The organism is Kitasatospora phosalacinea (assembly GCF_000716545.1).
GTDB lineage: Bacteria > Actinomycetota > Actinomycetes > Streptomycetales > Streptomycetaceae > Kitasatospora > Kitasatospora phosalacinea.
This window is the reverse complement of the sequence record NZ_JNWZ01000033.1, coordinates 57672-112806: the sequence shown is the minus strand read 5'-3', so window position 1 is coordinate 112806 and position 55135 is coordinate 57672. Positions and strand designations below refer to the sequence as shown.

The following is a 55135-nucleotide window of genomic DNA, read 5'->3' as shown; positions in this document are numbered from 1 at the left end:
CCGGTCCGCCCGGGTTCAGCGCAGCAGGCCGTGCAGCAGCAGTTCGGCGAGGTGGCCGTACGCCTCGGCGTCGGCCAGGCCGGTGGCCTCGGCGACCCGGCGCTGCTGGATGCGCACCATCACCGAGCTGATCACGTCCGCGGCGAAGGCCACGTGCGTCTCGCGGAAGGCGCCGGCCGCGACGCCGTCGTCGATCAGCTGCTGGATCTGGCGGGCGGCGGCCCCGGTGTTGCGGCCGTAGACCTCGGCGGCGGGTTCGAAGGCGGCCAGGTCGTCGAAGAACCGGGCCGAGCCGGGGGCGAGTTCGGCGGAGACCGCGCGCAGGTAGGCGGCCAGCCGGGCGGCCGGGTCGGTCTCGGCGGCCAGGGCGGCGCCGACCCGGGCGGTGGCCTCCCGGAAGAAGTGCACCACGGCCGCGCGGACCAGCTGCTCCTTCGAGCCGGCCAGGCCGTACAGGGTGCGCTTGGAGCAGTGCAGGCGGGCGGCCAGGTCGTCCAGGGTGAAGTGGGCGAAGCCCTCGGCCACGAACAGCGCCACCAGTTCCTCGAAGAGCGCGCTGCGGCGCGCTGCGCCCCGTCCGGTGGGCTGGGGGGCGGTTGCGCGGTCGATCACCCGGCCAGTATGACAGTCGGCCCCGACCGGGCCGCTGCTCGCCCGTACCGGGCCCCTCCCCGCCGGCTGCCCGATGCCGTCCCCTCCCCGCGCCGGGGCACCCTGCGCTACGCTGACCGGTACTGACGTACCGCTTCGCGTACCGCTTGGAGCCGGAACATGGCCGTGGATCGCTTGCTGCCCACCGAGGAAGCCGCGGACCTGATCGCGCTGACCCGTGATCTCGCCGATCGGGAGCTCGCGACCAAGGTCGCCTCCCACGAGAAGGAGGAGCGCTACCCGGAAGGGCTGTTCGCGCTGCTCGGGCAGGCGGGGCTGCTGGGCCTGCCGTACCCGGAGGAGTTCGGCGGCGGCGGGCAGCCGTACGAGGTGTACCTGCAGGTGCTGGAGGAGCTGGCGTCCCGCTGGGCGGCCGTCGCGGTGGCCACCAGCGTGCACACCCTGGCCTGCCACCCGCTGACCGCCTACGGCACGCCCGAGCAGCGGGAGCGCTGGCTGCCCCGGATGCTGGCGGGCGAGCTGGTGGGCGGCTACAGCCTGTCCGAGCCGAACGCGGGCTCGGACGCGGCGGCGCTGACCTGCCGGGCCGAGCCGGTGGAGCAGGGGTACCGGATCACCGGCACCAAGGCGTGGATCACCCACGGCGGCAAGGCCGACTTCTACGCGCTGTTCGCCCGCACCGCGCCCGGCCCGCACGGGGTGTCCTGCTTCCTGGCGCCCGGACGGGTCGAGGGCCTGACCTTCGGCCCGCCGGAGGAGAAGATGGGCCTGAACGCGGTACCGACCACCGCCGCCTACTGGGACGGCGCGCTGCTGGAGCGCGACCGGCTGATCGGCGCCGAGGGCCAGGGCCTGCCGATCGCGTTCTCCGCGCTCGACTCGGGCCGACTGGGCATCGCGGCCTGCGCCACCGGGCTGGCCCAGGCCGCGCTGGACCACGCCGTCGCGTACGCCAACGAGCGCACCACCTTCGGCCGCCGGATCGTCGACCACCAGGGCCTGGGCTTCCTGCTCGCCGACATGGCCGCCGCCGTCGACTCGGCCCGCGCCACCTACCTGGACGCGGCCCGCCGCCGCGACCTGGGCCGCCCGTTCAGCCGACAGGCCAGCGTCGCCAAGCTGGTCGCCACCGACGCCGCGATGAAGGTCACCACCGACGCGGTGCAGGTGCTGGGCGGCTACGGCTACACCCGGGACTTCCCGGTCGAGCGCTACATGCGCGAGGCCAAGATCATGCAGATCTTCGAGGGCACCAACCAGATCCAGCGACTGGTGATCAGCCGCCAGTTCGCCACCCACTGACCCGACCCCCTGTTCCGGAAGGACGTTCCACCATGCAGCTCTCCGGCACCGCCGCCCTGGTCACCGGCGCCGCCTCCGGCCTGGGCGCGGCCACCGCCGCCCACCTGGCCTCGCTCGGCGCCACCGTGTACGGCCTCGACCTGCCCAAGGCCGTGGAGTCCGCCCCCGCGCAGCCGGACGGCGTCACCCTGATCGGGGCGGACGTCACCGAGGAGCGGCCGGTGCGCGAGGCACTGGAACGGGTCGCCGCCGGCGGCCGTCCGCTGCGGCTGGCGGTCAGCTGCGCGGGCGTCGCCCCGTCGGCGCGGGTGGTGGGCCGACGCGGCCCGCACGACCTGGACCTGTTCCGCGGCGTGCTGAACGTCAACCTGGTCGGCACCTTCAACGTGATGCGGCTGGCCGCGGAGGCGATGTCGGCGCAGGAACCGGACGGGGCCGGACAGCGCGGGCTGGTGGTCAACACCGCGTCCATCGCGGCCTTCGAGGGCCAGGTCGGGCAGATCGCGTACGCGGCGTCCAAGGCGGGCGTGGCCGGGATGACCATCACGGCGGCCCGGGACCTGGCGCAGTACGGGATCCGGGTGGTCACCATCGCCCCCGGCATCGTCGACACCCCGATGATGGCGGGCTTCTCCGAGGAGGTCCGCTCCGGCCTGGCCGCGACGGTGACCTTCCCGCAGCGGCTGGCCCGCCCGGAGGAGTACGCCCGGCTGGTCGCGATGGTCGCCGAGCACGACTACCTGAACGGCGAGACCATCCGGATGGACGGCGCGCTGCGGATGGCCGCCCGCTGAACCACCGGGCCGCCGCTCCGCGACGGCGGGGCGCTCCCGGTGGCGGGGCGCCCCCGGTGGCGGGGCCGGCCGGATCCGCGCCACGGGACCGTGGCGGTGGGGGCGGTGATCACCACTGCGCCACCCGGTAGTCCTTCAGGAAGACGCCCGCGAACGGCTCCCCGGCCTCGCCCCGGACGATCGGGTCGTAGACCCGGGCGGCGCCGTCGACGACGTCCAGCGGGGTGCGGAACCCGCGGTCGGCCAGCCGGGACTTCTTGGGCGCCGGGTTCTCGTCGGTGATCCAGCCGGTGTCGACGGCGCACATGTAGACGCCGCGCCCGGCGAGTTCGGCGGCGCTGGTGCGGGTGAGCATGTTGAGCGCGGCCTTGGCCATGTTGGTGTGCGGGTGGCCCGCCGTCTTGTTGCGGACCTCGAAACGGCCCTCCACCGCCGTCACGTTGACGATGTAGCGGGACGGGTGCGGGGAGGCCTCCAGCAGCGGCAGCAGCCGGTCGCAGAGCAGCGCCGGGGCGAGCGCGTTGACCAGCTGGGTCTCCAGCACCTCGGCCGGGTCGAGCCCGCCGAGCGTCGCCGACCAGGAGTTGTGCGGCGCGGTGTCGGGCAGCAGGCCGGCCTCGTCGACGGACCCGGCGTCGACCCCGGAGAGCGCCGACCCGCTCTTCCCGGGCGCCAGTTCGGCGGCGGGCCAGGCGGCGGTGAGCGCGGGCATCGGGCGGAACCCGGGCGCGTGGGCGACCTGCGCGGGCACCGTGCCGTGCTCCCCCGCGGCCAGCAGCGCGTACGACTCGGGCGGGCGGCGCAGGGTCTGTGCGGCGTTGTTCACCAGGACGTCCAACGGCCGCCCCTCGGCGCGCAGTTGCTCGCACAGGCCGAGGACCTGGCGCGGGTCGCGCAGGTCGATGCCGACGATCCGCAGCCGGTGCAGCCAGCCCCCGCTGCCCCCGGCGGCCCGGAAGCGGGCGAGGGTGTCGTGCGGGAAGCGGCTGGTGACGATCAGTTCGGCGCCGTCGCGGAGCATCATCAGGGCCAGCTGGAAGCCGATCTTGACGCGTCCGCCGGTGAGCAGCGCCCGCCGCCCGGTCAGGTCGGTGCTGAGCGCGCGGCGGGCGGTGTGGTCGGCGGCGCAGTCGGGGCACAGCCGGTGGTAGAAGCCGTCGACCTGCCGGTAGTGCCGCTTGCAGACGTAACAGCGTTGCGGGCGGGCGAGTTCGCCGATCGGGACGTGCCCGGCGGCGGTGGGCAGCGGGGCGTCCTCGCGGCGGCCGGTGGCGCCGGTGGCGGTGGCGCCGATCAGTGCGGCGTCGGCCCGGGCGGTCTCGGTGCGGCGGGCGCGGCGGCGGGCGTGCCGGCCGTCGCGGACGAGGGACTCGGCGCCGCGCTCGGCCCGCAGCCGTACCGGGTGGTCCGGGGGCAGGGCCCACAGCCGGCTCAACGTCCGCTCGAAGGCGGCGAGTTCGGCCTCGTCCGGTTCCTCCCGGAGGCTGGACGGGGGCGTGCTCATCGGGCGGTCCTCCGGGGGTGGTGGTGCGGGGCGACGAGGGTGGGCCCGGCCGGACGGGGCCTGGCGGTGCGGCCTGTCCGCCGCTGCGCCACGGGGCCCGTCGTCCGGGCCTCCCGGGGGCCGGATTCGAACCGGCGTGTTCCGCCATGCCATGGCGGCGCGTCTGCCTCTGCGCCCACGCCCGGGAGGTGGCAGTGATCCTAACGGCAGGTCGGGAACGGGCGGAAACGGATTTCCGCAGCCCCCTCGGGCACTCCGTCGCACCCCGCCGCGGCCCGTCGCGCCCGCTCGGGATCCGGCGGCGTGCCGGGCGGCGCGCCCGGTCGACCGGTTTGCGGTGCGAAGTACCGGACACACCACAGGGCATGACCGCACCCACTTCACGCGTCGTGGTGATCACCGGCGCCAGTGCAGGAATAGGGCGGGCGTGCGTCGAGGCGTTCGCCGCGCGCGGGGACCGCCTCGCCCTGATCGCCCGTGGCAGCGCGGGGCTGGAAGCAGCCGCCGCCGAGGCCCGGAAGGCCGGTACGACGGCCGTCGTGATCGAGGCCGACGTCAGCGATCCGGGGGCCGTCGAGGCCGCCGCCGAACGCGTCGAGCGCGAACTCGGCCCGATCGACGTCTGGGTGAACGACGCGTTCACCTCGGTCTTCGCCGCCTTCACCGAGATCTCGGCGGAGGAGTTCCGCCGGGTCACCGAGGTGACCTACCTCGGCTACGTGTACGCCACCCGGGCCGCGCTGAGCCGCATGCTGCCGCGCGACCGGGGGACGCTCGTGCACGTCGGCTCCGCCCTCGCCTACCGGGGCATCCCGTACCAGAGCGCCTACAGCGGGGCCAAGCACGCCCTGCAGGGCTGGCACGAGGCGCTGCGCTGCGAGCTGCTGGCCTCCGGCTCGGGGGTGCGCACCACGATGGTGCAGATGCCGGCCGTGAACACCCCGCAGTTCGACTGGGTGCTCTCCCGGCTGCCGAAGCGCGCCCAGCCCGTCCCGCCGATCTACCAGCCCGAGGTGGCGGCCCGGGCGGTCGTCCACGCGGCGGACCACCCGGAGCGGCGCGAGTACTGGGTGGGCGGCAGCACGGCCGCCACCCTGATCGCCAACGCGGTGGTGCCGGGGCTGCTGGACCGCTACCTGGCCCGGACCGGGCTCGGCTCGCAGCAGACCGACCAGCCGCGCGGGGGCGACGACCCGGCCAACCTGTGGAAGCCCGCGGACGACCGGGAGGACTACGGCGCGCGCGGCCGCTTCTCCGGTGACTCCAGCGCCCGGAGCCCGCAGCTGTGGGCCACCACCCACCGGGCCGCCGTCGCCGGGGCCGTCGCCGCCACCGCGGCCGCCGTGGTCCTCGGCGCGCGCGTCGGGCGCCGACGGTGACGGGCGCGCACCGGCGCCGGGCCGACGCACCGGCGAACCACCGTACGGGGAGGGCGGCATGAGCGTCTTCCCGCACCCCGCCGAGCGCACCGACGGCGGGCGGGGCCGGTTCGAGCGGCTGGCCGAGACCGCGTCCAACCTGAGCAGCTCGCCGGTGTTCTCGGTGTTCTGCCTGCTGCTGGTGGCGGGCTTCTTCGTGGTGCACGCGCTGGGCCTGTCGACCGAGTGGCAGATCCTCGCGGGTGACGTGATGACCGCCGTCACCCTGGTGCTGCTGGCGCTGCTGAAGAACGCGGAGCGCCGCGCGGAGCACGCGCTGCAGCGCAAGCTGGACGCGATCGCCGCGGCCCTGCTGGAGCAGCACGCGGGCGACGGGGACCGGGCGCACCGGGAGCTGCGCGAGGCGATCCGGCTGGAGGAGCGGGTCTGAGGGGCGCCGGGTCGGCCCGCCCTCGAACGGGCCGACCCGGGACCGCGGGTCAGGGTTCGCCGACCCGCAGCCAGCGGTAGCCGTACGGCGGCAGCTCGACGCGGGGCGCGCCGGCCGCCCGTTCGACGGTGGCTCCGGTGAGGATGTCGGTCAGCCGGCCGTCCGGTGCTCCGGCGGCGGTGGCGGTGACCGGCCGGTCGGCGAAGTTGTGCAGCACCAGGACGGCGCCGTCCCCGGTGGAGCTGAGGTGGGCGAGGACGGCGGGGTCGCCCGTGTCGAGGATCTCGCAGTGGCCCCAGGCCAGTTCGGGGGCCTCGCGGTAGCCCTGGACGAAGGAGCGCATCCGGGCCAGCAGCGAGTGCGGGTCGTGGGCCTGGTCGCGCACGTTGACGCGTTCGGGGCCGAAGGCGCCCCGGGTCAGCGGCCGGGGGTAGCGGGCCGGGTCGGCGTCGGAGAAGCCCGCCGTCGGCTCCGGGGTCCACTGCATGGGGGTGCGGACGGCGAGCCGCCCGTCGGCGTCGAGGTTCTCGCCCATGCCGATCTCCTCGCCGTAGAAGAGCACCGGCGTGCCCGGCAGGGTGAACAGCAGGCTGTAGGCGAGTTCGATCCGGCGCCGGTCGCCGCCGACCATGGGGGGCAGCCGGCGGCGCAGGCCCCGGCCGTACAGCTGCATGTCGGCCTCGGGGCCGAACGCGGCGAAGACCTCGTCGCGTTCGGACTTCGAGAGCTTGTCGAGGGTGAGTTCGTCGTGGTTGCGCACGAACGTCGCCCAGTGCGCGTTGCGGGGCGGCTGCGGGCGTCCGCGCAGCGCGTCGGCCAGCGGGGCGGCCTGCTGCCTGGCCAGCGACAGGTACATCCGCTGCATGCCGATGAAGTCGAAGCACATCGTCAGCTCGTCGCCGCCCGAGGCGGGGTCGCCGAAGAACCTGAGCGTCTCGTCGTAGGGCAGGTTGACCTCGCCCAGCAGCATGGCCTCGCCGTTGCGGCGGCCGAGGAAGGCCCGCAGGTCGGCCAGGTACGCGTGCGGGTCGGGCAGGTTGTCGGCGTCCACCTGTCCTGCGGTCTCCAGCAGGAACGGCACCGCGTCGACCCGGAACCCGGACAGGCCCAGCTGCGTCCAGAAGCCCATGATCCGCGCTATCTCGTCGCGCACCTCGGCGTTGGTGATGTTGAGGTCGGGCTGCTCCTTGTAGAAGCGGTGGAAGTAGTACTGGCCGGTGGGCTCGTGGTACTGCCACAGGCTCTGCTCGGCGTCGGGGAAGGTGACCCCCTGCGGGCCGTCCTCGGGCGGGGTGTCGCACCACACGTACCAGTCGCGCAGGCGGGCGTCCCGGCCGGAGCAGGCGTCCTGGAACCACGGGTGGTGGTCGGAGGTGTGGTTGACGACCAGGTCGGCGATGACCCGCAGTCCCCGGTCGCGGGCGGTGCGGACGAACTCGGTGAACTCGCCGAGGGTGCCCAGGCGGGGGTCGACGGCGTAGTAGTCGGTGATGTCGTAGCCGTCGTCGCGTTCGCGGGTCGGGTGGAAGGGCATCAGCCACAGGCAGGTCACGCCGAGCCGCACCAGGTGGTCGATCCGCTGGGCGAGGCCGACGAAGTCGCCCACTCCGTCGCCGTTGCCGTCCTGGAAGGTCTCGACGTCGACGCAGTACACCACCGCGTTCTTCCACCACAGGTCGGCGGTCTCGGTCAGTCTCATCGGGTGCTCTCTCCTGCCGTGGCGGTGATGCGGTGGACGCGCGCCTCCCAGGGCGCCAGGACGGTGGTGGTGCCCGGTCCGGGGCCGGCGGGGCCTTCGGCGCCGGCGGCGGGCAGGTTGCCCAGGACCAGTTCGGCTCCCCGCCAGTGCGGCGGCAGGTCGACGGGCACGTGCTCGCCGGTGAAGTTCCCGAGGACGAGCAGGGTGGTGCCGCGGTGGCGGCGGGTGAACGCGTACACCCGCTCGTCCTCGGGCAGCAGCGGGGTGAAGTCGCCGTGCACGACGGCCGGTTCGCTGTGGCGCAGGGCGATCAGCCGCCGGTAGTGGTGGTACACCGAGCCGGGGTCGCGCCGGGCGTCGGCGGCGTTGACGGTGGTGTGGTTCGGGTTGACCGCGATCCACGGGGTGCCGGTGCTGAACCCGGCGCCGGGCGTGGCGTCCCACTGCATCGGGGTGCGGGCGTTGTCCCGGCCCATGGCGCGCAGCCCGCGCAGCACCCGCTCCGGCTCCTGCCCGGCCGCGAGCGCCTGCGCGTAGTGGTTGAGCGCCTCGATGTCGCGGAAGTCCCCGATCGAGGCGAACGGGGCGTTGGTCATGCCCAGTTCCTCGCCCTGGTAGACGTACGGGGTGCCGCGGTGCAGGTGCAGGACGGTGGCGAGCATCGTCGCGGAGCGGACCCGGTGGCGGGGGCCGTCGTCGCCGAACCGGGAGACGATCCGGGGCTGGTCGTGGTTGTTCCAGTACAGGCTGTTCCAGCCGGTGTCGGCGAGGCCCTGCTGCCAGCGGGCCAGGGACGCCTTCAGGTCGGTCAGCCGCAGCGGCCGCGGGTCGAACTTCCCGCCGGGGCCGTGGTCCAGGCTGACGTGCTCGAACTGGAAGACCATGTCCACCTCGACCCGCGCCGGATCGGTGAACAGCCGGGCCTGCTCGACCGTCACCCCCGGCATCTCCCCCACCGTCAGCAGTCGGCCCGGGTGGTGGGCGAACACCTCGCGGTGCATCTCCTGGAGGTACTCGTGCACCCGCGGGCCGCAGAGGTAGGACGGCGAGCCGTCGCCGTACAGGCCGTCGCCGCGCAGCGGGCCGTCCGGCAGGGCCGGGTCCTTGGAGATCAGGTTGACGACGTCCATCCGGAAGCCGTCCACGCCCCGCTCCAGCCACCAGCGCATCATCGCGTACACGGCCTGGCGGACCTCCGGGTTCTCCCAGTTGAGGTCCGGCTGCCCGGGGGCGAACAGGTGCAGGTAGTACGCGCCGGACGCCCCGTCGTACGTCCAGGCCGGGCCGGAGAAGAACGAGCCCCAGTTGTTCGGCTCGGCGGCGGGCGGCTCGACGGCGGTCGGGTCGACGGCGGTCGGGTCGACGGCGGTCGGGTCGGCGGCGTTCGGGTCGACGGTTTCGCGCGGGGGGCGCCACCAGTACCAGGAGCGCTTGGGGCTCGCCGGGTCGCGGGACTCCTGGAACCACGGGTGGCGGTCCGAGGTGTGGTTCACCACCAGGTCCATCACCAGCCGCATGCCGCGGGCGTGCACGGCCGCCAGCAGCCGGTCGAACGCCGCCAGGTCGCCGAAGAGCGGGTCGACGTCCTGGTAGTCGCTGATGTCGTAGCCGTTGTCGGCCTGCGGCGACGGGTAGACCGGTGACAGCCACAGCACGTCGACGCCCAGTTCGACGAGGTGGTCGAGGTGGGAGGTGATGCCGTCCAGGTCGCCGACCCCGTCGCCGTTCGAATCGGCGAAGCTGCGGGGGTAGATCTGGTAGACGACCGCGGACTTCCACCACGCCTCGTCCCCGTCCGCCCCCGTCTCCACCGCGTTCCCGTCCTGCCGGTCCACCGGATCACCCCTGTCGTTCCTGTCGTCTCTGTCGTCCTCGGTCACCGTGCCCGTCCCCTCCCGTCCTCCGCGTCGATCCCACCGGCCACGGCCCCCTCCTTCCCGCTGGCGCCGGATCCACCGGCCCGGTTTCGCCCGGCCGGGAGCGGGACGGCGGGTGCGGGCCGGGGAGCCGGGCGCACCGGCGGTGACATGCGGTGTCGCCCTTGACCGATGATCACAGGAGCTGGCAGCGTGCCGGTATGCCCGCGGCCGGGCAACGAGGCGGCGGCCGGGGCGGGAGACGCAGGGACGGACAAGATGGCACCGGACACGGCCGACCGACGGAACTCCGCCGCGCACCGCGACTTTCGCGCCGCGCGCGACCACCTGCTGCGCACCCGCGGCGACCTCGACGCCGCCCGTGCCTTCCCGCGCCCCGCGGGCGAGTACTTCAACTGGGCGCTGGACTGGTTCGACGTCGAGGCGGCGGGCAACGAGGCGGTCGCCCTGCGGGTCGTCGACCTGGACGCGGACGGCACCCTGCTGCACGAGACGGCGCTGACCTTCGCCGAGCTGAGCGAGCGCTCCGACCGCACGGCCGGCTGGCTGCGCGAGCGGGGCGTGGCGCGCGGCGACCGGGTCCTGCTGCTGCTGGGCAACCAGGTGGCGCTGTGGGAGGTGATGCTCGCGGCGATCAAGCTGGGCGCGGTGGTCATCCCGGCGAGCACCCTGCTGACCGCGGACGACCTGGCCGACCGGCTCTCCCGGGGCCGGGTGCGGCACGTGGTCGCCGAGTCCGCGCTCACCCCCAACTTCGCCGGGCAGGAGGGCGACTGGACCGGGATCGCGGTCGGCGAGCCCGTCCCCGGCTGGGTGGACTACGCCGGGGCGGCCGAGCACACCGGCGGCTTCACCCCGGACGGGCCCACCCGGGCCGAGGACCCGCTGCTGCTCTACTTCACCTCCGGCACCACCAGCCGGCCCAAGCTGGTGCAGCACACCCACCGCTCCTACCCCGTCGGCCACCTCTCGACGATGTACTGGATCGGCCTGCGGCCGGGCGACGTCCACCTGAACGTGTCCTCCCCGGGCTGGGCCAAGCACGCCTGGAGCAACTTCTTCGCCCCGTGGAACGCCGGGGCGGAGATCCTGATCGTCAACCAGCCGCGCTTCTCGGCCCGGCCGTTGCTGGACGCGCTCGTCCGCCACCGGGTGACCTCGTTCTGCGCGCCGCCCACCGTGTGGCGGATGCTGCTGCTGGAGGACCTGGGACAGTGGCGGCCGCCGCTGCGCGAACTCGTCGGCGCGGGCGAACCGCTCAACCCCGAGGTGGTCGAGCAGATCGAACGGGCCTGGGGCGTCGCCCTGCGCGACGGCTACGGCCAGACCGAGACCACCGCGCAGATCGGCAACGCCCCCGGGCAGCCGGTCAAACCCGGCTCGATGGGCCGCCCGCTGCCCGGCTACGACGTCGTCCTGGTCGACCCGGTCACCGGCGAGGAGATCACCGGCGAGGGCGTCGACGGCGAGCTGTGCCTGCCGCTGGCGTCCGCGCCGCTCGGACTGATGGCCGGCTACCAGGACGACCCGGAGCGGCACGCCGCGTCCACGGCCGGCGGCCGCTACCACACCGGGGACGTCGCCCAGCGCGACGCCGACGGCTACTACACCTTCGTGGGCCGCGCCGACGACGTGTTCAAGAGCAGCGACTACCGGCTGTCGCCGTTCGAGCTGGAGAGCGTCCTGATCGAGCACCCGGCGGTGGCCGAGGCCGCGGTCGTCCCCTCCCCCGACCCGCTGCGGCTCTCCGTCCCCAAGGCGTACGTCATCCTGGCCCCCGGCCACGAACCCGACGCCGGGACCGCCCAGTCCATCCTCGCCTTCACCCGCAAGCGGCTCGCCCCCTACAAGCGCATCCGCCGCCTCGAATTCGCCGACCTCCCCAAGACCATCTCCGGCAAGATCCGCCGCATCGAACTGCGCGGCCGCGAACAGGAGCGGCACGCGGGCGCGGAGAGCACCGCCGGAGCCGCCGGAGCACCGCTCCGTGGGGAGCGCGAGTTCTGGGAAGAGGACTTCCCCGGCCTCAAGGACGCCTGACCCGCCGCCGATCCCCCTGCCCGGGGCCGCACCCGGGAACTACGCGGCCCCGGGCCCGACCTGCCGGTCCGCCGGGCGGTGGGTCCCGCCGAGCGGGTCGGTGAGACCGAGCGCGTCGCGGACGGCGAGGGCGAGCGTCGCGTCGTGCGAGTGGTCGAGGGTGACCGTCCGCGGCCCGCCGGCTACCGCTGCCATGGTTGCTGCTCCCCCGTCGTCGGCCGCTCCCCGCCCACCACTGGTCTCCCCGTCAGCGGGGGCGCCGACCGCTCCGGCCGGGCGGTGCTACGGCGTGGCGGTTTGAGGCGGTCACGCCGGGGGGCGATGCTGAGGGGCGACGGCCTGGCGGTTGCTGCCTCCGAGAGGGGATGGACGGACATGGCGACTAGGGTTCCGGGCCGGGCGGCGACCGCGACGGTCGACGGCGGCGGGGTGGTTACCGGCTGGTCGGCGGAGGCCGAGCGGCTGACCGGGTTCGGGACGGGCCGGGTGCTCGGGCGGCCGGCCGTCGAGCTGCTGGCGGGCCGGGTGCCGATCGCCTTGCTGCGTGCGGTGGTTCGGCACGCGCCGTTCGGAGGGATGGTGCGGCTGCACCGGTCCGAGGACGAGACGGTGGAGGTCGAACTGGGGGTGGTCCCGGTGCGGACGGCGCGCGGCGAGCCGGTCTGGGTGGTGTCCGCCCGGCCCCTGCAGCCCTTGACCACCGAGGCGGCCGCGCTGCCGGCCCTCGCCTCGGCCTCCGCGCAGGGCTCCCCGGAGGAGCGAGCCAGGCGCCGGCTGGCGCTGCTCGGCGAGGCCGGGCTGCGGATCGGTTCGACGCTCGAAGTGGAGCGCACCGCAGAGGAGTTGGCGGACGTCGCGATCGAGGGTTTCGCGGACTTCGTGGGTGTCGACCTGCTCGACTCGGTGTTCGGCGGCGGCCCGCCGACCAGCGCGGGGCTGGTGTTCTACCGGGTCGCCCAGCGGTCGGTGCTGCCGGGCAGCCCGGAGTCGGCGACCTTGTCCGGCCGGGGGGACGTGATCGCCCCGGACTCGCCGATGGCCCGGGTGCTGTCCTCGGGCCGTCCGCTGCGCACCGACTACCGGGATCCGGAGATCCGCGCCTGGCTCGCCCAGGAGCCCGAACGGGAGCGGCTGGCCAAGGAGTTCGGCATCCACTCCTCGCTGCTGGTGCCGCTGACCGCCCGCGGCACCACGCTCGGGGTGGCGATCTTCCTGCGGCACCGCACGCCGGAGCCGTTCGACCAGGACGACCTGCTGCTGGCCACCGAGCTGACGGCGCGCGCCGCGCTCTCCGTCGACAACGCCCGCCAGTACACCCAACAGCGCGACACCGCACTGGCGTTGCAGCGCTCCCTGCTGCCCAGCCGGACGCCCCGGCAGGCCGCCGTGGAGGTCGCCTTCCGGTACCTGCCGGCGGGCGGCCGGGAGGGCGTCGGCGGCGACTGGTTCGACGTGATCCCGCTGTCCGGCGCCCGGGTGGCCCTGGTGGTGGGCGACGTGGTGGGCCACGGCGTGCCCGCCTCGGCCGCGATGGGGCGGCTGCGCACGGCGGTGCGCACCCTCGCCGACATCGACATGCCGCCGGACGAACTCCTCACCCACCTGGACGACTTGGTGCTGCGGGTGGATCTGGACGAGCTGCCCGAGGGCGGCACCGCCTGGGCCGGCAGCAGTGTCGGTGCGACCTGCCTGTACGCGGTGTACGACCCGGCCACCCGGTCCTGTTCGCTGGCCCGGGCCGGGCACCCCGGGCCGGCCCTGGTCGGCCCGGACAACACCGTGACCTTCCCCGAACTCCCGGCCGGGCCGCCGCTGGGCCTGGGCGGACTCCCGTTCGAGGCGGCCGAGTTGGAGGTGCCCGAGGGCAGCGTGCTGGCCCTGTACACCGACGGCCTGCTGCGCGCCTCCGAGTTGCGCGGCGACCCCGGACTGGGCCTCGACCGGCTCGGATCGGCGCTCGCCGCCCCGATCGGCTCGCTGGAGGACCTGTGCGACCAGGTGCTCTCCTCCACCCTCGGCCCGGACGCCCCGAGCGACGACGTCGCCCTGCTGCTGGCCCGCACCCGGGCCCTGCACACCCAGGACGTCGCGGACTGGCAGCTGCGCCACGACCCGTCCGAGGTGGCCCGGGCCCGCAAGCTGGCGACCGCGAAACTCGCCGACTGGGGGATCGAAGAGGCGTCCTTCGTCACCGAGTTGGTGGTCAGCGAGCTGATCACCAACGCCGTCCGCTACGGGCGGCCGCCGATCGGCTTCCGGCTGATCCGGGACGGCGGCGTGCTGATCTGCGAGGTATCCGACGGCAGCAGCACCGCCCCGCACCTGCGGCGCGCCCGCAACGACGACGAGGGCGGCCGCGGCCTGCTGCTGGTGGCCCAGCTGTGCCGCAACTGGGGGACGCGGCACACCCCGCGCGGCAAGACCATCTGGGCCGAGCAGGAGCTCTGACCCCTCAACCCAGGGCTTCCCGCAGGGCGTTGCGCAGGACGCCGCCGTTGCGCGCCAGCAGTTCGGCGGCCGCGGCGGCGTCCACGCCGGTGAGCAGCAGCAGGATCGCGTCCTTGACCCGGCCGCCGGTGGCAGCCAACGCGGCGTCCGCGTCGGCGGGTTCGGCCTCGGTGGCGAGGGCGACGATCCGGCGGGAGCGGGCGCGCAGCTTGTCGTTGGTCGCGCGGACGTCGACCATCAGGTCCCCGTAGGTCCGGCCGAGCCGGATCATCACCAGCGTCGAGACCATGTTGAGCACCAGTTTCTGTGCCGTCCCGGCCTTCAACCTGGTGGACCCGGCCAGCAGTTCGGGCCCGGTGGTGATCTCGATCCGGTGCTCGGCGGCGTCCCCGAGCGGGGAGCCCGGGTTGCCCGCCAGCGCGACGGTCAGCGCCCCGAGCGTCCGGGCGTGCTCGACGGCGGCCAGCGCGTACGGGGTGCGGCCGGAGGCGGAGACGCCGATCACGGTGTCGGCGGCGGTCAGGGCGAGCGCGTCCAGGTCGGCGACGGCGGCCGCCCGGTCGTCCTCGGCGTCCTCCACGGCGGAGGTGAGCGCGGCGGGGCCGCCCGCGATCAGCCCGACCACCCGGCCGGGTTCGGTGCCGAAGGTCGGCGGGCACTCGCCGGCGTCCAGCACCCCGAGCCGCCCGGCCGTCCCCGCCCCGGCGTACACCAGCCGGCCGCCGCCGCGCATCCGTTCGGCGATGGCGTCCACCGCCGCCGCGATCGCCGGCACCGCCGCGCCCACGGCCTCCGGCACCGTGCGGTCCTCGGCGTTCATCAGCCGGGCGAGTTCCGCCGTCGGCAGCAGGTCGATCTCCGCGCCGCCCTCCCGCCGCCCCTCGGTGGCCAGGACGCCCAGGGCCAGGCCGTCCGGGGCTCGGCCGTCCGGGGCCTGCCGGTCTTCCTGCCGGTCTTCTTGCCGGTCTTCCTGCCGGTCGCGCGGGGTCGGTGCCATGCCGTCCACCCTAGGGGCACCGGCCGGGGCATCGGCAGGCCGGGCGCGGGGCGGCCCAGCGGGGCGCTCAGGGCGCGCCGTCGGCGGGGTCGGTCAGGGGCGCGGGGACCACCACTGCGGGTGGCGGCGGTCCGGGCCCGGGTGGATGCCGACCGCCCGGCCGGTTCCCGGTGGAACGGGTGTTGTTCGCCGGCGTGCGGTCCGGCCGGGTGTGCGGCCGGTGCGGTGGATCATCGGGGTTCTCCCGGGGGCGTTCTCGGGGTCGTCCCCGGGTCGGTTTCCGGGTTCCGGCGGGTGGGCCCGGAGGGGACGCCCTGCCAGACTCGGTGCATGGACACAGGGGGGAGAGCGTCCGTCGCCGGCGGCACCGAACCGCGCTCCGGATCCGCGACCGGCTTGGCCCGCTTCGCGGTCGGCCCGGTGCTCGGGGTGGCGGCCGCGTTCGGGGTGCTGCAGGCGGGGCTGGCGGGGCGGTACGGGTTCCACCGGGACGAGTTGTACTTCATGGCCGCCGGGCGGCACTTGGCGTGGGGGTACGTCGACCAGCCGCCGCTGACACCGCTGTTGGCGCGGCTGTCCACGGCGGCGTTCGGGGACGGCCCGGCGGGGCTGCGGGCGGTCGTGGTGCTGCTGTGCGCCGCGACGGTCGTGCTGATCGCCTTCGCCGCACGGGAGTTGGGTGCCGGGCGGGCCGGGCAGGTGCTGGCGGCGGCCGGGGCGGCGGTCTCGGCGATGGTGCTGGCGCTCGGGCACGTGCTGAGCACGGCGAGCTTCGACCTGTTCGTCTGGACGGTGCTCGGCGTGCTGGTGCTGCGCCTGCTGCGCACCGGGGAGCGGCGCTGGTGGCTCGCGATCGGGGCGGTGACCGGGATCGCCCTGCTGAACAAGGACCTGGTGCTGCTGCTGGCCGCCTCGCTGCTGCCGGCCGTCGCCTGCGGCGGGCCCGGCGCGCGGGCGGTGCTGCGCGGCTGGTGGCTGCCGGCGGGCGCGCTGCTGGCACTGCTGGTGGCGGCGCCGAACCTGTACTGGCAGGCGGCGCACGGCTGGCCGCAGCTCACCGTCGCCTCGGGCATCAGCGACCAGGACGGCCTGACCAACCGGCTGACCTTCGTACCGATGCAGCTGGTCTACCTCTCCCCCGTGCTGATCCCGGTCTGGCTGGCCGGGTTCCGCCGGCTGCGCGACGACCGACGGGTGTCCTGGGCGCGGCCGTTGGGCCACGCGTACCTGGTGCTGTGCGCGCTGGTGCTGGTGCTCGGCGGCAAGCCGTACTACGCGCTGCCGCCGCTGCTGCTGGTGCTGGCCGCCGGCTGCCGACCGGTCGCGGCGCAGCTGTGGGAGCGGGGGGAGGACGGGGGCGGTACGCGGCGGACCAGGGTGCGCCTGGTGGGGCTGCTGCTGGTGGCCGGGGCGGTCAACTCGCTGATCACGCTGCCCGTGCTGGCGCCCCGGCAGCTGTCGGTGGTGTCGGCGCTCTACCCGGAGTCCGCCGAGCAGGTGGGCTGGCCGGAGTTGACGGCGGCGGTCGCGGCGGGCTGGGCGGCCGTCCCGCCGGAGCAGCGCGGGCGGGCGGTGGTGTTCGCCACCGACTACGGCGAGGCCGGGGCGCTGGCGCGCTACGGCGCCGACTACGGCCTGCCGACCGCGTACTCGGGCCACATGTCCTTCTACGACTGGGGCCCGCCGCCGGACTCGGCGACCGGCCCCGTCGTGCTGGTCCACCCGGCGCCGTACCCGGAGGTCGAGCGGGCCTTCACCGACTGCCGGCAGGTCGCCGAGGTCGACAACGGCCACCGCCTGGCCAACGAGGAGCAGCACGCGCCGGTGCTGCTGTGCGCGGGGACGGTCGCCCCGTGGTCCGGGCTGTGGCCCCGGTTGCGGCACTTCTACTAGGCGGGAAGTCGTTTTCCGGCCAACCGGTCTTCCGAGCCCCGGGGGTGCGGGCGTCCGTGCGCGCGGGGTGAGCTGGGGAGTCGGCGCCGGGCCGCCCGATCCTGCTGTCTGAAAAAGTTTTCATGAGTTTGCGCAAGAAGGCGTCCGCTCTCCAAGCTGCGGGCATGACGAATCCGTCCTCCCGCACCCGCGTCCCGCGCCCGATCGCTCTCGCCGCCGCCGGGGCGGCCGTCCTCCTGGCGCCGCTGGCCGCCGCGCCGTCCGCCTCCGCCGCCGAAGGCACCGCGCCGCCGACCTGCGTGCAGTACTACTCGAGCTGGCGCTACACCGAGGTCGCCAACGACTGCTCCGCCGCCGTCGGCATCAGCGTCCGGTACACCGACGGCCAGGTCTCCCCGTGCCGAACCGTCCCGCCCGGCGCCCGGGCCACCTTCGCCGGCTACGGCACCGACATGAACTACGTGACGGGCCTGCTGACCTGCTCCCCCGCCCCCGTGACCGCGGTCTTCCGCGCCACCGCCACCACCGCCTACGGGCAGGGCCTCTACCTGGCGGGCAACCTCGCCGAACTCGGCGGCTGGGACCCGGCGAAGGCCGTCCCGCTGACCACGGACAGCGGCAGCTACCCGGCCTGGACCGCCGACCTGCAACTGCCGTCCGACACCCCCGTCGAGTACAAGTACCTCATCAAGGACCCCGACGGCACCGTGGTCTGGGAGGACGGCGACAACCGCACCGCCCTCACCCCGGCCACCGGCACCTTCACCGCCGACGACACCTGGCGCTGACGGGAAACGGCACGGAGGCCCCCGCTCGTCCCGGGCGCCGACGAGTTCCCCGGCTTCGCCACCGCGGTGGTGCTCGCCGCACGGCGGGCGGGTGCTCTCCGGCCCGTCGGCGGAGGAGGCCGACCACCTGATCGGCGCGACCCCCGGCGCCGGGACGGGCCGGGCGGGCCGGGCGCGGCTACCGCCCGCTCGTCCGGCCGTCGGCTCCCGGCAGGGTGCGCAGTTCGCTGTCGGTGATGCCGCCCGGGCACTCGCGCTCGCGTCCCCAGCCGGCCAGGTCGGCGCCGGCCCGGTAGGCGGATTCCAGGAACTCCAGCGCGGTGTTCCACGGGTCGTCGGCGGCGCGGACGTCCTCGTACATCAGCAGGGCCAGGTGACTGCCCCGGCCGGGACTCCAGCGGGCGGCGTCGGGGCGCAGCGGCCGGGTGTCGAGGCCGACGGGTTCGGGGGCGGTGTAGGAGTAGAACGCGGGGGCCGGGACGTTGTCGTCGCCGAACCAGAAGCCGGCGCTGATGACTTCGCGGGAGTAGGCCTCGCGGGTGACGGGGTCGGCGGCGGGCTGGTCGGTCTCGCGGTCGGAGAAGCGGGTGACGGCGAGGTCGAAGGTGTGCCAGAAGTGGTGGACGGGGCTGGTCTTGCCGGAGTACCCGGCGGCGTACTCCTCCAGCAGCAGGGCGACCTGGCTCAGGACGTGCCAGTAGGTGGTGACGGCGGCCGGGTCGTAGCTGCGGTGCTCGTGGTCGTCGGCGAAGGGGCGGTGGGCGTCGGGCAGGTCGTACGGGTAGGGGTGCTCGGGGAGGACGTCGATGTCGAGGTGGACGAGGGCGCGCAGGGTGTCGCGGTAGAAGTCGCCGACGGAGCGCCCGGCGAGCGGGAAGGAGTCCTCGGCGCCGTCGAGGGTGCGCACGTACAGGCGGTGGTCGGTGAAGTCGAAGTCGATGGTGAAGGCGTCGCCGCCGCGGGTGGGGCCGGTGGGGCGGGTGGTGATGCCGCGGCCGGTGAGGTGGAAGGGGACGTTCCACCAGTGGTTGCGGCGGGCGCTGCCGGCCAGCCGGATCTTGCCGATGACCTGGGCGAAGCGGTGCAGCGTCTCCTTGGTGTCCCGCCAGGACTCCAGGGGCAGGGGCGGGAACAGCTCCATGGTGCACTCCGGCGTGAGGGGAGGTGGTCGGGGGCCGCTGCCCATCCTCACCGGTCGCGGCGGACCGTCCGGGCACGACGCGCCCGGCCGGTCGGGCCGGGTGCTCCGGGCGGGTGCCGCGACGGCCACTCCGTCCCGCCGCAGGCTCCGGATCTGGTGGGTCCCGCCGGAGTACGGGCCGATGACCGTCCCGGCGTTCTCGAACGGGAAGCGGAGCACGGTGGAGAACCACAGGCTGCAGTGGCTGCTGACCGGCCGCAGGCGGCGCGGCCGGGGTTCGGCGAGCGCCGCCCCGTACCGGCGCAGGGTCAGGTGGGGGTCGGAGCCGTCCCTCCGGCGCCAGACGCGGGCCCGGTCGGGCCCCGGTTCGGGCGGGTCGCCGGGCATCCTCGGTTCGGGCGCCCGGCCTTCGAAGTCGGCTCGGCACCAGGCCAGTTCGGTGGGCGCGGACAGCACGACGCCTGCCCGGTCGGCGAGTCGGGCCGGTTCGGCGGCGAACTCGGCCGCGGTGGCGTCCCGTTCGGCCCGGGTCTCGCAGTGGGGGATGCGCCATGGCGCGGAGTGCGGTGAGGATCCGGCCGCCCCGCGCCGGCTCGGGCGGACCGGCGCGGGGCGGGGGTTCAGCTTCCGGCGGCCGTCTCCTGTCGGACCGTCTCGCGCAGCTTGCGGCGGCGCTCGGCGGCTCGGCGGCGCTCGTCCTCGTCGGCCGCGGTGATGTCGAGGAAGACCTGGTCGATGTCGGGGCAGGTCGACCTGATCCGCTGCTTGAGCTGGACGCAGAGCTCCTCGACCCCGTTGCTGTCCAGTCCGTCGACCAGGTCGATCCGGGCGGCGAGCAGGGCGGAGCCGGGGCCGAGCCGCATGGTCAGCAGCCGGGTCACGGTGTCGACCTCGGGGCGTTCGGTGAGCACGTCGAGCGCCTTCTGCTGGACGGCCGGGTCGACGGCCTGGCCGACCAGGAGGTCCTTGGCGTCGCGGCCGAGCCGGTAGGCGACGTACATCAGCAGGGCCGCGATGGCCAGGGCCGCGGCCGCTTCCCACTGGGGGCGGCCGGTCCACTGGTGCAGTCCGGCGCCCGCCAGGGCCAGCAGGACGCCGAGGACCGCCGCCGCGTCCTCCGCGAACACCGTCCGCACCGTGGGGTCGTCGCCCCGGCGCAGCTGTGCCGACAGGCCGCGTCCGGCCTGCCGGGCCTGTCGGCGCACCTGCAGCGTGGCCCTGGCCAGCGAGCCGCCTTCCGCGATCAGCGACACCAGCAGCACCAGGTACACGACCAGGTAGTCGCCGGTCTCCTCCGCCTGCGGGTTCAGCAGGGTGTGCAGGCCCTGGTAGAAGGAGAAGCAGCCGCCGGTGACGAAGATGCCGACGGCGGCCAGCATCGACCAGAAGAACCGCTCCTTGCCGTAGCCGAAGGGGTGGCGGGCGTCCGGCCGGCGGCGGCTGCGGCTCAGCGAGGCCAGCAGGAACACCTCGTTGAGGCTGTCGGCGACCGAGTGCGCCGCCTCGGAGAGCAGTGCGGGCGAGCCCGCGATCAGGCCGCCCACGATCTTCGCCAGTGCGATCACCAGGTTGGCCAGCAGCGCGACCAGGACCGTCCCCCTGGTCTCGCCGTCGCCCTCCGGCCCGCCCCGCTCCGGGCCGCCCTGCTCCGTGCCGTCGGTCTTCGGCTCGTCCGTCCGCGCTCCGTGCGCCTCGTCCCTCGTCATGCCCTGCCGTGTGCCCCGGGCCCGGTCGCGCAACCGCCCCGCCGGGCGGGTGGAGCGGTGCCGGGCGGGTGGAGCGGTGCCGGGCGGGCACCGGGCTTGGCGGTCCGGTGCCCGGAGGAGGCGCGGTCAGCCGCGTCCGGTGCCGGTGCCGTGCGGCAGGACGTAGCGCTGCGGGGCCATCGCGGTGTCGTGTCCGGGCAGGGCGGCCATCACCGCGGCGTGTGCCTGTTCGGGGGTGAGGGGGTCGGTTCCGGTGTCGATCACGGCTCTCAACTCTCCGTCTTCCCAGGTGACTTCGATGTCGCGGGTGGCGGGCAAGGCGGTGCGCAGCAGGTCGGCGACGGCGTCCAGGTCGACCCAGTTGCTGCCGACCTGCCGCCAGCGGGCCTTCTCGCGGCGGCCGGCGGGCAGGCCGCTGAGGGCGGCGATCTCCCCGTCGGGGCCGAGTGCGACGTTGCGGCTGCCGGCGAGGTCGAGCAGGCGCAGCAGGGCGAGCGCGAAGAGTTCGGTCTCCTCGCGGTCGAGGACGTCGGGGTGGGTGTGCAGGGTGAACTCCAGGCAGCCGGCGGTGCGCCAGATGTTCAGCATCAGCCGGGTGGGGGTGGGTTCGGCGGGGTACCAGGCGAGGTCGGGTTCGACGGCCGGCAGCGGGCGGGCGGCGGCGGCCTCGGCGGGGACGGTGGCGCTGAGGTCGTTGACGACGACGTGCCGGGCGAAGCGGGCGCCGCGCCGGACGGCGACGTCCTCGATGAGCTGCCAGATCCGTTCGGCGTCGAAGGTGGCGTGCCAGTAGCCGGACAGGGCGTGGGCCTGGGTGCGGCCGATCAGGGTGTCCAGGTCGGGGCAGTCGGTGTCGACGGCGAGCAGGGCGTCCTGGGCGAGGGTGCCGATGTGCTCGGCGAGGCCGGGGCGGTGCCGGTTGGCGGAGAGCGCGGCCATCACCACGGTGGAGCGGGCCGCCCGGTGGGCCGCCAGGACGGCGTAGCAGGCCAGCAGGACGGCCGAGTTGGAGGCACCGGTGCGGGCGGCCGCGCGTTCCAGGGCGGCCGCGCCGGCGGTGGAGCGGACGCCCAGGGTGGGCAGCAGGGTGTCGCTGGGGCCGATCCGGTCGTCGGCGAACACCGAGGTGGGCTGCTCGGCGAGGATGTGCTCCCAGTGCCGCAGGGCGGCCTTGGTGCGGCGCTGCCCGGAGGCGGACCGCTCCTGCCGCGCGACCTCGACGGGGGTGGGCGCGGCGGGCGCGGGCAGGGTGCCGCCGGCGGCCAGCGCGAGCCACTCCTGGAACAGCAGTCCGGTGGCGACGCCGTCGAGTTGGGCGTGGCAGATGACCACGGCCAGCAGGACGGGTGCGCCGTTCCGGGTGAGCAGGGCGAAGCGGAGCGGGAACTCCTCGGCCAGGTCGAAGGCCGGCCGCCGCCCCTCCCAGCAGTAGGTCTCGGCCCGGGCGGCCGGGTCCTCGCCGTCCGCGAGCGGGATCACCTGGACGGTGAACTCGCCTTCGGCGCGCACGCGTTGGCGCTCGGGCTGGCGGTCGGCCCGGCCGGGGAAGACGGTGCGCAGGGCGGCGTGGCGTTCGGCGAGGGTGCGCAGCGCGTCCAGGCAGGCCGGGAGTGCGGCGCCGGGCGGGACGCTCCAGGTGGCCTGCTTGTTCATGTGCGAGGGTTCGTCGTGGCGCAGGCAGCGGATCATGTTGTCCTGGCCGAGGGTGAGCGGGCCCTCGGCTTCGGGCGCCTCGGCGCGGTAGCGCAGGGTGAGGGTGCGGGCGGGTTCGCTGCTTCGCGATGGTGCGGCTGACATGTCGTCAGTCTCCGTTCAGGGCGGTGCCGATGTGCTCGGGCCAGTCGACGGGGCGGGGGCCGTGGGCGTGCAGCAGGGCGAGGGCGATCCGGTCGAGGCCGAAGGCGGTGCAGGCGGTGTTGCCCGGCGCGCCGTCGGCGGTGAAGTCGAAGACCTCGCCGAAGTGGTCCTTGTGGATGTTGGCGGAGGCGATGGCCTGCGGCAGCCCGTCGGCCACCGGGACGCGCAGTTCGAACTTCAACTCCTGTACGCGCTGGGCGGCTTGGTAGAGCTTGCGGCCGCCGCCGAAGAACGGGTCGTCGGCGAGTTCGACGGCGGGCTTGAGCCCGAGGCCCTCCAGCCAGTCGGCGGTCCTGCGCAGCCAGTGCTCGCGCCAGTCCTGGCAGTGCTCGGCGGTGCCGGCGGTGACGAGTTCGGCCATCGTGAAGCTGCGCAGCCGGCCGGGTTCGGCGGTGGCCTCCTGCCGGAAGCACTGGGCCTCGACGCTGTAGCGGACGGGCCGCTCCAGGTCCCGGCCGGCGAGTCCGGCGTACACGGGGTAGCAGGCGGCGGGCAGCAGCACCAGGTCGGCGAGTTCCTGGCGGGCGTGCCAGGGGCCGGATTCGGCGATCAGCGGGGAGAGCCGGCGCCATTCGGCGGCGCTGCCGGTGTAGCTGTGCACGGTGCCGAGCAGGTGCGGGAAGGAGGCGACGTAGCCGGCCCGTTCGATGGTGGCGCGGGAGATCACGGGCGGGACGACGAGCCGTTCGAAGGGCTCGTCGGCGGCCAGCCGGGCGATCGAGTCGCTCAGCGCGCGCAGCAGCTTCTCGTAGGCGGCGGGCTGGAGTTGGACGCCCGGCGCGGCGGTGGGCAGCGGGGTGGCGTCGTCGGGGTGGCGGGTGCTCATGGCGGGGCCTCAGTCAGGGTCGGGGCCGGCGGGCGGCGGGCCGCGGCAGGGGGACGTGCGGTGGGCGGACGTGCGGTGGGAGGACGTGCGACGGGGGCGCGGCGGGGGCGCGGCGGTCGTCGCCGGGCGGCGGGGCGCGCGCTCAGGTCCGCGGGGTGGCGGGCGCGGCCGGGTGCGCGGTCGGGCGCGGGTCCGGGTGCAGGTCCGGATCGGGGTAGCGGCGCAGGCGCGGCCGCAGCGACCGGGTGCCGGTGCGGGCGACGGCGGCCCGGTAGCCGGGGGGCGCGGGCAGGTCGTGGACGGTGCCCGGCCCAAGCGGGCCGTGCAGCCGGTGCGGGCCCGGGGTGTCGCCGGGCGGTCCGGCGTGGGTGCGCAGCCCGTCGGCGAGGCGTCCGCCGTGGGCCTTGGTGTACGCCTCCTTGCGCGTCCAGCGGCGGGTGAACTCCTCGGCGTCCCGGGCGGTTTCGCCCGCCGGGTAGTAGCGGGCGGCGAGCCGGGCGGCGGCCCGGTCGGCGGGGACGGGCTCCAAGTCGACCCCGATGCCGCCCCCCTCGCCGCCGGGTCCGTCCTCGTCCCGGCGGTGCACGGCGAACAGCGCCCACGGCCCGGCGGTGCTCAGGCTGACGCTCAACTCGCCTTGCAGTCCGTCGGGTTCGGGCCGCCCGTGCGGGCCGCGACGCCAACGGACGCGTTCCGGGGGCAGGCCGGCGGCCTCGGCGGTGAGCAGTCGGGCGGCGGCGTGCGCGGCGATGAAGCGGCGGCGCTGCGGCCCGTCGGGGTGGCGGTCGGCGCGGGCGAGTTCCTCCCGGTCGAGCAGGGTGCGGGCGCCGGGCGGCAGCAGGTCGGCGCGGATCAGCCAGATGTCCGTCATCGGCCGGCTCCCGCGGCCGCCCAGTGGGCGAGGTCGAGGCGTCCGGTCTCCGGCTCCAGGTCGGCGAGCGCCAGTGGCCGTCCGGCGAGGGCGGGGTCGGCGAGGGCGGCGGCGAGGGCGGCCCAGCCGCCGGTGTACGGGTTGCCGGGGCGGGCCGCCCTGGTGTCCGGGCCGGGCGGCGGTTCGACGCCGACCAGCCCGGGGCCGAGCAGCAGCACCGCCCCGTCCGGCAGTTCGGCGCACAACTCCTTGAGCGCACCACCGATCTGATGTTCCGTCACTTCGCTTGTGCTGCACGTTCCTTGGAGCGCACGGCCGCCCTCCGGCTCCGCCTCCCAGAGCAGGGCGGCGGCGGAGTGGCGGTCCGGGAGCCGGGCGGGGCGGTGCGGGCGGTGGTGCAGGTCGGCCTGCTCGACGGCGATCAGCAGGGCGCGCCGGGGCGCCCCGCCGGTGCGCGCGTAGGCGTCGGCGATCCGCAGGGCGCTGAACGCGGCGCCGGCGCCCTCGTCGCAGATCGCGAAGGACATCGGTTCGCCCGGGCAGGACTCGCCGAGGTGCAGGGCGACGGCCTGTCCGGGGCGGACGTCGGGCACGGCGTACACCAGCACCAGCAGGTCGACCGGGCGGGCCGGGTCAACCAGGGCGTCGATGGCGCGTCCGGCCAGCGCGGCGTACGACTGCCCGCGGGCCCCGGCCAGCGCCTCCTCGTCGAGTTCGACCCCGTACGGGCGGGTCAGGTCGGCGGTGAAGGTGCGCAGGTCGGGGTCGGCGGCGAGCGGGGAGCGGCCGGGCAGGTCGAGGGCGTGGGCGGCGGTCAGGCGCAGCGGGGAGGCGGCGCGCGGCAGGGTGGTGGCGGGGAGCGGTCCGCGGACGCGCACGGTCGATCAGTCCTCGGCGATGACGTGTCCGGCGACGAAGCCCGCGAGGGTGCCGACCGAGCGCAGGTCGTCCTGGTCGATGCCCTCGACGTCGATCTGCACGTCGAGGTGGTCCTCCAGTTCCAGGATGAGTTCCAGGGTGGCGGCGGAGGTGAGGCCGACCTCGTCGAACAGGCAGGCGTTCTCGCCGATTTCGGGGAGCTCGCGCTTGAGCACCTGGGGCAGCAGCAGCAGGATCCCGTCCAGGGCGCGGTCGCGCAGCTCGGGATCGACGGTGGCGATGGTGGTGTCGGCGGTGTTTTCGGGCAGGGCGGAGTCGGTCATGGCGATCCCCTGATCTGGCCGGCGCCCCGGCGGCGGCCGGGGTGCGGGCGGGTGGACTGGACGGGTGCGCGGCCGGGTGCACGGCCGGGCGCGGCGCGGCTTCGGCACGGCGCGGCTTCGGCACGGCGCGACTTCGGTGCGGCGCGGCTTCGGTGCGGGGCCCCGGGCACCGGACGCCGGTGGGCGTCAGTGCTGGAGCACCATGGCGGCGAAGGTCGCGCCGATCCCGGACGCGGCGACCAGGTAGCGGTCGCCGCGGCGGAGCAGGCCGCGGGTGGTGGCGGTGTGGTGGTTGAGCAGGATGTCGGCGGCGAAGCTGTGCCCCACCGCCGGGACGTTGTCCAGCACCACGCGCTCGGGCGGGTACCCGATCCGGCGGCAGATCCGTTTCCAGGAGATCTGGTTGACGTTGTGCGGCAGCAGCAGCCGGATGGAGTCCCAGCTCTCGCCGGCCTCCTCCAGTGCCGCTTCCATCACGGCCGTCATCAGCTCCGGGTAGCTGCGCTGGTAGCGCAGCATGAGTTCCGGATCGTCGGCGAGTCGCCCGTCGAACTCGCCGCGCTGGTCGACCGCGTAGGACAGCACGCGGTCGTGTTCGCCTCCGGCCCGCACCAGGCAGGCGGCCGCCCCTTCGCCGAACAGGGCGGTCTCCGGGACGATTCGGGCGTCCCGGGTGAAGGTCTTCTCGCCCGCCAGGATCAGCGCCGTCGCCCCGGGGTCGGGTTCTGCCGCCAGCAGCCGACCGGCCACGTCCAGGGCCAGCAGGGAGCCGGCGCAGGCGTGGTGGGTGATGGTGAAGGCACGTGCGTGCGTCAGCCCCAGACGGCCGAGCGCGTCGTGCAGCGGGTTGTGCGGGTAGGGCACCGCGATCGGCAGGCTGCGCGCGTGCAGCACGTACTTCACCCGGTGTTCGTTGCCGCGCAGCGGGGCCAGGGCCTTCGCTGCGGCGGTGAGCAGATCGGTCAGGTCTCCGTCGGGGTCCACCCTGACCTGGTCCAGTCCGTGGAAACGGCGGAAGAGCCGAATCTGACGTTCCGTCAGCCCCAGGCGTTCTCCGACCAGTTCGACCGGTTCGGCGAGGGGTGGCAGGTGGACGGCGACTGCTTCCAGAGCGGTCACGCGGGCTAGTATTCCGTCGCCTCACCGGCCCGCACAAGGGATCTCCGGCGCTTCCTTCCCGATATCCCCCTGTGGTCTGTACCACTTCTCCCTCGTCCGCACACGACTCGTGCGGATCGCGGCCGGTGCGGCCCGGACCCCCGCCGCTGCCGGCCCCCGTTGCACCCCGCGATCCCCCCGCGCCCCCTCCCGAGGAGACCTCCGTGCCCGCGACCGCCCCCACCACCGCTCCCCCGCTGCGCCTGCTGATCGTGGTGCCGCCGCTGGCCGGACACCTGCTGCCGGCCCGGGCGCTGGCCCGGGCCTGGGCCGCGCACGGGCACCAGGCGGCCTGGGTGGGGCCGGAGCCGGCGCTGCGGCCGCTGCTCGGGCCGGACGCGGTGGTGCACCCGACCGGGGCCCGGCTGTTCCGGGAGCAGGCGGCGGGCGGGGCGGCGGCGGTGCGTTCGCTGTGGGAGGGCTTCGTGGTGCCGCACACCAGGTTCACCCTGGGCGCGGTGCGGCGGGCCGTCGCGCAGTGGCGGCCGGACGTGGTGCTGGTCGACCAGCACAGTCCGGCGGGCGCGCTGGCCGCGCACGGCGCGGGCGTGCGGTGGGCGAGTTTCGCGCCGTCCTCGCTGGAGATCGGTGATCCGCTGGGCGGCGACGGCGAGTTGACCGCCTGGCGGGAGGAGGTGCTGCGCGGCCTGTGGGAGCGGGCCGGGCTGCCCGCCGCCGAGTACGCCGACCCGCGGTTCTCCCCCGGGCTGGTGCTCGCACCGAGCTGCGCCGAGCTGCTCGGCCTGGACCCGGGGGCCGTCCCGGCCGAGTACGCGCTGGTCGGGCCGCTGCTCGACGACCGGTACGAGTCGTTCCCGTGGGACCGGCTGCTGGACCGGCCGCACCGGGTGCTGGTCACCATGGGCACGCTGTCCGCCGAGGTGGCGGACGGCTTCCTGGAGCGGACGGCCGCCGCGCTGGCCGGACTGCCGGACGTGCAGGCGGTGGTGGCGGCCCCGGGCGGGGTGCGGCTGCCGCCGGGGTCGATCGGCTGCGGGCGCGTTCCGGTGCTGGAACTGCTTGAGCGCGGGGCGGTGGACGCCGTACTGTGCCACGGCGGGATGAACACCGTCGGTGAATCCCTCGTCCACGGGCGGCCGTTGGTGGTCGCCCCGATCCGCCATGACCAGCCGGTGACCGCCGGGCGGCTGGCCGCGCTGGGCGCGGCCGTCCGGGTCGACTTCGCCACCGCTCCGCCCGAGCGGCTGCGTTCGGCGCTGCGCGCCGTCCTCGACGATCCCGCGCACCGCCGCTCCGCCGAACTGCTGGGGCGCCAACTGCGGGACGGCGGCGGCGCGGCGGCGGCCGTCGAGCGGCTGGAGCGGTTCGCGCGCGCACCGCGCTGAACCGGCCCCGCCGTCTGGTCCAGACCATTGTCGGGAGGCCGGGTCGGGCCCTAGGGTCTGCTCCGGCGCCCGTCCCCGCCCCCCTTCCTCGAACCTCCCCGCCCCTTCCTCGAACCTCCCCCGAGCTTTCCCGAGCTTTCCCGAGCACCCATCCGCACCCACCGACCACAGGAGTCCGGGTTGATCGTGACCAAGGGGCTGCGCAAGTCCTTCCAGCCCCGCCGCGGCGCCGCCGCCGTCGACGCGGTGCGCGGCATCGACCTGAACGTCGCGGAGGGCGAGATCTACGGCCTCCTCGGCCCGAACGGCGCAGGCAAGACCACCACGCTGCGCATGCTCGCCACCCTGCTCGCCCCCGACGGCGGCGCCGCCACCGTGGCCGGCGCCGACCTGCGCGCCGAGCCCAGCGAGGTCCGCCGCCGGATCGGCTACGTCGCCCAGGGCGGCGGCACCACCGACCAGGCCACCGCCCGCGAGGAGCTCGTCCTCCAGGCCCGGATGTACGGCGTCCGCAAGGCCGAGGCCGTCCGGCGCGCCGAACAGGGCCTGGCCGCCTTCGACCTGACCGAGTTCGGCGACCGGGTCTGCAAGACGTACTCGGGCGGCCAGCGCCGCCGCCTCGACCTGGCGCTCGGCGTCGTCCACCGGCCCAGGGTGCTGTTCCTGGACGAGCCGACCGTCGGCCTCGACCCGCGCAGCCGCTCCCAGGTGTGGGCCGAGGTCCGCCGCCTGCGCGAGCAGGGCATGACGGTGCTGCTGACCACCCACTACCTGGACGAGGCCGACGCCCTGTGCGACCGGATCGGCATCGTCGACAACGGCGGCATCGTCACCGAGGGCACCCCCGAGGAGCTCAAGCAGGAGATCTCCGGCGACTCCGTCACCATCGGCCTGCCCGGCCCGGAGGCGACCACCGGCGCCGAGCGCGCCCTCGCCGAACTCCCGTGCGTCCAGCGCCTGGAGGCACTGCCCGGCGAGGACGGGCTGCGCCTGCACGTGGACTCCGCGGCCACCGCGATCCCGCAACTGCTGCGCACCCTGGCCGCCGTCGGCATCGAGCCGGAGCACGTCCAGTTGCAGCGCCCCAGCCTGGACGACGTGTTCCTGGCCCTGACCGGCCGCGCGCTGGTCCACAGCGGCTGACGCCCCCCCTTCTTCCGGCACCGAAGCCCCGACGCCCCCGAGGTCCCCGTGAAGCTCGCCCGCGACACCTGGCTGGTCTACCAGCGCCAACTGCTCCTGATGGCCCGCTCCCCCGTGTGGATCGCCGTCGGACTGCTCCAACCCCTGTGCTACCTGCTGCTGTTCGCCCCGCTGCTGACCTCCGCGCTGGCCGCGTCCGGCGCGCACAGCACCGCCGACGCCTACCGGATCTACGTGCCCGGCCTGCTGTCCGCGCTGGCCCTGATGGGCGGCCTGTTCACCGGGTTCACGCTGCTCGGCGAGCTGCACGCGGGCGTCATCGAGCGCTCCCGGGTGACGCCGGTCAGCCGGGTCGCCCTGCTGCTGGGCCGGGCGCTGCGGGAGACCACGGCGCTGCTGATCCAGTCGGCGCTGATCGCCGTGCTGGCGATCCCGTTCGGCCTGACCGTGGGCCTGGCCGACCTGCTGCTGGCGATGGCGATGCTGGCGCTGATGGCGCTGATGGCGTCCTCGGTCTCCTACGGGCTGGCCCTGCTGGTGCCCACCGACGCCGCGCTCGGCCCGGTGGTCAACACCATCGCGCAGCCGCTGGCGCTGCTCTCCGGCACCCTGCTGCCGATCGCGCTGGCCCCGGTCTGGCTGCGCACCGCCGCGTCCTGGAACCCCTGCTACTGGGCGGTGGAGGGCATGCGCGCCCTGTTCGCCGGGCACCTGGACGCGCCCGAGGTGTGGCGCGGCCTGCTGCTGACCGCCCTGCTGACGGTCGTCGCGGTGGCCTGGTCGGCCCGGCTGTTCGCGCAGCGGATCCGCTGACGGCGCGCACGACCGAGCGGGGCCCGGCGGCTGGAGTGCCGGGCCCCGCTCGGTGCTGTCCGGATCAGCCCTCCGGGAGCTGCTCCGCGACGAACGCGGCCAGCCTCCGTACCCCTTCGGCGATCTGCTGCGGCGTCAGGTACGAGCAGGAGAGCCGCAGCTGGTGCTCCCCGCCGCCTCCGGGGTGGAAGCCGTCCATCGGCGTCCAGAGCACGCCGTGCTTGCGGGCGCAGCCGTCGAGGGCCTGCGCGTCGGCCCGGAACGGCACCGTGACGACGGCGAAGAAGCCGCCGTCGGGGTGGTTCCAGGAGACGCCGGGGACGTCCCGGAAGGCCGTCTCCAGCTCCGCCAGCAGGGTGTCCATGTTCCGGGCGTAGAAGCGCCTGGCGGGCTCGTTGGCGTCCCGCAGGCGCAGGCCGCCGGCCAGCAGCATGCCGCCGATGACGGCCTGGCTGAGCGCCGAGGTGTTCACCGTGGTCATGCTCTTGAGCTTGGCGAGCTCGTCGGCGAGCAGGCCGGTGCCGTCCGCGCCGGCCCCGCCCGCCACCCGCTGGTCGGCGATCACGTAGCCGACCCGGGCGCCGGGGAAGCAGGTCTTGGCGAAGGAGCCGAGGTAGACCACGTTGCCGCGGTCGCCGTCCAGCGCCTTGAGGGTGGGGCGGGCGGCGGCGGTGCGGCCGAAGAAGCCGTACGGGTTGTCCTCGATCAGCAGGACGCCGCTCTCCTCGGCGACTTCGAGCAGTCGGCGGCGGGCCGGCTCGGCCATGCTGGCGCCGCTGGGGTTGGCGAAGTCGGGGACGACGTAGCAGGCCCGGGGGCGTTTCCCGGCGGCGCGCAGGTCGCGGACGGCGGCGGCCAGCGCCTCGGGGTCGAGCCCGCCGTCGGGCCCGGCCTCCGGTACGGGGTGCACGGTGAGGTCGAGCAGCCGGGCGGCGCCGGTGACGCCGACGTAGCAGGGCGCGGAGACCAGCAGCACGTCGTCGGGCCCGGCGCACAGGGCGCGCAGCACCAGCAGCATGCCCTCCTGGGCGCCGACGGTGACCACCAGCGCCTCGGGGTCGGCGTCGATGCCCTCGTCGGCGGCCAGCGCGCGGGCGATCAGCGGGGCGATCAGGCCCTTGGTGCGCCCGTACTGGAACACCTCCTGGCGGACCCGGGCGTCCGTCAGGCCGCGCTCCTCGCGCAGATGCCGCAGGTAGGTCTCCAGGTGCTTCGCGATGTCGGCCGGGTCGAAGAACTCCTCGTACGGCCGGCCCGGGGCGAAGGAGACCGCCTCGGGGTAGCGGCCGGTGACCTCGTTGAGGAAGGTCATCGCGTCCAGCAGCGGGTCGGACAGCGAGCCGTGCAGGTCGGCGAGGTGCAGCACCCGGCTCACCGCTCGTCCTCCGCGGCCAGGTAGGCGGCCACCAGCCGTTCGGCGGCGAAGAGTTGGGCGGCGCGGCCGTCGTCCAGCACGCCGGGCATTGCGAAGAAGCCGTGCGGCATGCCGTCGTAGCGGCGCAGTTCGACGGGCACCCCCGCGGCGCGCAGGGCCCGCGCGTACTGCTCGCCCTCCTCGCGCAGCGGGTCGTACTCGGCGGTGATCACGGTGGCCGGGGGCAGCCCGGCCAGCGAGGGGGCCCGCAGCGGGGAGGCCAGCGGGTCCGCGCCGTCGGCCGGGTCGGCCAGGTAGTGCGACCAGTACCAGGCCACCGAGTGCCGGTTGAACAGCGCCGGGTCGGCCTCGCCGTCCTCGGGGACGCGGTGGTCGGTGTTGGGGTAGACCAGCAGCTGGTGCAGGATCGCCGGGCCGCCGCGCTCACGGGCCAGCAGGGTGAGCGCGGCGGCCAGGTTGCCGCCCGCGCTGTCGCCGCCGACCGCTATCCGGGCCGGGTCGATCCCCCACTCCGCCGCGTGGTGGGCGATCCGGTCGAGGGCGGCCCAGCAGTCGTGGACGGCGGCGGGGAAGCGGTGCTCGGGGGCGTGCCGGTAGCCGACGGCGAGGACGTCGGCGCCGGTGGCGTTGGCCAGGGCCCGGCAGACCGGGTCGCCGGTCTCCAGCGAACCGAGCACCCAGCCGCCGCCGTACAGGTAGAGCAGGGCAGGTCCCGGCCGGTCGCCCTCCGCACGGGGTTTCGGCCGGTAGTGGCGCAGGGTGAGCGGGCCGCCGGGGCCGTCGAAGGTGAACTCCCCGACGTGGTGGACCTCTTCACCGCCGCCGGTGGCGGCCCGCAGGTCGGCGAGGTCGGCGGCGCGGGCCTCGGCGAGGGTGCGGGTGTACAGCGGCGGGGTGCCGGCGGCGGCGCGGCGGGCGCGCATCGCCTCGGCCTGGGGGTGCAACGGCATCAGTGCGGTCCTCCGGGGACGGCGGGCTCCGCGCCGGGGGCGACGGCCTCCAGGTAGATCGACTCGTCCTTGCGGAAGGCGGTGTCGAGGGCGGCGACGTCCGGCCGGGCACCGGTCTGGAACTCCCGCCGGGTGACGGTGGATCCACCGTACCCGGCACGCTCCAGAACGTACCGCAGTTCCGCCTCGTCGTAGATCCAGCGGTGGCCGAAATGGTAGAAGATCTGGTTCAGCATGAAGGCCCGGCGCTCCGGCATCGGCGGGCCGACCCGCATGGTGCGCAGCCGGCGGCGGTGGCGGCGGAAGAACTGCTCGCCGTCGTCGAGGTAGCCGGCGACGTACTTGGCCAGGTCCGGGGTGGTGAGGCGGAGCAGCCCGCCGGGGCGCAGGACGCGGCGCACCTCGGCGAGCCAGAACACGGCGGTGCCGAGCGGGACGTGCTCGATCAGGTGCTCGGCGTACACCCAGTCCACGCTGTGGTCGGCGAACGGGAGCGGCCGGGTGATGTCCAGGCTGGTGTACAGGCTGCCGCCGTCGATCCGGTAGACCGGTCCGGGGCGGGTGGCCTCGGTGGCGGTGTGCAGGCCGACCAGGTCGGTGCCGAGGCCCTGCGGGTGGCGGGTGCGGAACGCGGCGAACTCGATGCCGGTGACGCCGAGCTCCTGGAACTCCCGGTGCGTGTGCGGAACTCCGGGGCGGACGAGCTCGATCGTGGCGCACCGGGCGAGGTCCTCGGTGAACGCGTCGGTGCGGGTCTCCAGGCCGTCGGGGTCCTCCCAGTCCCAGTCCGCGAACAGCTCTGCGGCGGGGGTTGCGGCGGTGGGTTCGGTGGTCGTCACGTACGTCATTCCGTTCTCTTTGTCGGTGCTCCGTCATGGACCCCTATATATAAGGAGAGAGACGCGCACTCAGCGGTACGTCGGAGCGGCCGGCGGCGCGGTCGGCGGCGCGACCGGCGGCCAGGGTGCGAGCGCGCCGCGGTCCAGGTCCGCGAGGGTGGGCCGGCCGGCCAGCACCATGGTGTCGAGCAGCTCCTCGCGCAGCAGGTCGAGCACCGCCCGGGCGCCGTCCGCGCCGCCGTGCGCCAGCCCCCAGAGCACGGGCCGGCCGACCAGCGCGGCGCGGGCGCCGAGGGCGAGCGCCTTGGCGAGGTCGGCGCCGTGCCGCAGGCCGCCGTCGACCAGCACCGGGCGGTCGGCCGGGACGGCGTCCACCACCTCGGCCAGTACGTCCGCCGCGGGCGGGGTCCCGTCGAGCTGGCGGCCGCCGTGGTTGGAGACCACCAGGCCGTCCACGCCGTGCTCGACGGCCAGTTCGGCGTCCTCGGCGGTGAGCACGCCCTTGAGCAGCAGCGGCAGTTCGGTGCGCCGCCGCAGCCAGGCCAGGTCGGCCCAGGTGACGGTCGGGTCGAACTGCTGCTTGGAGTGCTCCTCGATGCCGGAGCGGCCCGCCTCGGCGCGCCCGGCGCCGCTGGTGAGGTGGGCCGCCAGGTTGGCGGCGGTCATGCCGGGCGGCAGCGCGAAGCCGTTGCGCAGGTCGCGCAGCCGACGGCCGACCTTGGGCGCGTCGACGGTGAGCACCAGCGCCCGGTAGCCGGCCGCCTCGGCCCGCCGGACCAGGGCGGCCAGCGCCTCGCGGTCGCGCAGCCAGTACAGCTGGAGCCAGCGGACCGCGCCGGGCGCGGCCTCGGCGATCTGCTCCAGGGTGCGGCCGGCGAAGATGCTGGTGACCAGCAGCGCGCCGGCCCCGGCGGCCGCCCGGGCGGTGGCGCACTCGGCCTCGGGGTGGGCCAGCCCGTGGTAGGCCATCGGGGCGACGCCGTACGGGGCGGCCAGCCGGGCGCCGAACAGCTCGGTGCCGCAGTCGGGGGCCGAGACGTCGACCAGGACGCGCGGGCGCAGCACGTAGCGCTGCCAGGCGTCCGGATTGGCCCGGGCGGTCCACTCGGTTCCGGCCGCCCCTTCGAAGAAGTCCCAGGTCACGGCGGGCAGTCGGGCCTTGGCCAGCGCGCCGTGCTCCGCCAGGGTGAGCGGAACCATCGCGTCCGAACCTCCTGATGATCCGTCAACTGGTGCGAAAACGAGGGACAGCGTAGGGGGCGACCGGCCACTGGTATAGACCTTGACCCTTGATGCGCTCCCGTGCAAAGGTCGGCACCGACGGGGGTCCGACACCGAAGCATCACAACTTCCGACCTTTGCTTCCCACACGAGCGCGTGGAGTTGCGTTGACGCTTACCCCAACCCCGGTGCGCGGCGGCACGGTTGCCGCGGACTGGGTGGACGAGCAGTTACTCGCCGGACCGGACGGCGAACCGTGCCTGCGCTTCGGCGCTCCGGTGGCCAGAGGGACCTTGCGGGCCCTGGTGGCCGAACGGCAGCGGCAGTTGGCCGCCGCCGGCCTCGGCGAACACGGGACGGTGGCACTGCGGATGCCGCCGTCCGCGGAGTTCGTCGCGGTCCTGTTGGCCGCGTGGCGCTCCGGCGCGCGGGCGGTCCTGCTGGACCACCGGCTGACCACCGTCGAGGTGGACCGCGCGGTGGACCGGCTGCACCCCCGGGTGCTGGTCGAACTCGCCGACGGGCGGCCGAAGTTCAGGTCGCTCCCGGAGAACGGTCCGGCCGTCGGCGGGCACGTCCTGGTGCAGCTCAGTTCGGGGTCGACCGGCCCGTCCAAGATGATCGCCCGGACGGCCGCCGACCTGCTGCGCGAACTGGACTGCTACGCCCGGCTGCCGGAGTTCCCGACCCGCGGCGAGCGCACCGTGCTGCTGTCCTCGACGGTGCACGTGCTCGGCCTGGTCGGCGGGCTGCTGCACGCCCTGCACGCGGGCGTGGAACTGGTGGTGCCGCAGCGGATGACACCCGCGGGCATCCTGGCCGCGATCGCCGGGGGCACCGCCCCGACCACCGTGATCGGGGTGCCGTTCCACGCCGAGCTGCTGGCCGCGGCCGCCGCGCCGCCCGAACTGCCGCAGCTGCGGCGGATGATCGTGGCCGGCGAACTCGTCCGCCCGCAGCTGCCCGCGGCGTTCCGCGAACGCTTCGGGGTGCCGCTGGGCACCATGTACGGGATGACCGAGACCGGCGTGATCGCCACCGACCTGACCGGGCGCAACCACCCGGCGGTCGAGCCCGTCCACGGGATGGAACTGTCCGTGGCCGGAGGCGAGTTGCACATCGCCCGGGCGGAGTCCCCGTACCTGGGCCCGACCGATCCGACCCGCTGGTCGGACGGCCTGCTGCACACCCGCGACGCCGCCCTGGTGGAGGCCGCCACCGGCCTGGTCACCGTCCTGGGGCGGCGCGACTCCCAGATCTCCATCGGCGGCCTCAAGGTCGACCTCAACGAGGTCGAACAGGCCCTCACCGGGCTCCCCGGTGTGGTCGAGGCCGTGGTGCTGTTCGCCGACGGCGCGATCGAGGCGTACGCCGCGACCGCCGAGGGCGTCACCTCCTCGCCGTCCGACCGGGACGGCCCCGCCGAGCAGTTGCGCGAACTGCTGGGCAAGGAGCTGGCGGGCTACAAGCTGCCCCGCCGGCTGCACCTGATGCCGCGGCTGCCCCGGACCGCCACCGGGAAGCTGCTGCGGGACGCCGCCGCCCTGCGCCGACAGGCCGACGCCGCCCGCTGATCCACCCGCACACCCGTTCAACCACTCACCCGCCCTACCGGTGCGAGGCGCCCGGCCGGGTCGACGGCTCCAGACACCGTCCGCCCGTCCGTCGGTGCGCCCTGCCCGGAAAGCACCCCGCCCCGCCCCGCCTCCCTTCCCGACGCCCGGAAAGAGTCAGCCCCATGCAGGAACAGATCCGCTCGTTCGTCCTCACCGCCCTGGCGTCGATGAACTACGACGTCTCGCAGGTCACCTCGGAGACCGATCTCGGCCCGGCCGGCCTCGACCTGGAGTCGCTGGCGCTGGCGGACCTCGCGGTGCAGGTCGAGGAGGAGTTCGGCATCCGCTTCGAACTGGACGACATGGAGTCCACCGCGCTGATGACCGTCGACGAGTTCAGCGCCGAGGTCGCCGGCCGGATCGCCAAGTCCTCGGTGGGCAGCGTCTGATGAGCACCGACGCCAGAACCCGCTTCGGCCGGTCCGAGGCGTTGGCCATGCTGGCCCGCTACGGCGACCGCTCCCCCGAGCAGGTCGACGAGCACCTGGGGTCGCTGGAACTGACCTGGCTGATCGCCGAGGCCGAGAACGCCTACGGCGTGCAGATCGACCTGGACGACGAACGCCTGGACGCCATCCGCACGGTGGACGACGCGGTGGCCGCGCTCGGTGCGCAGATCGCCGCCGCCACGGCCGCCACCACCGCCGCCGCGCCCGATGCGGGGGCTGCCGCGCCATGACGTCGACCGCGCTCCGGAGCGGTCCGCCGCGGCGTACCGTCCTGGTCGGCGGGATCGGGGTCCGCTCGGCGTTCGGCGCGGGGCTCGCGGTGCTCACCGACGGCGTGCTCGCGGGACGGCCCGCGTTCGCCCCGGTGGAGCGCTTCGGCACCGCCCGGTACCGGGCCGACCGCGCCGCCACCGGGCCGGGATCGCCCCGGTTGGCCGACCAGCTGGTGGCGGTGCTCGCCGAGGCGGGCGCGCTCTCCGCCCCGGACGACCACCGGCACCCGTACGCGGACGAGGAGTTGCTGCTCGCCCTGCACGGGGACCGGCGGGCCGGGCCGGTCGCCGCCGAGGTCGGTGGACGCACCGGGCTGCACCCCCGGGTGTACACCGGCGCGTGCGTCGCGGCGTCCAGCGCGGTCGCCGACGCCGCCGCGCTGATCGCCTCCGGCCGCCGCGAACGCGTGGTGGTCGCCGCCGGGTACCTGGTCGAGCCGGACACCTTCGCGGTGTTCGACGCCGGCCGGGCGCTGGCCCGGGACGGCGCGGTGCGCCCGTTCAGCCTGGGCCGGCAGGGCATGCTGCTGGGCGACGCGGCGGTGGCCGTGGTCCTGGAGTCCGAACCGGCCCTGCGCCGGCGCGGCGGCACCGCCCTGGCCGAGCTCGCCGGCTGGGCCAGGACCGGGGACGCCTTCCACGTCTGCCGACCGCACCCCGACGGCACCGGCCTGGCCAGGGCGGTGCACGGCGCGCTCGCCCGGGCGGGCGCCGCACCGGCCGCGATCGGCTACGTCAACGCCAACGGCGCGGGCTCCACGCTCGGCGACCTGGCCGAGGCCGCCGCCCTGCGCGGCGTCTTCCCGGCCGGCACCCCGCCGGTCAGCTCCACCAAGTCCGTGCACGGCCACGCCCTGGAGGCCTCCGCGCTGCTCGAACTCGCCGCCACGGTCGGTGCGCTGCGGGCCGGCGCGCTGCCGGTCAACGCCGGCTGGCAGGCCCCGGACCCGGACTGTCCGCTCGACCTGGTCCTCGACCGCCCCCGTCCGGCCGCACCCGCACCCGCCCTGGCGCTGACCGTGAACGCCGCTTTCGGCGGCGCCAACACCGCGCTCCTGCTGGCACCCGCCTGACCGGCGGGCCCGCCGGGACCGCGACCGCCCGGCCCCGCGGGCGAGTCGCACCACCGACCCGCCCGTCCCCGCACGCCCCCTTTCCCCGACCGTTCCCCGCCCGGCCGTCCCCGGCCCGTCCTCCTGGTGGCTCCCGCATGACCGCCCCGCCCTCCGTTTCCGTCCCCGTCCCCGTCCCCGTTCCCGCCGCCGGCTCCCCGTCCCCGGTGCCCGTCGCAGCGCCCCGTGTGCTCGCCGGGCCGCTGCGGGTGCTGGCCTCCGCGCGGTGGCCGGAGCGTCCGGGGGACGAACTGCCCGCCATCGCGGGCTTCGTGGAGTCCGCGTTCAGTCCGCTGGTGGCCGAGACCGCCGAGCGCTGTCTGCGCGCCCGCTACGGCCCGCCGCCGGCCACCGGGGCGCCGCGCACCGCGCTGCTGCTGGTCAGCCCGAGCGGTGACACCGGCACCGCCGACGCGCTGGCCCGGGCCAACGCCGCCGGGCAGCGGGTCGCCCCGCTGCTGTTCTTCCAGTCCAACCCGAACGCCGTCCTCGGGCACGTCGCCGCCCGCTGGCAGCTGGACGGCCCGGTCGTCGCGCTCGGCCCCGGCTTCGAGACGGAGCGCGAACTGCACGACCGGGCGGCCCTGTTGATCGAGGACGGCGACGCCGACCAAGTGCTGGCGGTCACCGCCGTCCAGGGCCCGCCCGACCGTGCCACCGCCGTCCTGCTCGCCCCCTGAGCACCGGCCTCCGAGCACCGGCCTCCGAACACCGGATCCACCCCTCGCGCACCGCGGCCCCGCCGAGAGATCCCCCTCCCGCACCACGAGAAGAACGGGAACGATGAGCCTCCGCACCCTACGCGCCACGCTGTCCGCCGACGGCTCCGTCGGCGCCGGAAACGTCCTGACCACCCGGGTCGAGCAGGGCCTCGGTCCGGACTCGCCGACCCTGACCTTCGACACCCCCGTCGACGGTCACCCCGCGAACACCGCCCTGACGCTGCGGCAACTCGACACCGCCGTCCGGACCAGGGCCGCCGCCCTGCACGCCCTGGGGGTGCGCCGCCGCGACCCGGTCGCCGTGCAGGCGTCCGCCGCGGCCGAGCAGGTGCTGTCCTTCCTGGCCCTGAACCACCTCGGTGCGATCCCGGCCCTGCTCAACCCGGCGCTGGACGCGGACACCTCGGCCCGCTACCTGCGCCGGCTGAACGCGACCGGGCTGCTCGCCGACACCGCGCACGCCAAGGCCCTCGCCGGCCTCGACTGCGGGGCGCCGCCGCTGATCGCGGTCAACCTGGCGCTCAGCTTCGACGCCGAACTGCACCTGATCTCCCAGCAGACCGGCCCGGCCGTGCTGGAGGCGATCGAACGCTGGCAGCCGCTCGGCGTGTACGGCTTCGCCACCACCTGGGCCGACCTGGCCCGGCAGGACCTCTCCGCCCGCGACCTGTCCTCGGTCGGCCTGTGGTGGAACACCGGCGACTGCGCGCACGAGGCGCACATCCGCCGCCTGATCGCCCAGGGCTCCCGCGAGACCGCCACCCGGCAGGGCCGGGTCCGCACCGCCGGTTCGGTGTTCATCGACGGCCTCGGCTCGTCCGAGATGGGCCACTCGCACTTCTTCATCACCCACACCCTCGGCTCCGAGCGCTACGGCCGGTGCGTGGGCCGCCCGCACGCCTTCGTCGACTGCGTGGTCCTCGACCCGGACGGCAACGAGCTCGGCCCGGGCGAGGTCGGCGAGCTGGGCACCCGCTCCCCCACCCTGTCGCCCGGCTACTGGAACGACTCGGTCACCACCCACCGCACCCGGGTACGCGACTACTTCCTCACCGGCGACCTGATGTACCGCGACGAGGACGGCTACTACTACCACGTGGACCGGGCCGTCGACAGCGTCGACCTCGGCGGCGGCCGCCGCCTGCACACCGCCGCCAGCGAGGAACGCGTCCTGGCGGCCTGCCCGGACGTGCACGACTGCACGGTGGTCGCCTTCCGCGACGGCGGACGGACGGTCGCGGACGTGCTGCTGCAGCTCGACCCGGCCGCCGACCAGGACGCCGACCGCACCGCCGAGGTGCTGGCCGCCCTGGAACCGCACGTCGCCGCCGTGGTCCGCGGCGTGCTGGCCGTCCCGGACGGGCGGATCCCGCTCGGCCCGACCGGCAAGGTCCGCAAGGTCCTGCTGCGCGAGCGCCACCTCGCCGAGAACGCCGCCGCCGGGGCAGGGGCGCCGTGAGCCGGGTGGGCCCCGTCACCGCGCAGGTCACCGGCATCGGCTGGGTGACGCCGCTGGGCCGGGCCGTCCCGGAGGCGTTCCGGGCGCTGGCGGCCGGCCGCTCCGGGCTGAGCGCCCCGCCGGAGGACCATCCGGCGGCGGGCTGGCTGCGGGTGGCGGGCATCTCCCCGCACGTCCCGGCCACCGAGGTGCTGCCGCCGACCGAGACCCGGGTCGCCGACCGCTTCCTGCTGCTCGCGCTGGCCGCCGCCGAGGACGCCCTCGCCGACGCGAAACTGACGGTCCGTCAGGATGCCGACCCGGAGCGGGTGGCGGTGGTGCTGGGCACCGGCGGCGGCGGGCTGGAGAGCTACGAGCAGCAGGCCGCCGGACGGCGCGAGCGCGGCCGGGCCGCGGTCAGCCCGTACCTGCTGCCGGGCATGCTGTCGAACATGGCGGCGGCCCGGATCGCCATCAGGCACGGCATCCGCGGCTACAGCTCCGCCGTGATCACCGCCTGCGCGGCCGGCGCGCAGGCGATCGCCGAGGGGCTGCGGCTGATCCGCGGCGGCGAGGCGGACGTAGTGGTGTGCGGCGGCGCGGAGGCCCCGCTGCATCCGACGATCGCCGCCGCCTTCGACAACTCCCGCGCTTTGGCCGCCGGTTGGGAAGACCCCACGCAGGCGTCCCGGCCGTTCGACGCCCGCCGCAACGGCTTCGTGCTGGGCGACGGCAGCGCCGTCCTGGTGCTGGAGAGCACCGAGCACGCGGCCGCCCGCGGCGCGTCCGCGTACGCCGCGCTGGCCGGCTGGGGCGCGGCCGGCGACGCCCACCACCCCACCGTGCCGCGCCCGGACGGCGCGGGCGCGGTCTCCGCGATGCGGGCCGCGCTGCGCTCGGCCGGCCTGCCGCCGGAGGCCGTGGAGTACGTCAACGCCCACGGCACGGGCACCAGGTTGGGCGACCGCGCGGAGGCGTCGGCGCTGCGCGAGGTGTTCGGCGCGCACCACCCCTTCGTCAGTTCGACCAAGGGCGCGACCGGCCACCTGCTGGGCGCCTCGGGGGCGGTGGAGGCGGCGGTGTCGGCGCTGGCCGTCGCCGAGGGCCTGATCCCGCCCACCCTGAACCTCGAACAGCCGGACGGGGACTGCGCGTTGCGTCACGTCCGCGGCGCGGCCGAGCGCGGCGTCGTGCGCCACGCCCTGTCCAACTCGATCGCCTTCGGCGGCCACAACCTGAGCCTGCTGTTCGGTCCGCCGAGCGTCACGGCCAAGCACCTCGGAGGGGATTCATGACCGTGCCGGGCATCGCGTACACCGAACTGTACGTGGAGGACGCCCACAAGTACGCCGCGCGGTTGCGCGACGACTGGGGCTTCACGTTGAGCGAGCCGGACCGGGTCGCGCCGGGCACCGCGCAGGTGATCGCGCACCAGGGCTCGATCCGGGTGCTGGTGACCTCGGCGGTGGAGACCGAGCACCAGGTCGCCGCCTGGGTGCGGCGGCACGGCGACGGCGTGGCGGTGATCGCGCTGCGGCACACCGACCGGGTGGCGGCGGCCGCGGCGGCCGAGCGGGCGCTGAACGCGGGCGGCGGCTGCCTGGACGAGGCGGGCACGGTCTCCGGCTTCGGCGGCCTGGCGCTGCGCTTCACCGGCCCGGAGGACCTGCTGCCGGCGGGTGAACCGCCGGGCGGGGGCGCGTTGCTGTCGCTGGACCACGTGGCCGTGGTGGTGCCGGGCGGGCAGTTGGCCGGTTCGGTGGACTGGGCGGTGCGCGGGCTGGGCTTCCGGGAGGTCTTCCGGGAGTACGTGGAGGTCGGCGACCAGGCGATGGACTCCCGGGTGGTGCAGAGCCCGTGCGGGACGGTCACCTTCACCCTGCTGGAGCCGGACACCTCGCGGGCGGCCGGCCAGATCGACGGCTTCCTGGAGGCGCACGGCGGCGCGGGCGTCCAGCACCTGGCGTACGCGACCGAGTCGATCACCGCCGCCGTACGGGAGTTGGGGGCGCGCGGGGTGGCGTTCCTGAACACGCCCGGCGCGTACTACGAGGCGCTGGAGTCGCGGCTGGGCCCCACCGCCATCCCGGTGGCCGAACTGCGGGACACCAGCGTGCTGGTGGACCGGGACCACGGCGGCGAGCTGTTCCAGATCTTCGCCCGTTCCACCCATCCGCGCCGCACCTTCTTCCTGGAGCTGGTGGAGCGGCGCGGCGCGGGCAGCTTCGGCACCGCGAACATCAAGGCCCTGTACGAGGCGGTGGAGCGCGAGCGCGCCACCGCGGACAGCTGAGCTAAGGAGAGACGAAGTGTCCACCGCCATCGAGCAGTTCGAGTTGACCGAGCGGTTCGGTTTGACCGAGGAGGAGTCGGCGCTGCTGCCGACCGTCGAGGAGGTGCTCGGGTACGCGGAGCACGGCTGGTACCTGTCCCGGCGGCTGTTCTCCGACGCCGAGCTGGACGCCCTGCAGGCCGCCACCGAGCGCTACTACGCGGGTGAGCGGAGCCGTGAACTCCCGGCCCGGCCGCCGCACCTGGCCTCGTGGAAGCCGTCGGACGGGCCGGTGCAGCGGCACAACGACTACGTGCACTACGAGCACGAGGAGATCGGCCGGATCCTGCGCAAGCCGCTGCTGGGGGCGGTCGCGGCACGCCTGGCGCAGGCGGAGGAGATCCGGCTGTTCCAGGCGACGCTGATCTACAAGCCGCCGGTGCCGGGCGAGCCGAGCAACGTGGTGCCGTGGCACTTCGACAAGCACTACTGGCAGACCTCCACCTCGCAGCGGATGCTGACGGCGTTCCTGCCGTTCCACGACTGCACGGAGGAGATGGGCACCATCACCATGGTGGACGGCAGCCACCGCTGGGAGGAGCGGCCGGGCGGTGACGACTCGACCCGGCACTTCGCCGCCCGGGACCGCTCGGAGCTGGAGCAACTGCTGCGCGAGAACGCCGAGTTCAACGGTTCGACGGTGCGCACGGTGCCGGTCGAGATCCCGCGCGGGCACGTGTCCTTCCACCACTGCCGCACGTACCACGGCTCGGGTCCGAACCGGTCCGCGCAGCCGCGCCGGGCGGTGTCGCTGCACCTGCAGGACGGGTCGAACCGGTACCGCTCGTACCTGAGGCCGGACGGTTCGCCGGTGGTGTACAACCACGACGCGGTGGTGCGGCGGGACGCGGACGGCCGGCCGGACTACGCGGACCCGGAGTTCTGCCCGGTGCTGTGGCGGTCGGGCCGGTGAGCCTGCCGCACCTGGCGGACCCGGCGGGCCGGTACCGGACGATGCGGCTGATCCGCTCGTTCGAGGAGCTGGCCCTGGAGTGGGTGCGTTCGGGGCTGGTGGTCGGCGGCACCCACCCGTACATCGGGCAGGAGGCGGTGGCGGTCGGCGTGTGCGCGGCGCTGGATCCGGCCGACCAGTTGACCTCGACGCACCGGGGGCACGGGCACGTGCTGGCCAAGGGCGCCGACCCGGGCCGGCTGCTGGCCGAACTGCTGGGCCGCGTCGGCGGGTTGAACGGCGGCCGGGGCGGTTCGATGCACGCCGCGGACTTCTCGCTGGGCATCCTGGGCGCCAACGGCATCGTCGGCGCGGGCGCGCCGATCGCGGTCGGTGCGGCCTGGGCGGCCCGGCGGCGCGGTGAACCCACCGTGCTGGCCTCGTTCTTCGGGGACGGCGCGCTCAACCAGGGCGTGCTGCTGGAGTCGTTGAACCTGGCGTCGATCTGGCGGGCGCCGGTGGTGTTCGTCTGCGAGAACAACGGTTACGCGACGACGCTGCCGGCCGCCTCGGCGGTGGGTGGTTCGGCGTGCGGCCGGGCGGCGGCGTTCGGCATCCCGGCCGAGACGGTGGACGGGATGGACGTGGAGGCGGTCCGGGCGGCGGCCGAACGGGCGGTGGAGCGGGCGCGCTCGGGCGGCGGGCCGTCGTTCCTGGAGTGCCTGACGTACCGCTTCGAGGCGCACCACACGATGGAGCGGCGCTTCCGGCTGTCGTACCGGACGGCCGAGGAGGTGGCGTCCTGGCGGGAGCGCGACCCGCTGGCGGCCCAGCCGCCCGGGGCCGCCGCCATCGACCTGGAGGTGGCCGAACTCCTGTCCTCGGCAGCCGGGTTCGCGCTCGCCTCGGCGGAGCCCGATCCGGCGACGGCCACCGATCACCTGTACGCGAGCGGGCTGCGGCCCAGGTCGGGAGCGGCCCTGTGACGCTGTTGTCGTACGCCAAGGCGATGAACCGGGCGCTGGCGGACGCGCTGGAGGCCGATCCGGCGGTGTGCGTGTTCGGCGAGGACGTGGGCGCGGGCCTGGCCGGCCTGACCCTGGGCCTGCAACAGCGCTTCGGCGCCGAGCGGGTGGTGGACGTGCCGCTGTCGGAGCAGGCGTTCACCTCGGCGGGGATCGGGGCGGCGCTGAACGGGATGCGCCCGGTGATCGAGTTGCAGATCCCGTCCCTGCTGTTCCTGGTGTTCGAGCAACTCGCCAACCAGGCGCACAAGTTCTCGCTGATGACGGGCGGGCAGGCGCGGGTGCCGCTGACCGTGGTGGTGCCGGGCTCGGGTTCCCGCAGCGGCTGGGCGGGGCAGCACTCGGACCACCCGTACGGCCTGTTCGCGCACGTGGGCATCAAGACGCTGGCACCGGCGACGCCCACCGACGCGTACGGGCTGCTGAGTTCGGCGATCCGGGACGACGACCCGGTGGTGCTGTTCGCCCCGGCGGGCGCGCTGGGCGTCCGGGAGGACGTGACGGCGCCGCTGGTGCCGGTGCCGATCGGCACCGCCCGGACGGTGCGGCGGGGCACGGACGTGACGGTGGTCGCGGTCGGCCACCTGGTGCACCAGGCCGTCGCGGTGGCCGAGGAGTTGGCGGGCGAGGTGTCGGTGGAGGTGCTCGACCCGCGCACCCTGTACCCGCTGGACCGGGCGGCGCTGGTGGAGTCGCTGGGCCGCACCGGCCGGCTGGTGGTGGCCGACGACTCCAACCGCTTCGCCGGGTTCGCCGCCGAGGTACTGGCCGTCGCCGCCGAGGAGTGCCGCCTGCTCGCCCCGCCCCGCCGGGTGACCCGCCCGGACGGCGCGGTCCTGCCGTTCGCCCCGACCCTGGACCGGGCCGTGCAGCCGAGCGCCGGGCAGCTGCGCGACGCGATCCGGGCGGCCTTGAAGTAACTGCCCCTTCGGGCACTCGTTTTCCTGACCGGACCACCGCCGCGTCCACCCGCATAGTCTCCACCCGCCCCCCGACACACCACACGAGGAGAACAGCCGTGAGCGACCGCTACCACTGGGACCGCAGCCACCCCGGCCTGACCGCCCTGCGCGAGTCGATCGAGGAGGTCCGCCGCGAGGTGGTCTCCCACCCGATGTACCTGTCGCTGGACAGCCTGGAGAAGGTGCGGACCTTCCAGCAGACCCACGTGTTCGCCGTCTGGGACTTCATGTCCCTGCTCAAGTGCCTCCAGCGGCAGCTGACGTGCGTGAACCTGCCGTGGCTGCCGGACGGCCCGACCGCGAGCCGCCGGCTGATCAACGAGATCGTGCTGGTGGAGGAGAGCGACGAGCTCGGCGACGGCTACACCAGCCACTTCGAGCTGTACCTGGACGGGATGGCCCGGGCGGGCGCGGACACCGCTCCGGTCGAGGCGTTCCTGACCGCCCTCAGGTCCGGCCTGCCGGTCACGGAGGCCGCGAAGACGGCGGAGGTCCCGGAGGCGGCGGCCGCGTTCATGGCCGTCACGTTCGGGATCATCGACGACGCGCCGGTGCACTGCCAGGCCGCGGCGTTCGCGTTCGGCCGGGAGGACCTGATCCCGGAGATGTTCGAGCAGGTGGTCCGGATCGACGACGCCGAGGGGCGGTTGGGCGTCTTCAAGGACTACCTGGCCCGGCACATCGAGGTGGACGGCGAGCAGCACACCCCGATGGCGATGCAGATGCTGATCGACCTGTGCGGCGACGACACCGAGCGCTGGGAGGAGTGCGCGGCGACGGTCCGCGCCGCGCTGCGGGCCCGGGTCGCGCTCTGGGACGCGATCACGGCCGCGCTGTGACCGCCGTCCCGCCGCGCTGAGGCGCGCGGGCGCGAAGGCGGCTCGGCGCCGGGGCGGTTCCCACCGCTCCGGCGCCGAGCCGTTCCGTCGTCACCCGCCTTTGCCCGTGCGGTGGTCGACCGCTCGCGGGTTCGGCCGGGTCAGGCCCGGCCGAGCCACAGGTCGGGGCCGAAGACCTCGTAGTGGACGTCGGCGGCGGGCACTCCGGCGGCGAGCAGCTGGGCGCGGACGGCGCGCATGAACGGCAGCGGGCCGCACAGGTAGGCGACGGCCCCGGCCGGGACGTCCAGGCCGGCCAGGTCGACCAGGCCGGTGCGCTCGGCGGGCCACTCGCCCTCGGGGCGCTCGTACCAGACGTGCGCCTCGCCGCCGGGGAGCTTGTCGACCAGCTGCGCGTACTCCTCGCGGAAGGCGTGCGCGGACTCCTGCCGGTCGCCGTGCACGGCGATCACCCTGCGGGTGGCGCCGGTCTCGGCGAGGTGGGCGAGCATGCCGACGATCGGGGTGCAGCCGATGCCGGCCGAGGCCAGCACCAACGGCCGATCGCCGTCCTCCAGTCGCACGTCGCCGAACGGGGCGCCGACCAGCAGCACCGCGCCCTCGTCGACGTGCCGGTGCAGGTGGTTGGAGACCTCGCCGACCGGGTCGCCGGCCACCTTCTTGACGGTGATCCGCAGGGCACCTTCGGGCTGCCCGGAGAGGCTGTACTGACGGATCTGCCGGGCACCGTCGGGGAGTTCGACCTGCACCGAGACGTACTGGCCGGGCTTGTGCGCCGGGACGGGGCCGCCGTCGGCGGGGCGCAGCAGGAAGGTCGCGACGTCGGCGGTCTCGGCGGTGCGGGCGACCACCGTGTAGGGGCGGCGTTCGCCGCGGGTGCCGCTCTCCTCGTACAGGCGGGCCTCGATGGCGATCAGGGCGTTGGCCATCAGCCAGTACACCTCGTCCCAGGCGGCGGCGACCTCGGGGGTGACGGCGTCGCCGAGCACCTCGACGATGGCGGCGAACAGGTGGGTGTGGACCACCTGGTACTGCTCGGGGGCGATGCCGAGCGAGGCGTGCTTGTGGGCGATGCGGGCGAGCATGGCGTCCGGGCGCTGGTCGGGGTGCTCGACCAGGGCGGTGGCGAAGGCGGCTATCGAGCCGGCCAGCGCCTGGCGCTGGCTGCCGTCGGCCTGGTTGCCCCGGTTGAACAGGTCGCGCAGCAGCTCGGGGTGGGCCGCGAAGAGCCGGTCGTAGAACGAGCCGGTGATCTCCCCGATGGCCGCGCCCACCACGGGGAGGGTGGCGCGCACGGTCTCCGCGGACTTCTCGGACAGCATCCGAAACTCCAAACTCGCATCTGAGATGCGTATTAAACGGTGTGGGAAAACCTACTACTGGACTTGCCGTCGACCTGCGCCCACCGGCGCCGGCCGTCGCTCACTGCTCGTCGCTCGCCCCGATGCTCGTCCGGCGCGCGGCTACGCGGAAGGGCCGAACGGCCCCGGCCCCGGCGGGCCGGACGGCACGCCACCGGAGTCCGGCACGACCGGCAGGCCGAGCAGGACCGGGCCGCTCCCGCTGCTCCCGCCACTCCCCCCGCCCTCCCCGCCGACCAGGTCGTCCACGGTCAGCGGGTCGAGCGAGGCGTAGAACGCTTCCTGCGCCCGTCGCAGCGCACCGCGCAGCCGACAGGAGTGGCGCAGCGGGCAGGGCTGGTCGTCCTCGCAGCCGACCACGTCCCCGACGCCCTCCAGCTCCCGGACGATCCGGCCGAGCGATCCGGTGCGCCCGGCGGCGGTCAGGGCGAGCCCCCCGCCGCGCCCGCGCCGGGCCTCGACGATGCCCAGGTGCTGGAGCCGGCTGACCACCTTCGCCGCGTGGTTGTAGGGGACGGCGACCGCCTCGGCCACCTCGCGGGTGGTCGGGGTCCGGTCCTCGTCCAGCACCGCCAGGTGCATCGCGATGCGCAGGGCGATGTCGGTGCTCTTGGTCAGCCTCACGGCGCCGACTCTAGCCAATTGCGCATCTTGGATACCAATTACCCCGGTGTCTGCTGCGTCACGTTCCGCCGCGCCACCGTCGCGCCGCGTACCGGTGATCCTGCTCACCCTCGTGCGGCGCACCGGCCGACGGCCGGGCCGCGCCGCTAGGGTCTGGTGACGCCCGGCCGCCCTCCCCTCCTCGCGGCCACGGCCGACCCCCGCTCGACTCCCCCGCTCCCCCGACGGAGGCCACGGTGACGGCACGTCAACTCCTGGACCTGCTGGTCGACCCCGGCACCTTCCGCAGCTGGGACGAGCCGGTCACCGCCGAGTACGCCGACCCGGGCTACCGGGACGCGCTGGCCCGGGCCCGCGAGCGCACCGGCCTGGACGAGGCCGTGCTCACCGGGCACGCCCTGCTGGACGGGCGGCCGGTCGCCCTGGTCGCCGGCGAGTTCGCCTTCCTCGGCGGCTCGATCGGCGTGGCCACCGCCGAACGGATCACCCGCGCCGTGGAACGCGCCACCGCCGAGCGCCTGCCGCTGGTCGCCCTGCCGGTCTCCGGCGGCACCCGGATGCAGGAGGGTTCGGCCGCGTTCCTGTGCATGGTCCGGGTCACCGCCGCCGTCCACGCCCACCGCAGCGCGGGCCTGCCGTACCTGACCTACCTGCGCAACCCCACCATGGGCGGGGTGTTCGCGTCCTGGGGCACCCTCGGCCACCTGGTGCTCGCCGAACCGGCCGCCCGGCTCGGCTTCCTCGGCCCCCGGGTGTACGAGGAGCTGCGCGGCGAACCGCTGCCGCCGGCCGTCCAGCGCGCCGAGACGCTGGCCGCCAACGGGCGGCTGGACGCGATCGTCCCGCCGGAGCGGCTGCGCGCCTTCCTGGCCCGGGCCCTCGCCGTCCTCACCGCCCGACCCGCGTCCGCGTCCGTCACCGTGCCCGTCCCCGCGCCCGTCCCCGCGCCCGCTCCCGCGCCGCCGGACGCCGCCGAGCCCTCGGACGCCTGGGAGTCGGTGCTGCTCAGCCGCCGCCCCGACCGGCTGTCCGCGCTCGAACTCCTGCACCACACCGCCGAGACCTTCCTCCCGCTGGACGGCGACAGCGCGCTGGTCCGGGGCCTGGCGCTGATCGGCGGACGGCCCGTCATGGTCGTCGCCCAGCAGCGCCCGGGCCCCGACCGGCTCCCACTCCCGTTCACCGCAGCCGATCTGCGGGCCGTCCGGCGCCAGGCGCAGCTCGCCGAGGAACTCGGGATGCCGCTGCTCACCGTGGTCGACACCACCGGCGCGGAACTCTCGATCGAGGCCGAACTCGACGGCGTGGCACTGGAGATCGCCCACTGCCTGACCACCCTGGTCGGGCTGCGCACCCCGGTGCTGGCCGTGCTGCTCGGCCAGGGCAGCGGGGGCGGCGCGCTCGCCCTGCTGCCCGCCGACCGGGTGATCGCCGCCCAGCACGCCTGGCTGGCCCCGCTGCCGCCCGAGGGCGCCTCGGCGATCGTCCACCGCGACGGCGAGCACGCGCCCCAACTCGCCCGCGCCCAGGGCATCACGGCCACCGAGCTGACCGCCACCGGCCTGGTCGACCTGGTCGTCCCCGAGAGCGCCGACCCGGCCGACCTGCGCGAGCGCCTGGCCGCCGCCGTCACCACCGCGCTGGCCGAACTCGCCGAACTCCCGGACGCCGAGCGCCTCGCCGCCCGGGCCGCCCGCAACCGCCGCCTCGGCGGCCCGGATCCAGGAGGCATCCCGCGATGAGCACCACCGACCCGCTGGTCCCCGCCCTGGCCGGAGTGATCGCCGACCTGCTGCGCTTCCTCGACGAGTGCGAGGACGACGAAGTCGCCGACGACACCGCCGTCGGGCTGATGGAGAACGTCGCCGGAGAGCTGAACAACCTCCCCGAAGCCCAACGCGAGCGCCTGACCGCCGTGTTCGCCGACCTGGCCGCCGCCGAACCCGACCCGGGGCGCCGCGTCTCGCTCGCCGAGTTCCCGTACGCCTGCGACCTGGTCGAGGAACCACCCGCCTGACGCCGACCCGGCCGTCCCCTTCCCCGCTCGACGCGCCGGCAGGGGACCCGGCCCGCTCGGCCCGCTCGCCAGCCGCCCCCGCCCGTTCACTGCGGCGCGGGCAGCCACTCCTCCAGGGCGGTGAGATCCCCGTCCGTCAGCCCCACCCCGGGGTCGATCCTCAGCAGCAGCGCGGGCCCCGGGTGGTGGGCCGCCACCCACTCCCGGTCGGCCGTCCCGATCTCGTCGTCCACCCAGGCGAACGCCGTCCCGCCCGCGTGGTCCACCAGTAGCGGCGTCTTCCAGTGCACCCCGGGCGGCAGGGCGTCCGAACGGTGGGGCGCCTCCGCCTCGTCCGGCTCCTCCAGCACGGGCAGTCGCGGCAGTCCGAGCAGCGGCGCGACGCGGATGTTGGCCTCGTACCCCCAGGTGGTGGCCCACACCGGCCGGCAGGGCAGCGCCGCGATCCGCGCCCCGCACCGGGGGTCGAGCCTGGCCAGCAGCGGGTGCCCGGCGGCCTCCGCGCCCAGCACCTCGCGAATCCGGCGCTCCGACAGATGCTCCGGGTGGCTCCCGGCCGGCCCGCCGAACGGGATCAGCGGACCGTCGACGTCGAGGTACAGCCACGGCGGCGAGGACGGTCGGGACGACGGGAGCGACTCCATCCCCGCATTCTGCCCGCCCCGCGCCGCCCCCTCACCCGGTCCCTCCGGCGCCTCCGGCTCCTCCGGCGCCCGAACCGTCCGCCGCGTCCGCCGCGTCCGCCATGAACGTCCGGTTGACCTCGATCAAGTGGTCAAGCGCCTCCCGGGCGGCGGCCAGGCTGTCGATCTCGGAGGAGAGACGGGCCCGCTCCTGGCTCATCACCGCCGAAGCCCGCCGGGCGCCGTCCATGGTGGGCCGCTTCATGCAGGGGACCAACCGGGCGATGGTTCTGCTGGACATGCCGGCGGCCAGGAACGTCCTGATCAGTGCCACCCGCTGGACGTGCTCGTCGCCGTAGCACCGCTGGCCGCTCGGAGTTCTCGCGCTGACCAGCAGCCCCTGCTGCTCGTAGTAGCGCAACGAGCGAGGGCTCGCCCCCGTCCGGACGGCCAGTTCACCGATCCGCATCTCAACCCCTCGTGTGCGCCGGGTCACCGCGACTTGCCCCTGACATCGATGTGAGCGTTTAGGTTAACCCCGTGGCCGCGACCCGCCCCATCCGCGAGAACACGAGAGGGAGAAGTCCGTGATCAAGTTCGCCTTCCTGATCAACCGCGCCGGCGGAATGACGTTCGAGGAATTCGTCGAGCACCACCGGGGCCGCCACGCTCCGTTGTTCACCTCCATTCCGGAGGCGCGGCAGTACGTGAAGAAGTACACCGTCTCCCACCCGGTCCCCGCCCAGGGCTACCCGAACCCGGCCTACGACGGACTCACCGAGATCTGGTTCGAGAGCTGGGCGGACCACGACGCCTTCTTCACGTCCAGGAACTACCGGGAGTTGGTGAATCCGGACGAGAGCGAGTTCATCGACCTGGATTCGGTGGCGGTCATGGTCACGGAAGAGACCGTGGTGCTCTGACCCTCGGGCCGCCCGCCCCGCGCCGCAGGCGGTGCGGCGGCCGCCAGGGCGTCCGCGAGCCAGTCGGCGGTGTCGGGGAGCCAGTCCGGGAGGGCGTTGCCGAGGAGGTGGTTGCCGTGCGGGACGCGGAGCGGTTCGGCGTGCGGGAGGTCGGCGGTGAGGGCGTCGGCGTTGGTGACGCCCGGGATGCGGTCCCGGCCGCCTTCGACCAGGAGCAGGGGGAGGCGGCGCAGCCGGGGCGCCAGGGCGGCCAGGTCGAGCCGTGCGGCGAAGGCGCGGGCGGCCGTCTCGTCGCCGCAGCGCCGGGTGAGGGTGGCGGTGACGAACGGGACGAGCGCGTCCCAGTCCAGCCGGTACGGGGCGCTGACCAGGGCGGCCGCCCGGACGCGCGGGTCGTGGGCGGCGAAGTCGGCGGCGAGGTAGCCGCCGAGGCTGAGCCCGATGACGGCGATCCGGTCGGGGTCGATCGCCCCGCCAGTCGCCTCGTCGGCCGGAACCCGGCCCGGTGCGTGGTCCGGGGCACCGTCGAGGGCGTGGTCCAAAGCGTGGTCCAGGGCGCGGCCGAGCGCGTGCCGGTGGTCGGGGCCGAGCGCGGGGCCGGCGGCCAGGACGCCCTGCCCCGGGCCGTCGACGGCCAGGACCGCCAGTCCGCGGTCGAGCAGTGCGTCGGCCGGCCGGTGGAACTCCTCCTTCGAGGAGTCCATGCCGGGCACCAGCACCACCAGCGGAGTGCCCGCCCCCTCCCGTCGCGCCTCCTCCCGGGGCAGGCGCAGCCAGCCCGCGTAGTCCGGGCCGGAGATCCGCCGGGCCCGGGGTTCGAGCAGCGCGAGGTAGTCGCCCATCGACCGGTCGGCCTCGGCGGCGACGGCGGCGGCGCGCTCCCGGTCCGGGTCCGGCAGCAGGGCGGCGAGGTGGAACCAGCGGGCGGCGAGCCGGTGGTGGTGCCCGGCCGTCCGGTGGCGGCCGCGCCCGGCGGCCCGCTCGGCCCGGGCCTGGTGGGCGAGGGCGGCCGCCCGGCAGGCGTCGGGCCAGTGCGGTAGCGAGTCGACCGCCGCGGTGACGCGGTCGTACTCGTACGGGTCGATGCCGGCGCCGTGGGCGCGCGGGCGGGTCTCGGCGACGAACCCGGCGGCCGCGCCGGGGGTGTTGAGGAAGGAGAGGTCGGTCATGGGCGGAACGGTCCTCCGGAACGTGGCGGAGCCACCTGGGCGACAAGTCAACAAATCGATCGAGGGGGTGGCGGCGCGGCCACGGCGACAGCAGCGGCGGTCACACCGGCGGCGGTAGCAGCAGCGGTAGCAGCGGCGGCGACATCAACACGCCTCATCATCATCAATACATTGACGACTGTCAACGATACTGATTGATGTCGCCCGCCCTGTAGCATCGCCGCATGGGAATGCCCGCCACTGACCGCATCGGCATCGATCTGCACCAGGCCGACCAGGAGTTGATGGCCGCGAAGCGCATCGCACTGGAGCCCGCCGGGCTGACGGTGGCGCAGTACGCGGCGCTGTACGTGCTGGCCGACAGCCCGGGCATCAGCGGGGCGGGGCTGGCCAGGTCCTGCCAGGTGACTCCGCAGGCGATGGCCGTGCTGCTCCGGCACCTGACCGAGCGCGGGTTGGTGGAGCGGGCGCCGCACCGCTGGCACCGCAACGTGCTGGAGACCCGGCTGACCGACAGTGGCCGGGCCGCCCTGGAGCTGGCCGACGAGCGCGCCACCGAGGTCGAGCAGTGCCTGGCCGACGAGTTCACCGAGGCCGAGCAGGAGCAGTTCCGGGGCTTCCTGGACCGCGCGGCCCGGGCGCTGCGGCGGGCCGCCGACGACCTCGGCTGAACCGGTCGGCCCGGCCGGGCTCCGTGCCCGTCGCCCCCTCCCCCGCACGCACCGGTGTGGCCAATGTCGCACGGTGGATCTCCGCAGCTCGCGGCGGGTACGGCGGCCGGTTGCGGGTAGGCTGCGGCTGCCCCGTACCCGAGCCGTGAGGAGTTGCGCGTGTCTGCGATCACCGTCGTGGGGGTGGGTGCGGACGGCTGGCGGGGGCTCCCGGACGCGGCGCGGGAGGCGCTGGGCGCGGCGGAGGTGGTGCTCGGCGGGGCGCGCCAGTTGGGGCTGCTGCCGGCGGAGGTGACGGCGGATCGGGTGCCGTGGCCGTCCCCGCTGCGGCCCTCGGTGCCGGGGCTGCTGGCGCGGTTCGCGGGGCGGCGGCTGGCGGTGCTGGCCAGCGGTGACCCGATGTTCCACGGGATCGGCCGGACGCTGCTGGAGTGCGGCGTCCCGGCGGGTTCGCTGCGGGTGCTGCCGCATCCGTCCTCGGTGTCGCTGGCGTGCGCCCGGCTGGGCTGGCCGGTGGAGGAGACCGAGGTGGTGACGCTGGTGGGCCGGCCGCTGGAGTCGCTGCACGCGGCGCTGTACCCGGGCCGTCGGCTGCTGGTGCTGAGCGCGGACGCGTCGACGCCCGCGCGGGTGGCGGGGCTGCTGGCGGACCGGGGCTACGGTCCGAGCCGGGTACGGGTGTTGGAGCAGTTGGGCGGTCCGGCGGAGGCGGTGCGCGAGGGCGTGGCGGCGGGCTGGTCGCTGCCGCCGGGCGATCCGCTGAACCTGCTGGCGGTCGACTGCGTGCGCGACCCGGCCGTCGCGCCGGACGCCCCTCGACAGCAGCTCGTTTCCGGCCTGCGGGACGAACTCTTCGAGTCGGACGGCCAATTGACGAAGCGTCACATTCGGGCGGCGACGTTGGCGGCGCTCGGCCCGGCCCCGGGCGAGCTGCTGTGGGACGTGGGCGGCGGCTCGGGGTCGATCGGCATCGAGTGGCTCCGGGCGCACCGCAGTTGCCGGGCGGTCAGCGTGGAGCGGGACGCGGTGCGGGCGGAGCGGATCGCCCGCAACGCGGCGGCGCTCGGGGTGCCCCGGCTGCGGGTCGTCCGGGGTGCGGCGCCGGCGGCGCTGCTGGAGCTGGCCGGGTCGGGGCCCGAACTCGGCCGTCCGGACGCGGTGTTCGTCGGCGGCGGGTTGACGGTGCCGGGGGTGCTGGAGGCCTGCTGGGCGGCGCTCGGCCCGGGCGGGCGGCTGGTGGCGAACACGGTGACGCTGGAGTCGGAGGCGCTGCTGACGCAGTGGTACCGGCGCCACGGCGGCGAGTTGGTGAAGCTGGGCGTCGCGCACGCGGTGCCGGTGGGCGGGTTCACGGGGTGGCGGCAGGCGATGCCGGTGACCCAGTGGAGCGTCGTCAAGGGCACGGACGAAGCGGCGAGCGCCGGACGGTCCGGCGGGGCAGGAGGAGGAGCGAAGTGACGGTCTATTTCATCGGTGCCGGTCCGGGCGCGGCCGATCTGATCACGGTGCGCGGCCAGCGCACCCTGGCCCGCTGCGGGGTGTGCCTGTACGCGGGCAGCCTGGTGCCGCCGGAGCTGCTGGCCGACTGCCCGCCGGACGCCCGGCTGGTGGACACCGCGAACCTGGACCTGGACCAGATCCTGGCCGAGATCGTCCGCGCGCACGGCGAGGGCCTGGACGTGGCCCGGCTGCACTCGGGCGACCCGTCGGTCTTCTCGGCGATGGCCGAGCAGATGCGCCGGCTGGACGCGGCGGAGATCCCGTACGAGGTGGTGCCCGGCGTGCCCGCGTTCGCGGCGGCCGCGGCGGCGCTGAAGCGGGAGTTGACGGTGCCGACGGTCGGGCAGACGGTGATCCTGACCCGGGTGGCCCGGCAG

Annotated in this window: 52 protein-coding genes, 1 tRNA gene and 1 pseudogene (1 of these 54 running past the window's edge); 29 read left to right on the top strand and 25 right to left on the bottom strand. The window is 75.1% G+C overall.

What is annotated here, in order from left to right; genetic code table 11:
- Positions 1-15 precede the first annotated feature (15 nt).
- Positions 16-612, bottom strand: a complete 597-nt coding sequence (locus tag OO48_RS18315) for a TetR/AcrR family transcriptional regulator (RefSeq protein WP_081952207.1) — start codon at positions 610-612, stop codon at positions 16-18.
- 159 nt (positions 613-771) lie between these two features.
- Between OO48_RS18315 and OO48_RS18310 the strand changes: the two genes are divergently transcribed.
- Both OO48_RS18310 and OO48_RS18305 read left to right on the top strand, forming a co-directional pair.
- On the top strand, positions 772-1914 hold the full coding sequence (locus tag OO48_RS18310) for an acyl-CoA dehydrogenase family protein (protein ID WP_033217487.1): 1143 nt from the start codon (positions 772-774) through the stop codon (positions 1912-1914).
- Between the two features lie 32 nt (positions 1915-1946).
- Positions 1947-2708 carry an SDR family NAD(P)-dependent oxidoreductase gene (locus OO48_RS18305; protein ID WP_033217485.1) on the top strand — a complete coding sequence of 254 codons (762 nt, stop codon included), beginning with the start codon at positions 1947-1949 and terminating at the stop codon, positions 2706-2708.
- 109 nt (positions 2709-2817) lie between these two features.
- Here the strand turns inward: OO48_RS18305 and OO48_RS18300 are convergent, their stop codons facing one another.
- Together OO48_RS18300 and OO48_RS18295 are read right to left on the bottom strand one after the other, a co-directional pair.
- Entirely contained in the window at positions 2818-4212 is a 1395-nt protein-coding gene (locus OO48_RS18300) for an SDR family NAD(P)-dependent oxidoreductase (protein ID WP_033217482.1), read from the bottom strand.
- Between the two features lie 111 nt (positions 4213-4323).
- Positions 4324-4398: transfer RNA gene (locus OO48_RS18295), tRNA-Ala, on the bottom strand.
- Positions 4399-4577: 179 nt separating this feature from the next.
- Between OO48_RS18295 and OO48_RS18290 the strand changes: the two genes are divergently transcribed.
- Both OO48_RS18290 and OO48_RS18285 read left to right on the top strand, forming a co-directional pair.
- A complete protein-coding gene (locus OO48_RS18290) occupies positions 4578-5591 on the top strand; it encodes an SDR family oxidoreductase (RefSeq protein WP_033217481.1) in 1014 nt (337 codons plus the stop codon).
- A gap of 58 nt (positions 5592-5649) precedes the next feature.
- A complete protein-coding gene (locus OO48_RS18285) occupies positions 5650-6021 on the top strand; it encodes a low affinity iron permease family protein (protein ID WP_033217479.1) in 372 nt (123 codons plus the stop codon).
- Between the two features lie 49 nt (positions 6022-6070).
- Here the strand turns inward: OO48_RS18285 and OO48_RS18280 are convergent, their stop codons facing one another.
- Both OO48_RS18280 and OO48_RS18275 read right to left on the bottom strand, forming a co-directional pair.
- On the bottom strand, positions 6071-7720 hold the full coding sequence (locus OO48_RS18280) for an alpha-amylase family protein (RefSeq protein WP_033217477.1): 1650 nt from the start codon (positions 7718-7720) through the stop codon (positions 6071-6073).
- Complete coding sequence (locus OO48_RS18275) at positions 7717-9555, bottom strand: glycoside hydrolase family 13 protein (RefSeq protein ID WP_245194703.1); 1839 nt, start codon at positions 9553-9555, stop codon at positions 7717-7719. Before OO48_RS18275 ends, OO48_RS18280 begins: the two co-directional genes overlap by 4 nt.
- Positions 9556-9855: 300 nt before the next feature.
- Between OO48_RS18275 and OO48_RS18270 the strand changes: the two genes are divergently transcribed.
- Positions 9856-11637 carry an AMP-binding protein gene (locus OO48_RS18270; protein WP_033217475.1) on the top strand — a complete coding sequence of 594 codons (1782 nt, stop codon included), beginning with the start codon at positions 9856-9858 and terminating at the stop codon, positions 11635-11637.
- Between the two features lie 39 nt (positions 11638-11676).
- On the opposite strand, the gene OO48_RS38390 is transcribed toward OO48_RS18270, so the two are convergent.
- Complete coding sequence (locus tag OO48_RS38390; RefSeq protein ID WP_157845484.1) at positions 11677-11832, bottom strand: hypothetical protein; 156 nt, start codon at positions 11830-11832, stop codon at positions 11677-11679.
- A gap of 180 nt (positions 11833-12012) precedes the next feature.
- On the opposite strand from OO48_RS38390, the gene OO48_RS18265 reads away from it, so the two are divergent.
- Positions 12013-14085: a SpoIIE family protein phosphatase gene (locus OO48_RS18265; RefSeq protein ID WP_033217473.1), complete on the top strand. Its 2073-nt coding sequence runs from the start codon at positions 12013-12015 to the stop codon at positions 14083-14085.
- A 4-nt stretch (positions 14086-14089) separates the two neighbouring features.
- Here OO48_RS18265 and murQ read toward each other — a convergent pair whose 3' ends face one another.
- Positions 14090-15082: an N-acetylmuramic acid 6-phosphate etherase gene (gene murQ, locus OO48_RS18260; RefSeq protein ID WP_081952206.1), complete on the bottom strand. Its 993-nt coding sequence runs from the start codon at positions 15080-15082 to the stop codon at positions 14090-14092.
- Positions 15083-15412: 330 nt separating this feature from the next.
- Here murQ and OO48_RS18255 point away from each other — a divergent pair, with 330 nt between their 5' ends.
- Both OO48_RS18255 and OO48_RS35750 read left to right on the top strand, forming a co-directional pair.
- The gene (locus tag OO48_RS18255; protein WP_081952205.1) at positions 15413-16975 is read left to right on the top strand and encodes an ArnT family glycosyltransferase; all 1563 of its coding nucleotides are present in this window, start codon (positions 15413-15415) and stop codon (positions 16973-16975) included.
- 164 nt (positions 16976-17139) lie between these two features.
- Positions 17140-17763 (top strand): carbohydrate-binding module family 20 domain-containing protein, encoded by a 624-nt coding sequence (locus OO48_RS35750; protein WP_063830702.1) that lies wholly within the window; start codon positions 17140-17142, stop codon positions 17761-17763.
- 178 nt (positions 17764-17941) lie between these two features.
- Here OO48_RS35750 and OO48_RS18240 read toward each other — a convergent pair whose 3' ends face one another.
- The 9 genes and pseudogenes from OO48_RS18240 to OO48_RS18205 all read right to left on the bottom strand — a co-directional run bounded on the left by OO48_RS18240 (position 17942) and on the right by OO48_RS18205 (position 26485).
- Positions 17942-18904, bottom strand: coding sequence for a DUF5996 family protein (locus OO48_RS18240; protein WP_033217556.1), 963 nt, complete (start codon positions 18902-18904; stop codon positions 17942-17944).
- Positions 18905-19039: 135 nt separating this feature from the next.
- Positions 19040-19291 (bottom strand): annotated as a pseudogene (locus tag OO48_RS39915) (DUF6193 family natural product biosynthesis protein); the annotation flags it as partial.
- Positions 19292-19524: 233 nt separating this feature from the next.
- A complete protein-coding gene (locus OO48_RS18235) occupies positions 19525-20610 on the bottom strand; it encodes a cation diffusion facilitator family transporter (protein ID WP_081952203.1) in 1086 nt (361 codons plus the stop codon).
- Between the two features lie 126 nt (positions 20611-20736).
- On the bottom strand, positions 20737-22407 hold the full coding sequence (locus OO48_RS18230; protein ID WP_051732275.1) for a condensation domain-containing protein: 1671 nt from the start codon (positions 22405-22407) through the stop codon (positions 20737-20739).
- Between the two features lie 4 nt (positions 22408-22411).
- On the bottom strand, positions 22412-23293 hold the full coding sequence (locus OO48_RS18225; protein WP_033217469.1) for a class-II aminoacyl-tRNA synthetase family protein: 882 nt from the start codon (positions 23291-23293) through the stop codon (positions 22412-22414).
- Between the two features lie 142 nt (positions 23294-23435).
- Entirely contained in the window at positions 23436-24164 is a 729-nt protein-coding gene (locus OO48_RS18220) for a 4'-phosphopantetheinyl transferase family protein (protein ID WP_051732274.1), read from the bottom strand.
- The gene (locus tag OO48_RS18215; protein WP_051732273.1) at positions 24161-25042 is read right to left on the bottom strand and encodes a hypothetical protein; all 882 of its coding nucleotides are present in this window, start codon (positions 25040-25042) and stop codon (positions 24161-24163) included. Before OO48_RS18215 ends, OO48_RS18220 begins: the two co-directional genes overlap by 4 nt.
- Before the next feature lie 6 nt (positions 25043-25048).
- Positions 25049-25366, bottom strand: coding sequence for an acyl carrier protein (locus OO48_RS18210; protein ID WP_051732272.1), 318 nt, complete (start codon positions 25364-25366; stop codon positions 25049-25051).
- A gap of 186 nt (positions 25367-25552) precedes the next feature.
- Positions 25553-26485: a 3-oxoacyl-[acyl-carrier-protein] synthase III C-terminal domain-containing protein gene (locus OO48_RS18205; RefSeq protein WP_033217467.1), complete on the bottom strand. Its 933-nt coding sequence runs from the start codon at positions 26483-26485 to the stop codon at positions 25553-25555.
- Positions 26486-26688: 203 nt separating this feature from the next.
- Here OO48_RS18205 and OO48_RS18200 point away from each other — a divergent pair, with 203 nt between their 5' ends.
- From OO48_RS18200 to OO48_RS18190, 3 genes are all read left to right on the top strand, one after another.
- Positions 26689-27870 (top strand): glycosyltransferase, encoded by a 1182-nt coding sequence (locus OO48_RS18200; RefSeq protein WP_051732271.1) that lies wholly within the window; start codon positions 26689-26691, stop codon positions 27868-27870.
- Between the two features lie 186 nt (positions 27871-28056).
- Positions 28057-29013, top strand: coding sequence for an ATP-binding cassette domain-containing protein (locus tag OO48_RS18195; RefSeq protein WP_209439505.1), 957 nt, complete (start codon positions 28057-28059; stop codon positions 29011-29013).
- Between the two features lie 48 nt (positions 29014-29061).
- Positions 29062-29826, top strand: coding sequence for an ABC transporter permease (locus tag OO48_RS18190; RefSeq protein ID WP_033217463.1), 765 nt, complete (start codon positions 29062-29064; stop codon positions 29824-29826).
- Between the two features lie 64 nt (positions 29827-29890).
- On the opposite strand, the gene OO48_RS18185 is transcribed toward OO48_RS18190, so the two are convergent.
- From OO48_RS18185 to OO48_RS18170, 4 genes are read right to left on the bottom strand one after another with little or no spacing between them, the layout of a single operon-like run.
- On the bottom strand, positions 29891-31201 hold the full coding sequence (locus tag OO48_RS18185; RefSeq protein WP_033217461.1) for an aminotransferase-like domain-containing protein: 1311 nt from the start codon (positions 31199-31201) through the stop codon (positions 29891-29893).
- Entirely contained in the window at positions 31198-32151 is a 954-nt protein-coding gene (locus tag OO48_RS18180) for an alpha/beta hydrolase (RefSeq protein ID WP_033217460.1), read from the bottom strand. The genes OO48_RS18185 and OO48_RS18180 overlap by 4 nt, the downstream gene beginning before the upstream one ends.
- Positions 32151-32999, bottom strand: a complete 849-nt coding sequence (locus OO48_RS18175; RefSeq protein ID WP_051732270.1) for a methyltransferase domain-containing protein — start codon at positions 32997-32999, stop codon at positions 32151-32153. Before OO48_RS18175 ends, OO48_RS18180 begins: the two co-directional genes overlap by 1 nt.
- A gap of 60 nt (positions 33000-33059) precedes the next feature.
- Entirely contained in the window at positions 33060-34190 is a 1131-nt protein-coding gene (locus OO48_RS18170; RefSeq protein WP_033217458.1) for an alpha-hydroxy acid oxidase, read from the bottom strand.
- Positions 34191-34378: 188 nt separating this feature from the next.
- Between OO48_RS18170 and OO48_RS18165 the strand changes: the two genes are divergently transcribed.
- The 12 genes from OO48_RS18165 (at position 34379) to OO48_RS18110 (ending at position 45870) form a co-directional block, all read left to right on the top strand.
- Positions 34379-35785 carry a class I adenylate-forming enzyme family protein gene (locus tag OO48_RS18165; RefSeq protein ID WP_051732269.1) on the top strand — a complete coding sequence of 469 codons (1407 nt, stop codon included), beginning with the start codon at positions 34379-34381 and terminating at the stop codon, positions 35783-35785.
- Between the two features lie 164 nt (positions 35786-35949).
- Positions 35950-36216, top strand: a complete 267-nt coding sequence (locus OO48_RS18160; RefSeq protein ID WP_033217454.1) for an acyl carrier protein — start codon at positions 35950-35952, stop codon at positions 36214-36216.
- Complete coding sequence (locus OO48_RS18155; RefSeq protein WP_033217453.1) at positions 36216-36506, top strand: hypothetical protein; 291 nt, start codon at positions 36216-36218, stop codon at positions 36504-36506. Before OO48_RS18160 ends, OO48_RS18155 begins: the two co-directional genes overlap by 1 nt.
- The gene (locus OO48_RS18150; protein WP_033217452.1) at positions 36503-37621 is read left to right on the top strand and encodes a beta-ketoacyl synthase N-terminal-like domain-containing protein; all 1119 of its coding nucleotides are present in this window, start codon (positions 36503-36505) and stop codon (positions 37619-37621) included. Before OO48_RS18155 ends, OO48_RS18150 begins: the two co-directional genes overlap by 4 nt.
- 137 nt (positions 37622-37758) lie before the next feature.
- Entirely contained in the window at positions 37759-38340 is a 582-nt protein-coding gene (locus tag OO48_RS18145) for a hypothetical protein (RefSeq protein ID WP_209439503.1), read from the top strand.
- 103 nt (positions 38341-38443) lie between these two features.
- The gene (locus tag OO48_RS18140; protein WP_033217451.1) at positions 38444-39841 is read left to right on the top strand and encodes a class I adenylate-forming enzyme family protein; all 1398 of its coding nucleotides are present in this window, start codon (positions 38444-38446) and stop codon (positions 39839-39841) included.
- Positions 39838-41115, top strand: a complete 1278-nt coding sequence (locus OO48_RS18135; RefSeq protein WP_081952202.1) for a beta-ketoacyl-[acyl-carrier-protein] synthase family protein — start codon at positions 39838-39840, stop codon at positions 41113-41115. The genes OO48_RS18140 and OO48_RS18135 overlap by 4 nt, the downstream gene beginning before the upstream one ends.
- Positions 41112-42113 (top strand): VOC family protein, encoded by a 1002-nt coding sequence (locus tag OO48_RS18130; protein ID WP_033217450.1) that lies wholly within the window; start codon positions 41112-41114, stop codon positions 42111-42113. Before OO48_RS18135 ends, OO48_RS18130 begins: the two co-directional genes overlap by 4 nt.
- 16 nt (positions 42114-42129) lie before the next feature.
- On the top strand, positions 42130-43065 hold the full coding sequence (locus OO48_RS18125; protein WP_245194702.1) for a phytanoyl-CoA dioxygenase family protein: 936 nt from the start codon (positions 42130-42132) through the stop codon (positions 43063-43065).
- Positions 43062-44030: a thiamine pyrophosphate-dependent dehydrogenase E1 component subunit alpha gene (locus OO48_RS18120; protein WP_209439502.1), complete on the top strand. Its 969-nt coding sequence runs from the start codon at positions 43062-43064 to the stop codon at positions 44028-44030. Before OO48_RS18125 ends, OO48_RS18120 begins: the two co-directional genes overlap by 4 nt.
- Entirely contained in the window at positions 44027-44989 is a 963-nt protein-coding gene (locus OO48_RS18115; protein ID WP_106970350.1) for an alpha-ketoacid dehydrogenase subunit beta, read from the top strand. Before OO48_RS18120 ends, OO48_RS18115 begins: the two co-directional genes overlap by 4 nt.
- A gap of 98 nt (positions 44990-45087) precedes the next feature.
- Entirely contained in the window at positions 45088-45870 is a 783-nt protein-coding gene (locus tag OO48_RS18110; RefSeq protein WP_033217448.1) for a DUF3050 domain-containing protein, read from the top strand.
- A gap of 140 nt (positions 45871-46010) precedes the next feature.
- On the opposite strand, the gene OO48_RS18105 is transcribed toward OO48_RS18110, so the two are convergent.
- Both OO48_RS18105 and OO48_RS18100 read right to left on the bottom strand, forming a co-directional pair.
- Positions 46011-47192: a globin domain-containing protein gene (locus OO48_RS18105; protein WP_033217446.1), complete on the bottom strand. Its 1182-nt coding sequence runs from the start codon at positions 47190-47192 to the stop codon at positions 46011-46013.
- Positions 47193-47333: 141 nt separating this feature from the next.
- Positions 47334-47855, bottom strand: coding sequence for an RrF2 family transcriptional regulator (locus OO48_RS18100; RefSeq protein ID WP_033217444.1), 522 nt, complete (start codon positions 47853-47855; stop codon positions 47334-47336).
- A gap of 236 nt (positions 47856-48091) precedes the next feature.
- Between OO48_RS18100 and OO48_RS18095 the strand changes: the two genes are divergently transcribed.
- Both OO48_RS18095 and OO48_RS18090 read left to right on the top strand, forming a co-directional pair.
- On the top strand, positions 48092-49597 hold the full coding sequence (locus OO48_RS18095; protein ID WP_033217443.1) for a carboxyl transferase domain-containing protein: 1506 nt from the start codon (positions 48092-48094) through the stop codon (positions 49595-49597).
- The gene (locus OO48_RS18090; protein ID WP_033217441.1) at positions 49594-49872 is read left to right on the top strand and encodes a hypothetical protein; all 279 of its coding nucleotides are present in this window, start codon (positions 49594-49596) and stop codon (positions 49870-49872) included. Before OO48_RS18095 ends, OO48_RS18090 begins: the two co-directional genes overlap by 4 nt.
- A gap of 86 nt (positions 49873-49958) precedes the next feature.
- Here the strand turns inward: OO48_RS18090 and OO48_RS18085 are convergent, their stop codons facing one another.
- Both OO48_RS18085 and OO48_RS18080 read right to left on the bottom strand, forming a co-directional pair.
- Positions 49959-50516, bottom strand: a complete 558-nt coding sequence (locus tag OO48_RS18085) for an HAD domain-containing protein (protein WP_051732268.1) — start codon at positions 50514-50516, stop codon at positions 49959-49961.
- Positions 50517-50547: 31 nt separating this feature from the next.
- Positions 50548-50964 carry a MerR family transcriptional regulator gene (locus tag OO48_RS18080; protein ID WP_033217439.1) on the bottom strand — a complete coding sequence of 139 codons (417 nt, stop codon included), beginning with the start codon at positions 50962-50964 and terminating at the stop codon, positions 50548-50550.
- A 118-nt stretch (positions 50965-51082) separates the two neighbouring features.
- Here OO48_RS18080 and OO48_RS36390 point away from each other — a divergent pair, with 118 nt between their 5' ends.
- Complete coding sequence (locus tag OO48_RS36390; RefSeq protein WP_081952201.1) at positions 51083-51418, top strand: EthD domain-containing protein; 336 nt, start codon at positions 51083-51085, stop codon at positions 51416-51418.
- Here OO48_RS36390 and OO48_RS18075 read toward each other — a convergent pair.
- Entirely contained in the window at positions 51328-52587 is a 1260-nt protein-coding gene (locus OO48_RS18075) for an alpha/beta hydrolase family protein (protein ID WP_063830701.1), read from the bottom strand. The genes OO48_RS36390 and OO48_RS18075 overlap by 91 nt on opposite strands.
- A 224-nt stretch (positions 52588-52811) precedes the next feature.
- Between OO48_RS18075 and OO48_RS18070 the strand changes: the two genes are divergently transcribed.
- The 3 genes from OO48_RS18070 to cobM all read left to right on the top strand — a co-directional run.
- The gene (locus OO48_RS18070) at positions 52812-53258 is read left to right on the top strand and encodes a MarR family winged helix-turn-helix transcriptional regulator (protein WP_245194701.1); all 447 of its coding nucleotides are present in this window, start codon (positions 52812-52814) and stop codon (positions 53256-53258) included.
- A 159-nt stretch (positions 53259-53417) separates the two neighbouring features.
- A complete protein-coding gene (locus tag OO48_RS18065) occupies positions 53418-54716 on the top strand; it encodes a bifunctional cobalt-precorrin-7 (C(5))-methyltransferase/cobalt-precorrin-6B (C(15))-methyltransferase (RefSeq protein WP_033217436.1) in 1299 nt (432 codons plus the stop codon).
- Positions 54713-55135, top strand: partial view of a precorrin-4 C(11)-methyltransferase gene (gene cobM / locus OO48_RS18060; protein ID WP_033217434.1) — the 5' portion only. 318 nt of this gene lie beyond the right edge of the window; the window shows 423 of its 741 coding nt (coding positions 1-423); the start codon lies at positions 54713-54715; its stop codon lies beyond the right edge, outside the window. Before OO48_RS18065 ends, cobM begins: the two co-directional genes overlap by 4 nt.

Excerpts from the sequence above, each read along its gene's own strand:
- OO48_RS18170 (WP_033217458.1), bottom strand. The coding sequence starts at position 34,190 with ATGGTTCCGCTCACCCTGGCGGAGCACGGCGCGCTGGCCAAGGCCCGA.
- OO48_RS18105 (WP_033217446.1), bottom strand. The coding sequence starts at position 47,192 with ATGCTGTCCGAGAAGTCCGCGGAGACCGTGCGCGCCACCCTCCCCGTG.
- OO48_RS18285 (WP_033217479.1), top strand. The coding sequence starts at position 5,650 with ATGAGCGTCTTCCCGCACCCCGCCGAGCGCACCGACGGCGGGCGGGGC.
- OO48_RS18075 (WP_063830701.1), bottom strand. The coding sequence starts at position 52,587 with ATGACCGACCTCTCCTTCCTCAACACCCCCGGCGCGGCCGCCGGGTTC.
- OO48_RS18220 (WP_051732274.1), bottom strand. The coding sequence starts at position 24,164 with ATGACGGACATCTGGCTGATCCGCGCCGACCTGCTGCCGCCCGGCGCC.
- OO48_RS18305 (WP_033217485.1), top strand. The coding sequence starts at position 1,947 with ATGCAGCTCTCCGGCACCGCCGCCCTGGTCACCGGCGCCGCCTCCGGC.
- OO48_RS18145 (WP_209439503.1), top strand. The coding sequence starts at position 37,759 with ATGACCGCCCCGCCCTCCGTTTCCGTCCCCGTCCCCGTCCCCGTTCCC.
- OO48_RS18175 (WP_051732270.1), bottom strand. The coding sequence starts at position 32,999 with ATGACGTACGTGACGACCACCGAACCCACCGCCGCAACCCCCGCCGCA.
- OO48_RS18265 (WP_033217473.1), top strand. The coding sequence starts at position 12,013 with ATGGCGACTAGGGTTCCGGGCCGGGCGGCGACCGCGACGGTCGACGGC.
- OO48_RS18160 (WP_033217454.1), top strand. The coding sequence starts at position 35,950 with ATGCAGGAACAGATCCGCTCGTTCGTCCTCACCGCCCTGGCGTCGATG.
- OO48_RS18090 (WP_033217441.1), top strand. The coding sequence starts at position 49,594 with ATGAGCACCACCGACCCGCTGGTCCCCGCCCTGGCCGGAGTGATCGCC.
- OO48_RS18310 (WP_033217487.1), top strand. The coding sequence starts at position 772 with ATGGCCGTGGATCGCTTGCTGCCCACCGAGGAAGCCGCGGACCTGATC.
- murQ (WP_081952206.1), bottom strand. The coding sequence starts at position 15,082 with ATGGCACCGACCCCGCGCGACCGGCAGGAAGACCGGCAAGAAGACCGG.
- OO48_RS18150 (WP_033217452.1), top strand. The coding sequence starts at position 36,503 with ATGACGTCGACCGCGCTCCGGAGCGGTCCGCCGCGGCGTACCGTCCTG.
- OO48_RS18070 (WP_245194701.1), top strand. The coding sequence starts at position 52,812 with ATGGGAATGCCCGCCACTGACCGCATCGGCATCGATCTGCACCAGGCC.
- OO48_RS18255 (WP_081952205.1), top strand. The coding sequence starts at position 15,413 with ATGGACACAGGGGGGAGAGCGTCCGTCGCCGGCGGCACCGAACCGCGC.
- OO48_RS18210 (WP_051732272.1), bottom strand. The coding sequence starts at position 25,366 with ATGACCGACTCCGCCCTGCCCGAAAACACCGCCGACACCACCATCGCC.
- OO48_RS18290 (WP_033217481.1), top strand. The coding sequence starts at position 4,578 with ATGACCGCACCCACTTCACGCGTCGTGGTGATCACCGGCGCCAGTGCA.
- OO48_RS18280 (WP_033217477.1), bottom strand. The coding sequence starts at position 7,720 with ATGAGACTGACCGAGACCGCCGACCTGTGGTGGAAGAACGCGGTGGTG.
- OO48_RS18225 (WP_033217469.1), bottom strand. The coding sequence starts at position 23,293 with ATGAGCACCCGCCACCCCGACGACGCCACCCCGCTGCCCACCGCCGCG.
- OO48_RS18140 (WP_033217451.1), top strand. The coding sequence starts at position 38,444 with ATGAGCCTCCGCACCCTACGCGCCACGCTGTCCGCCGACGGCTCCGTC.
- OO48_RS38390 (WP_157845484.1), bottom strand. The coding sequence starts at position 11,832 with ATGGCAGCGGTAGCCGGCGGGCCGCGGACGGTCACCCTCGACCACTCG.
- OO48_RS18085 (WP_051732268.1), bottom strand. The coding sequence starts at position 50,516 with ATGGAGTCGCTCCCGTCGTCCCGACCGTCCTCGCCGCCGTGGCTGTAC.
- OO48_RS18300 (WP_033217482.1), bottom strand. The coding sequence starts at position 4,212 with ATGAGCACGCCCCCGTCCAGCCTCCGGGAGGAACCGGACGAGGCCGAA.
- OO48_RS18235 (WP_081952203.1), bottom strand. The coding sequence starts at position 20,610 with ATGACGAGGGACGAGGCGCACGGAGCGCGGACGGACGAGCCGAAGACC.
- OO48_RS18270 (WP_033217475.1), top strand. The coding sequence starts at position 9,856 with ATGGCACCGGACACGGCCGACCGACGGAACTCCGCCGCGCACCGCGAC.
- OO48_RS18230 (WP_051732275.1), bottom strand. The coding sequence starts at position 22,407 with ATGTCAGCCGCACCATCGCGAAGCAGCGAACCCGCCCGCACCCTCACC.
- OO48_RS18180 (WP_033217460.1), bottom strand. The coding sequence starts at position 32,151 with ATGCCGTTGCACCCCCAGGCCGAGGCGATGCGCGCCCGCCGCGCCGCC.
- OO48_RS18080 (WP_033217439.1), bottom strand. The coding sequence starts at position 50,964 with ATGCGGATCGGTGAACTGGCCGTCCGGACGGGGGCGAGCCCTCGCTCG.
- OO48_RS35750 (WP_063830702.1), top strand. The coding sequence starts at position 17,140 with ATGACGAATCCGTCCTCCCGCACCCGCGTCCCGCGCCCGATCGCTCTC.
- OO48_RS18155 (WP_033217453.1), top strand. The coding sequence starts at position 36,216 with ATGAGCACCGACGCCAGAACCCGCTTCGGCCGGTCCGAGGCGTTGGCC.
- OO48_RS18130 (WP_033217450.1), top strand. The coding sequence starts at position 41,112 with ATGACCGTGCCGGGCATCGCGTACACCGAACTGTACGTGGAGGACGCC.
- OO48_RS18240 (WP_033217556.1), bottom strand. The coding sequence starts at position 18,904 with ATGGAGCTGTTCCCGCCCCTGCCCCTGGAGTCCTGGCGGGACACCAAG.